Raw genomic sequence first — 54234 nt, 5'->3', positions numbered from 1 at the left:
GGGCAGGCAGTTGATAACACAGGGATTTGCCGCCCCCCGTGGGCATGATCGCCAGCACGTTTTCGCCGGCGGTCACGGCATCGACGATCTCTTCCTGCCCGGGGCGGAAGTCATCGAATCCAAAGACATCTCGCAGCAGAGGCGCGGCGTCGAACATGTGCGGGGGTGCCCTGTTTCAAGATTTGACTGCTCTTGAACGGACAATCACACAGTCGGAATCGGGGAACAAGAGGTCAGTAGAAATAGACCGCGTTGTTGATGAGAACGATCCGCAGCGCATAGACGCCGATCAGCACCACCAGCGGCGTCAGGTCCAGACCGCCCATGTTGGGCAGAATGCGGCGGATCGGGCCGTAGATCGGTTCGAGCAGGCGGTTCAGGCCGTACCAGATCTGGGCGACCAGCTGTTGATGCAGGTTCAGGACCTGGAAGTTGATCAGCCAGCTCATGATCACATGAGCCAGGATGATGAACCAGACGATGTCCAGGATCAGCAGCAGGATTTGGATCAGCGACAGCATGGGCACCTCGTTTTCCGTACGGCCTGAGACCTAAGTGCCCAAGCGGCAATAGGCAAGCCCGCAGTCACAGAACGCTTGCGAAATGGCCCAAAGGCCCGTCTTATGATCTCAAGAGCAGGCAAGGGGCAGAGATGGCAGAGATTTCCAAGCGCAGGCGCATCTGGGGCTGGTGGTTTTTCGACTGGGCCAGCCAGCCGTATCACACCCTGTTGGTGACCTTTGTCTTTGGCCCGTATTTCGCCGGCGTTGCGGCCGAATATTACGCAACCGCGGGGATGGATGCCGAAGCCGCCGCCGCGCAGGCACAGACGGTCTGGGCTAACTGCCTGACGATCACCGGGCTGATCATCGCCTTCGGCGCGCCGCTCCTGGGGGCGATGGCCGATGTCTCGGGGCGGCGCACCCCGTGGATCTTTGCCTTTTCGGTGATGTATGCCGTGGGGTCCGCGGCGCTGTGGTTCACGCTGCCGGACGGGTCGAACATGTGGCTGATGCTGTCGGCCTTCGGTCTGGGTTTCGTCGGGGCGGAATACGCGCTGATCTTCATCAACTCGCAACTGCCCGATCTCGGCGATGACAACGAAGTGGGCGAGATCTCGGGCTCGGGCTTTGCCTTCGGCTATTTCGGCGGGCTGATTTCCCTGGCGATCATGCTGGCGCTGTTCGTCGAGCAGCCCAACGGCAAGACGCTGATCGGAATGGAGCCGCTGTTCGGTCTGGACGCCGGCGCGCGCGAAGGCACGCGTTTCGTGGGGCCGTTCACCGCCGGGTGGTTCATCCTGTTCATGGTCCCGTATTTCCTGTGGGTTCGCGACGATCCCGCCGCCGACAGGAAAGGCAGCGTATCCGAGGCGCTGCGTCTGCTGGGCAAATCCGTGGCCGCTTTGCGGTACCGGGTCAGCCTTGCCAGCTATCTGGGGTCATCGATGTTCTACCGCGACGCGCTGAACGGGCTGTACAGTTTCGGCGGCGTCTATGCGCGGCTGGTGCTGGAATGGGACCTGATCAAGATCGGCGTCTTCGGCATCATCAGCGTGCTGGCTTCGGCGGTCTTCGCCTGGATCGGCGGCAAGCTGGACCGGAAATTTGGCCCCAAGCCGGTGATCCTGACCGCGATCTGGGTTCTGATCCTGGTCTGCACCACCATCGTGTCGATGGACCGGACGCAGATCTTCGGCATCGCCCTGCCACAAGGCTCGGGCCTGCCGGACATGGTGTTCTTTGGCTGCGGCATCCTGATCGGCGGGATGGGGGGCATTCTGCAATCGGCCAGCCGGTCGTTGATGGTGCGCCACACCGACCCGGCCGCCCCGGTCGAGAGCTTTGGCCTCTATGGTCTGTCGGGCCGCGCCACCGCTTTTGCCGCGCCTTTGCTGATCGGAATTGCAACAACCGCGACCGGCAGCGCGCGGTTGGGGGTGTCTCCGATCGTCGGGTTGTTTATTCTGGGATTGTTCCTAATGCGCTGGGTCAAACCGGAAGGGGATCAGAGCAGATGATTTCATTACGTTTTTTGGTATTTTTGGCAGGAATTGCGCTGGCCGGGGCGGCAGGGGCCCAACCGCTGGCCAAGCAGTTGTTCGGGGCTCAGAAGGACAGTTCGCAACAAAAGCCGGCCGCTTTCGGCAGTTATTCGCGCGGATGCGCCGCCGGATCGGTGCAACTGCCCGAGACCGGACCCACCTGGCAGGCGATGCGTCTGTCGCGCAACCGCAACTGGGGCCATCCGCAGGCGATCGACTTCGTGCAGGACCTCAGCCGTTTTGCGGCAAAGCAACCGGGATGGAACGGGCTTTACATCGGGGATATCAGCCAGCCGCGCGGCGGGCCGATGACCTCGGGCCACCGCAGCCACCAGCTGGGTTTGGACATCGACATCTGGATGCTGCCCGGTGACAACATGCGCCTGTCGCGCAAGGCCCGCGAGAACATCTCGTCCATCTCCTTGCGGCGCTCGAACGGCGCCTATGTGAACGGCAACTGGACGAAACAGCACCACGCCATCCTGCGCGAGGCGGCCAAGGACAAACGCGTGGCCCGCATCTTCGTGTTTCCGGGCGCCAAGGTGCAGATGTGCAAGGACGAGAAGGGCAACCGGGCCTATCTGCGCAAGATCCGACCCTGGTGGGGGCATCATTATCACTTCCACGTCCGGCTGAACTGCCCGCGCGGCTCGCGCGGGTGCGTCAATCAGGATCCGCCGCCCAAGGGTGACGGCTGCGCCGAGGCCGAACAGTGGGTGCGCAACATCCTGAACCCGCCGCCGCCCGACCCCAACGCGCCGCCTCCGAAGAAACGGCGTGAGTATGTTCTGGCGGATCTGCCCCAGCAATGCGCCGCCGTCTTGCAGTCCAACTGATCGCCAGCCTGTTTCTGGCCGGCTCTGCCTGGGCGGTCGAAGTCAAATCGGCCGAATATCTGGGCAGCTTTGCATGGCGCGCCGGCCATGACTGGTTCGGCGGGTTTTCCGCCATCCATGTCTCGGATGACGGGCAGCGCGCATGGGTGCTGAGCGACCGCTCCACCTTGGCATCGGTCCGCATCGACCGGGATGGCGATGAGATTGTCGGCATCCGTATTGTTGGCCACTGGCCGGTTCTGTCCAGCCGGGGACGGATCATGCCCGGCAGTTCGGGTGACTCCGAGGGGCTGGCGCTGGCGCCGGATGGCAGTATCTACATCTCGTTCGAAGGCGTGCATCGCGTGGCCCGTTATGCCGCGCCCGGTGCCCATGCTCAGGTGCTGCCGCGCCCCAAGGCCTTTGACGCGCTCGACCAGAATGGTTCGTTCGAGGGGCTGGCCGTCGACGCGCAGGGCCGCCTGTACACGCTTCCCGAGAAAAGCCGCACGGCAAATGGCGACATTCCGGTCTATCGCTGGGACGGGCGCGCCTGGTCCACGCCCTTTGTTCTGCCGCAACGGGGCCGCTTTCTTCCGGTGGCTGCCGATTTCGGCCCGGACGGGCGGTTCTACGTGTTGGAACGCGCGGTCTCGCTGACCGGGTTCCGGTCGCGTCTGCGTCGGTGGCGGATCGCGGTTGATACACCTGCGGCCGAGGAAATCCTGTTCCAGACCGGAACCGGAACCCATGACAACCTCGAGGGGCTGTCGGTCTGGCGCGACGGGCAGGGGCGGTTGCGGGCCACGATGATCTCGGACGACAACTTTCTGGCGCTGCAGCGTACCGAACTGGTCGAGTATCTGCTGCCGGATTGACACGGGCCGATCCCGGGTCTAGAAGCGCGGCTTGCCTTGGGACGGTCCCTTGGCCAAGTCGCCGCTACCTTGTCAAAACGGGCATCAGAACATGCAACGCAACTTTATCCCCGGCATTCTTGCCATGGCCGCCATCGTCGTGGCCTCGAACATCCTGGTCCAGTTCCTGATCTTTGATGGGCTGTTGACCTGGGGTGCCTTCACCTACCCGCTGGCCTTTCTGGTCACCGACATCATGAACCGCGTCTATGGCGTGGGCCCGGCCCGCAAGGTCGTCTTCGCGGGCTTCGTCACCGGCGTGATCTGCTCGCTGATCGGCAGCCAGATCATGCTGCAGGGCGACGGCTTCACCTACGTCGCCGTGCCGCTGCGCATCGCCGTGGCTTCGGGAACGGCGTTCCTGATCGCGCAGCTGACCGACGTCACCGTGTTCAACGCCATGCGTGAAGGCCGCTGGTGGCGCGCGCCGCTGGTATCCACCCTGGTCGGGTCGGCGCTGGATACAGCGATCTTCTTCACCATCGCCTTCTCGGCCTCGGTGACCTTCTTCGGCGCCGATGCGGATGCGGCCATCAACTGGGCGTGGGAGCCCGTGCCCTTCATGCTGTCAGGCCCCGAAGCGCCCCTGTGGGTGACGCTGGCCTTTGCCGACTGGCTGGTGAAGCTGTCGCTGGCCTTGGTCGCACTGATCCCCTTCAAGGTGATCGTCGCCCGCCTGACCGCACAGCCCGCGTAAAAAACGCTTTGAGAATGGCACAAGTTGTGTCACCATCCTTTTCAACCGCAACAGATAGAAAAGGAGGTGATCCAGTGTCGAGAAAGAGATTGGAGAGAGGTGTCGGAACAACCGGGGGGACCGCCTGCTAGGGCAGCCCTTGGCGGAGCGCGCGCTCCGGCTGGTCGATTGATCTAACCGACCCGACCTCCTGAACTTTCGAAGGGCCGTCCCGCCGGGGCGGCCCTTTCTGTTTCCGGGTGGCGCCTGTAAGGTCGCGTCCATGTTGCGCATCACCGACGATATCACCCTGCACGATTGGGAAATGACCGAGAGCTTCATCCGCGCCTCGGGTCCCGGCGGGCAGAACGTGAACAAGGTCTCGACCGCGGTCGAGCTGCGCTTCGAGGCGGTGCGCTCGCCCTCGCTGCCCGATCCGGTCAAGGCGCGGCTGAAACGGCTGGCCGGGCGGCGCTGGACCAAGGATGGCGCGATCATCATCCAATGCGACGAGACCCGCAGCCAGGCCCGCAACCGCGAGATCGCCCGCGCCCGTCTGGCCGAGCTGATCGGCAAGGCGCTGGTCAAACCCAAGCGGCGGATCGCGACGAAGCCCACCTATGGCTCGGTCAAGCGCCGGCTGGCGGCGAAAAAGGCCCGGTCCGACGTCAAGGCGCTGCGCGGCAAGGTGGCGGAAGATTGATCTGGCATCTTTCCCTGCCGTTGCTAGTCTGACCGCAACAGGCGGCAGGGAGGCAAGGCCATGAGGCTGGAGGGAAAAACCGCAATCGTGACCGGCGGCGCATCCGGGTTCGGGGCCGGGATCGTGCAGAAATTCCTGACCGAGGGCGCACGGGTGATGATCGCCGATATCAACGGGGATGCCGCGCGTCACATGGCGGCAACGCTGGGCCCGCTGGCCGACCACTGCCAGGTGGATGTCTCCGACGGCGACTCGGTCCAGGCGATGGCGGATGCGGCGCTGGGACTCTACGGCCACCTCGACATCCTTGTGAACAATGCCGGCGTGACCCACCTTCCGACGCCGCTGGAGGAGGTCAGTGAAGAAGACTTCGACCGCGTCTATCGCGTGAACATGAAGTCGGTCTTTCTGACCGCGCGGGCGCTGGTGCCGCATATGAAATCGCGCGGGTCGGGGGCGATCCTGAACGTCGCCTCGACCGCCGGATTGTCACCGCGCCCGAACCTGAACTGGTACAACGCCTCCAAGGGCTGGATGATCACCGCAACCAAGACCATGGCGGTCGAACTGGCCCCGTCCGGTGTGCGCGTGAACGCGATCTGCCCGGTGGCGGGGGAAACGCCGCTGCTGAAATCCTTCATGGGCGAGGACACGCCCGAAATCCGCGCAAGGTTCCTGTCGACCATCCCGTTGGGCCGGTTCTCGACCCCGCAGGACATGGGCAACGCCGCCTGTTTCCTGTGCTCGGATGAGGCCAGCATGATCACCGGCACCGCGCTCGAGGTGGACGGGGGCCGCTGCATCTGAGCCTGTCCTTCATCTGGCTAGAGATATCCCCGCCAGAGGCAGCCCGCTTTCCCGCAGTAAAGGACAAACTTCAATGACCCCCGGACCCAGAAACCTGATCACCGACGTGCCCGGCCTGCTGGTGGGCAACGCACAGGACGCGGCCCTGAAATCCGGCGTCACCGTCCTGACCGGAGATCAATCGCTGCGGGCCTCGGTGCATGTGATGGGGGGCGCCCCCGGCACGCGTGAGACCGATCTGCTGGCCGCCGACAAAACTGTCGACCGGGTGGATGCGATCGTGCTTTCAGGAGGCTCGGCCTTCGGGCTGGATGCCTGTTCGGGCGTGATGGACGCGCTGCATGCACAGGGACGCGGGTTTCAGGTGGGGTCAGCCGTGGTGCCGATCGTACCCGGGGCGATTCTGTTCGACCTGCTGAACGGTGGCGACAAGGCGTGGGGTGAAAACCCGTACCGCGCCTTGGGCCGGGCCGCATTCGACGCCGCGGCGGAGAGGTTCGATCTGGGCAGCGCCGGGGCCGGAACCGGCGCGCTGACGGCCATGTGCAAGGGTGGGCTGGGCTCCGCCTCGGCGGTGTTGCCGGGCGGCGTGACAGTGGGTGCGCTGGTTGCAGCCAACCCGCTGGGCAGCGTCATCACCCCGGGGGACCGGCATTTTTGGGCCGCCCCGTTCGAGATCGGGGCCGAGTTCGGCGGGCTGGGGCCGGATGCGGCGTCCGGACTGGGGGACCCCGTGCCCAGCCGCAAGGCCCGGGCAATGGGCCATCCCCCGCCCGACAAGGCCAACACGACCATCGCCATCGTCGCCACCGATGCCGCCCTGACCAAACCGCAATGCCAGCGCATGGCGGTGGCCGCCCATGACGGGATCGCCCGCGCCATCCTGCCCGCCCACACGCCGGGCGACGGTGACCTGGTGTTCGGCGTCAGCACGGGGCGGATCCCTTCTGCCGAGGCCGATCTGGCCCTGCTGGGCCACGCCGCTGCCCTGTGCCTGACCCGCGCCATCGCGCGCGCGGTCTATCATGCGAAACCGGCGCCGGGCGACCTGTTGCCGTGCTGGTCGGATCTGCAAAATACGCCTTGAAAATATACCTTTTTGACTGCGTCAGGTCGCCGCCGCGCGTCAAATTGCGCATTGACTCTGCGCGCGTTTGATACTGGTTAAAGGGCAGCCAATTCATATCGGAGCAACGCCAATGAAACGTATCATCGCGACTGCCATCGCCGGCCTGCTGGCCGTGCCGGCCCTGGCCGAAGGCGACGCCGAAGCCGGTGCCAAGACCTTCAACAAGTGCAAGTCCTGCCACATGATCGCAACGCCCGACGGCGAAGCCATCGTCAAGGGCGGCAAGACCGGGCCGAACCTGTACGGTATCGCTGGCCGCGCCGCAGGTGCAGAGGAAGGCTTCAAATACGGCGACAGCCTGGTTGCGGCCGGTGAAAAAGGTCTGGTCTGGGACGAGGAAAGCTTTGTTGCCTATGTTCAGGACCCCAAGGCGTTCCTGAAGGACTACCTGGGTGAAACCTCGGCCAAGTCGAAGATGACCTTCAAACTGAAGAAGGGTGGCGAGGACGTCTTTGCCTATCTGCAAAGCGTTTCGGCCGAATAAGCCGCACTTGCCAAAAAACCGGAACAAGTACAAAAGGCCGCAGCCCTGCGGCCTTTCGTGCGCTTGATTGCAACGTCGATCATCGCCAGTTTTGTCGCAGACCAAAAAAACACTGCGCCCAATCCGCCAGCGCATCGCGCCCGGTCGCCGATGCCGCCAGACCGACGCAGTCACACCAGGAGAGGACAGATGGGAATCATGATCCCGGCTTGGGTTCATGGCGAGCTGACACCCGTGGACAAGCTGGAAGCCCACGAAAAGGGGCTCAAGCACAAGGCGGTCTCGGTCTTCGTCGTGCGGGGCACCGAGATTCTGATGCAGCGCCGCGCGCTGGGCAAGTATCACACGCCCGGCCTATGGGCGAACACCTGTTGCACCCATCCCGACTGGGACGAAAACTCCTCGGACTGCGCCGTGCGCCGCCTGCGCGAGGAGTTGGGCATTACCGGCCTGTATCCGGAATACCGGCACCGGCTGGAATATCATGCGGATGTCGGCAACGGGATGGTCGAAAACGAGGTCGTGGACGTGTTCTTGGCGCATGTGCGCGGGCCGCTGAAGATCGAGCCCAATCCCGACGAGGTGATGGAGATCCGCTGGATCGACTACCACGATCTGCTGGCCGAAGTGCGCCGTCACCCCGAACGGTTCACCCCGTGGCTGAAGATCTATCTGCACAATCACGCAGACACGATCTTTGGCCCCGACCTGATCATCTCGGCCAAATCCTGACGCGCCCATCTTGCAAGGGCTGACGAAGCCGCATACATCACGGCGTCATGGCCAAGCAGAAGCAGAAGACATACCCCAACTACAAGGTGATCGCCGAAAATCGGCGGGCCCGCTTCGATTACGCGATCGAAGAGGATATCGAGTGCGGCATCGTGCTGGAAGGGTCCGAGGTCAAGTCTCTGCGCGCGGGCGGGGCGAACATCGCGGAAAGCTATGCCGCGGTCGAGGATGGTGAACTGTGGCTGATCAACAGCTACATCGCGCCCTACGACCAGGCCAAGGCGTTCAAGCACGAAGAGCGCCGCCGGCGCAAGCTGCTGGTGTCCCGGAAAGAGCTGTCGAACCTGTGGAACGCCACGCAGCGCAAGGGCATGACGCTGGTGCCGCTGGTGCTGTATTTCAACCACAAGGGTCGGGCCAAGCTCAAGATCGGCATCGCCAAGGGCAAGAAAATCCACGACAAGCGCGAAACCCAGGCCAAGCGCGACTGGTCGCGCCAGAAACAGCGCCTGCTGAAGGATCACAGCTGACCCGGGCTGCGCCGCGGGTCAGAGTGGATCAGAACGCCATGGTGGCCTGCACCGCCCGTTTCCAGCGCGCATAGGCCGCTTCGCGGTCAGCCTCGGGCAGGATCGGTTCGAACCGTTGGTCCAGCGCCCAGGTTTCGGCAAATCCGGCCTGATCGGGGTAGACCCCGGCCTTCATCCCCGCCAGCCAGGCTGCGCCCAGCGCCGTGGTTTCCTGCATCACCGGCCGGTCGACCGGCGCGCCCAGAATGTCCGACAGGCCCTGCATCGCCCAGTCGGAAGCGCTCATCCCGCCATCGACCCGCAGAATCACGTCCGCGTCGGCGCCCCAATCGCCCTGCATCGCGTGCCACAGGTCGCGGGTCTGGAAGGCGATGCTTTCCAGCGTGGCCCGTGCGATCTCGGCCCGGCCCGAGTTGCGGGTCAGGCCGAACATGGCGCCGCGGCAGTCGGGCTTCCAATAGGGCGCGCCCAGCCCGGTGAAGGCGGGCACCAGCACCACATGCTGGTTGGGGTCGGACTGCGCGGCCAGTTCGCCGCTTTGCGGGGCCGAGTCGATGATCTGCAGCGCGTCGCGCAGCCACTGCACCGCCGCGCCCGCGATGAAGATCGAGCCTTCCAGCGCATAGGTCCGCTGACCGTCCAGCTGATAGGCGATGGTGGTCAGTAGGCGGTTTTTCGACTCCACCGGCTGCGTGCCGGTGTTCAGCAGCGCGAAACAGCCGGTGCCATAGGTGGATTTCATCATGCCCGGCTGGAAACAGGCCTGCCCGATCGTGGCGGCCTGCTGGTCACCGGCCACGCCCAGAATCGGGATCGCCCCGCCGAACAGGCTGGTCTGGCCGAAATCGGCCGCGCAGTCGCGCACCTCGGGCAGCATCGACAGCGGCACGTCCAGAAGATCGCAGATCTCGGCGCTCCAGTTGCCCTTGTGGATGTCGAACAGCAGGGTGCGCGCGGCGTTGGTGGCGTCGGTGGCGTGGACCTGGCCCTCGGTCAGGCGCCAGATCAGGAAGCTGTCGATGGTGCCAAACAGCAGCTCGCCCGCCTCGGCCCGGTCGCGCGCGCCGGGTACGGTGTCCAGTATCCATTTGACCTTGGTGCCCGAGAAATATGGGTCGAGCAGCAGGCCGGTCTGGGCGGTCACGTCATCCTCGCAGCCCGCGTCGCGGAACCGCTGGCAGATCTCGGCGGTGCGGCGGTCCTGCCAGACGATGGCGTTGTGGATGGCCTTGCCGGTCACCTTGTCCCAGACCACGGTGGTTTCGCGCTGGTTGGTGATGCCGATCCCGGCGATCTGGTCGGCCGAGGCGCCCACCTTGTCCATCACCTGCCGGCAGACGTTCAGGACACTGTCCCAGATTTCCTCGGGGTCGTGCTCGACCCAGCCTTCCTGCGGGAAATACTGGGTGAATTCCTGCTGTGCGGTGCCCACGCGCTGCATCTGCGCGTCGAACAGGATCGCGCGCGAGGACGTGGTGCCCTGATCGATTGCCAGAATATAGGTCATGCCCGTGCTCCCCCCGGTCGTCATTTTCAGGGGACATTAGGCGATTGGTCGGGGCCGTTCCAGACCCCAGTTTCAGGCCACCGGCACGTCGATATTGTCGATCAGGCGCACGCCCTCCAGCCAGGCGGTGGCGAACAGGCGCGCGGGGCGCGTGGCGGCGGTCAGCGGCGCAAGCGTTTCGGCGCAGCGCAGGTCGATATATTCCACCTCGGAAAAGCCCGCCGCCAGCAGCGTCTCGCGGGCCGGCCCCACCAGATCGGCGAACGCGGCGCCCTGCGCCAGTTGCCCGGCCATGTCCTGCATCAACGCTTGCATCCGCGCCCCGGTCGCCAGCCCCTGGTCCGACAGGCGCAGATTGCGCGAGGACATCGCCAGCCCCGAGGGCTCGCGCACGGTGGGGCAGCCGATCACCTCGATCGGGATGTCCAGATCGCGGGCCATGCGGCGCACGACCATCAACTGCTGATAGTCCTTTTCGCCGAAATAGGCTCGGTCCGCCTGCGTCTGCAGGAACAGTTTCGCCACGACGGTCGCCACGCCGTCGAAATGTCCGGGGCGGAATTCGCCCTCCATTACGTCGGTCAGGCCGGCGACGGACACGGTGGTGACGAACCCGTCCGGATAGATCTGGTCCGGGTCGGGGACATAGATCGCATCGACCCCCAGCGGCGCCAGCTTGGCCGCGTCGTCCTGCTCGGTGCGCGGGTACTTGGCCAGATCCTCGGGGTTGTTGAACTGCTTGGGATTGACGAAGATCGTCACGATCACACGGTCGCAATCGGCCCGCGCCGCCTGTGCCAGCGACAGGTGCCCCTGATGCAGCGCGCCCATGGTGGGCACCACGCCGATGGTCTGGCCCGCCCGGCGCCAGGCCCGGGTCTTGGCGCGCAGCTCTGAAAGGGAGCGCAGGATGGGCGCGGTCATGCCTTGCCCCCCTTGGCGGGCGCCTGATCGGCAAACACATGCTCGGCCGCGGGGAAGGTGCGGGCGCGCACCTCGGCGGCGTATTCGGCGATGGCGGCCTCGGCCAGCGGGCCCAGATCGGCATAGCGTTTGACGAATTTCGGTTTGAAGGCCGTGAAAAAGCCCAACATGTCGTCAACCACCAGGATCTGACCGTCACAGCCGGCCGAGGCTCCAATGCCGATGGTAGGGATGGGCAGCTCGGCGGTGATCCGGTCGGCCAGACCCTGCGGAACCTTCTCGAGCACGACGGAAAACGCCCCGGCCTCGGCCACGGCGCGGGCGTCGGCCAGCACCGTCTCGGCCTGTTCGTCGCGGCCCTGCACCTTGTAGCCGCCCAGCGTGTTGATCGATTGCGGCGTCAGACCCACATGCGCCATCACCGGGATGCCGCGCTTGACCAGAAAGCGGATCGTCTCGGCCATCTCGACCCCGCCTTCCAGCTTGACCGCGCCGGCGCCGGTCTCGGCCATCAGCCGGGCCGCGTTGCGGAAGGCCTGCGCAGGGCTTTCTTCATAGCTGGCAAAGGGCATGTCGATGACCATCATCGCCGTCTCCAGCCCGCGCGCCACGGCCTGCCCGTGCAGGATCATCATCTCCATCGTCACGCCCAGGGTCGAGCTCAGCCCGTGCAGCACCATGCCGACGCTGTCGCCCACCAGGACGAAGTCGCAATGGGGGTCCATCAGCCGGGCCATCGGCGTGGTATAGGCGGTCAGGCTGACCAGCGGATCGCCCCCTTTGCGGGCGCGGATATCCTCGGCATTCGGGGCTGTCTTGCGGGCGGTGGCGCTCATGCTCGCTCCTCGCGGGGTTCATGTTGCAGCGCGGCATAGCAGATCGGCAGGGGCCAGAGAAACCCCGGTTGCGCGAACATTTCCTTGAATGACCCAAGGTTTGCAGGGACATTGTTTCCGTCAGGGCCGCGTCATACGCCGCCCATCCGCACATTCTGGGAGGGAATTTACATGACCAAGCCGTTCTTTCGCACCTTTGCCTGCGCCATGGCGCTGGGCGTGGGGCTGCTCGCCTCGCAGGCCATGGCCCGGTCGGACATCACCATCGCCATGCAGCTGGAACCGCCGCATCTGGACCCGACCAGCGCCGCCGCGCAAGCCATCGATTCGGTGGTCTACACCAACGTGTTCGAAGGGCTGACCCGGTTCATGGGCGATGGCTCGGTCGTGCCGGGGCTGGCCGAAAGCTGGGAGATTTCCGAGGACGGAAAGGTCTATACCTTCACGCTGCACGATGGCGTCACCTTTCACGATGGCACCACGATGGATGCTGAGGACGTGAAGTTCAGTCTCGACCGCGCCACCGCCGAGGACAGCGCCAATGCGCAGAAGGCCCTGTTCGCCGGGATTGAAAGCGTCGAGGTCGTGGACCCGCTGACCGTCAGAATCACTCTGGCAGACCCCAACGGCAATTTCCTGTTCAACCTGGCTTGGGGCGACGCGGTGATCGTGGCGCCCGAAAGCATCGAGGGCATCAAGACCAACCCGGTGGGCACCGGCGCCTATAAGTTCGCCGAATGGGTCCAGGGCGACCGCATCACCTTGGAGCGCAACCCCGATTACTGGGGTGACCAACCCGCGCTGGAGAAGGCCACGTTCAAGTTCATCTCGGACCCCACCGCCGCCTTTGCCGCGATGATGGCCGAGGACGTGGACGTGTTTGACAATTTCCCCGCCCCCGAGAACCTGTCGCAATTCGAGGCCGACCCGCGGTTTCAGGTGCTTGTCGGTTCGACCGAGGGCGAAACCATTCTGGCGACCAACAACAAGAAGCCGCCCTTCGACGACGTGCGGGTGCGGCAGGCGCTGGCCCATGCGATCGACCGTCAGGCGATCATCGATGGTGCGATGTTCGGCTACGGCACGCCGATCGGCACGCATTTCGCGCCGCACAACCCGGCCTATGTCGATCTGACCGGCAATTCGGCACATGACCCGGACAAGGCCCGCGCCCTGCTGGCCGAGGCCGGATTCGCGGACGGGTTCGAAACCACGTTGCACTTGCCGCCGCCCTCCTACGCCCGCCGCGGAGGCGAGATCGTGGCCGCGCAACTGGCCGAGGTCGGCATCAAAGCCGAGATCATCAACGTGGAATGGGCGCAGTGGCTGGAAACCGTGTTCAAGGGCAAGGATTTCGCCCTGACCATCGTCAGCCATACCGAGCCGATGGACATCGGCATCTATGCCCGGCCGGATTACTACTTCCAATATGACAACCTGGACTTCCAGGCTCTGATGGCAACGCTGAACGCGACCACCGACCCCGACGAACGCACCCGCCTTATGGGCGAGGCGCAGCGCATGATCGCCGAGGATTACGTCAACGCCTATCTGTTCCAGCTGGCCAAGCTGGGCGTGGCCAAGGCCGGCGTTCAGGGCCTGTGGGAAAACGCGCCCACGGCGGCCATTGACCTGACCGCGATCAGCTGGGCGGAATGAGCCTTTCGGGTCCGCCTTGCGGGCCCATTTCCCCATATTAGGGTCTGTTTCAGATGACACGTTGCCTGGTTTCGGTGTTTTTCTTCATGGTCGCCCTGGCCCTGTCTGGGCCCTCGGGCGCGCAAGGGTTGTTTCAGGATGGCCACAGCGCGCTGTTGGGCACCCCGGAAAACCCGGTCGAGGTCGGCGTCGGCATCAAGATCGACCAGATCACTTCGGTCGATCAGAAGGCCGAGAATTATGGCGCAGTGGTCGTGCTGCGTTTTGAATGGAGCGATCCGGCCCTGGCGTTCGATCCGGATGAGCTGGGCCGCGATTTCCGCGTATTCGATCCGCCGGCCTTCGTGCGCCATGCGGCCGCCCGGGATGCGGTGGTTCCGGCCTTCGTCATCCACAACCAGCAATCCAACCGCTGGGTGCACGAATCCGCGGCCGCTCTGCGCCATGATGGGCATGTGACGTTTGTCGAGAAATCCTCGCTGACGCTGCAGGCGCCGCATTTCAACTTCCTCAGGTTCCCCTTCGACACGCAGGAGTTCCACTTCGAGGTCGTCTCGGTCTTTCCGTCCGACTTCGTGCACTACTACGCGCTGGACCAGTTCTCGGGGCTGGGCGACACGCTGGGCGAAGAGGAGTGGATTTTGGGCAACGCCCGTATGCTGGCCTCGACCACGACCGGCCTGTCGGGCAATGAAAGCGATCAGGTGTCGCTGGTCTTCGAGGGCAAGCGCCACCTGACCTACTATGTCATCCGGGTGTTCCTGCCCATGCTGGTGCTGGTTCTGGTCGGCTGGGCGCTGTTCTTTCTGGACGAATACCGCAAGCGGATCGATATCGCGGGGGCCAACCTGCTGGTCTTTGTCGCCTTCAACTGGGCAATCTCGGCCGATCTGCCCAAGCTGGGCTATCTGACCTTTCTGGATTTCATCCTGCAATGCATGTTCCTGATGACCGGGGCGCTGGTGGTGTTCAACGTTATGCTGCGGCGGCTCAAAGTCTCGGGGCGCGAAGACACGGCGCGCAAGCTGGACAACTACGCGATCAAGTGGATCTATCCGCTGGGCTATGCCGCGATCGTGGGCTATGCGGTCTGGGCGTTTCTGATGCAGTCCTGACGCGCTGTGCCGCTGGACCGGCGGCCAATCCCGGCCTAACGTGGCGGCAATGCTCCGATATGCGCTCAAACGTCTGATTTCGCTGGCACTCAGCCTTGCCGTCGCTTCGGTGGTCATCTTCGCGGTGGTCGAGGTGGCACCGGGGGATCCGGCCTCGTTCATGCTGGGGGTGAACGCCCAGCCCGAAACGCTGGCCGCCCTGCGCGCCGAACTGGGCTTGGACGTGTCACGGCCGCAGCGCTACCTGAACTGGGTCAGCGGCATGCTGGCCGGAGATTTCGGTACCTCGTACACCTATCGCACGCCGGTGGCGCAGATGGTGGCCGACCGGCTGTGGGTGTCGCTGCCGCTGGCGCTCTATGCGCTGACACTGTCGACGCTGATCGCCTTTCCGGTCGGCATCTATGCCGCCGCGCGCCGGGGGAAGCCGGGCGATCTGGCGGTGATGGGGGCCACGCAGTTGGGCATCGCGGTGCCGAACTTCTGGTTCGCGATGATGCTGGTGCTGATATTCGCGATCAATCTACGCTGGTTCAACGCGGGCGGGTTCGCGGGGTGGGACAACGGCCTGTGGGCCGGGCTGCACTCGCTGACGCTGCCGGCGATCGCGCTGGCCCTGCCGCAGGCGGCGATTCTGTCGCGGGTCATGCGCTCGGCGCTGCTGGACATTCTGGGTGAGGATTTCATGCGCACCGCCCGCGCCAAGGGGCTGTCGCGCCGCCAGGCGCTGTGGCGGCACGGGGTGCGCAATGCGCTTATCCCAGTGCTGACGATCATCGGGCTGCAGTTCTCGTTTCTGCTGGCCGGGTCGATCATCATCGAGCAGGTCTTCTACCTGCCCGGGCTGGGGCGGCTGGTGTTCCAGGCGATCTCGGCGCGGGACCTGATCGTTGTGGAGTCGGTGGTGATGCTGCTGGTCTTTGCGGTCATCACGGTGAACTTCCTGGTCGATCTGGCCTATGCCGCGGTCGATCCCCGGTTGCGGAGCCGCACATGAGCCGCGCGCTGATCCTTGGGGCGGGGCTGACCTCGGTGGTGGTGCTGATGGCCCTGCTGTCCTTCGTCTGGACACCCTATGACCACGCCGCGCTGAACATCCCCGAGAAGCTGCAGCCGCCCAACGCACAGCACTGGTTCGGTACCGATCATTTCGGGCGCGACATGTTCTCGATGATCATGGTGGGTGCGCGCACCTCGATCGCGGTGGCGCTGGTGGCGGTGGGCATTGGCATGGGGTTCGGCGTGCCATTGGGCCTGACGGCCGCGGCGCGCAAGGGGTCTTGGCTGGACGAGCTGATCATGCGCGGCAACGATCTGGTCTTTGCCTTTCCCTCGCTGGTGATTGCCATCCTAATCACCGCCGTCTTCGGCCCCGGTGCGGTGAACGCGATCATCGCCATCGGCATCTTCAACATCCCCGTCTTCGCCCGCATTACCCGCGGCGCGGCGCTGTCCCTGTGGGAGCGCGAGTTCATCCTGGCGGCCCGCGTCGCGGGCAAGGGCGCGGCGCGCATCTCGGCCGAGCACATCCTGCCCAACGTCGCCAACCTGTTGATCGTGCAGGGCACCATCCAGTTCTCTCTGGGTATTCTGGCCGAGGCGGGTCTGTCCTATGTCGGTCTGGGCGCGCAGCCTCCCACGCCCAGCTGGGGCCGCATGCTGGCCGATGCGCAGACAATGGTCAGTTTTGCCCCGCATCTGGCTCTGATTCCGGGGCTGGCGATCATCGTCACGGTGCTGGGGCTGAACCTGATGGGCGACGGGCTGCGCGACTGGCTCGACCCCCGCATCCGGGCGGCGCGCGCATGAGCCTGCTGGAAATCCATAACCTGTCGCTGTCGATCCACGCCGTCGGCATCCTCAAGGACGTAAGCCTGTCCGTCGATCCCGGACAGATCGTGGCCGTCACCGGCGAGAGCGGTTCGGGCAAGTCGATTACGGCGCTGGCGGTGATGCAGCTTTTGCCCAACGGGGCGCGGACATCGGGGGCGCTGCGACTGGACGGGCAGGACCTGCTAGGCCTGCCCGAGGCCGAGATGTGCGCCCTGCGCGGGGCGGCGATCGGCATGGTGTTCCAAGAGCCGATGACGGCGCTCAACCCGGTCCAGACCATCGGGGCGCAGGTGATGGAAACCATCCTGATCCACAAGGCGATGCCGCCCGATCAGGCCGAGGCCCGTGCCCGCGAGGTTTTGACCCGCGTCGGCCTGCCGCCCGAGAGGTTCCCGCTGGACCGCTACCCGCACGAATTGTCGGGCGGGCAGCGGCAGCGGGTGGTGATTGCCATGGCCATCGCCCTGCGCCCCCGGCTGCTGATCGCGGACGAGCCGACAACCGCGCTGGATGTGACCACGCAGGCGCAGATCCTCGATCTGCTACGGGGGCTGGTCACCGAATACGGCATGGGCCTGCTGATGATCACCCATGATTTGGCGGTCGTGGCCGACATGGCCGACCGGATCGTGGTGATGCAGAAGGGGCGAGTGGTCGAAACCGGGGCCACCGACCACCTGCTGCGCCACATGCAGCATGCCTATACGCGGATGCTGTTTCAGGCCTCGGGCCACCGGGTCGCATTGCCTGCGCCGCCCGCGCCCGCGCCGTTGCTCGAGGTCCTCAACGTGGTGCGCGACTATCGCCTGCCGCGCACGCGGCTGTTCGAAAAGCCCGGCCATCATCGCGCCGTGGACAATGTGAGTTTCACGCTGAATCGGGGCGAACGCCTTGGGCTTGTGGGCGAGTCCGGTTGCGGAAAATCGACTCTAACGCGAGCCATTTTAGGGCTCGAGGAGGTGCAGGGCGGGCAGATCCTGCTGGACGGCCAGCCGGTGTTCACCGGGCACAAATCCAACCTGGCCGTGCGTCGCAAGATGCAGGTGGTGTTCCAGGACCCGTTCGGCAGCTTCAACCCCCGCCACCGGGTCGCCCGCCTGATCACCGAACCTTTTCACCTGCTGGAAACCCCGCCCACCGGGTCTGAACGGCAGGATCGCATCGCTGAGATGTTGACCGCCGTCGGGCTCTCGCCCGACGATGCAGGCAAATACATCCACGAATTCTCGGGCGGGCAGCGCCAGCGCATCGCCATCGCCCGCGCCCTGATCATCCGGCCCGAGCTGATCCTGTTCGACGAGGCGGTCTCGGCGCTGGATGTCTCGGTCCGGGCGCAAATCCTCGACCTGCTGGCCGAGCTGTGTGCGGCCTATGACCTGACCTACCTGTTCATCAGCCATGACCTGAGCGTGGTGCGCACCATCACCGACCGGGTGATGGTGATGCAGGCGGGCCGCATCGTCGAACAGGGCGAGACCGAGCGCGTGTTCGCGGACCCGCAGCACCCCTATACGCAAACCCTGATCCAAGCCGTGCCGAAATTGCCCCAGATCGGGCAGGGCGCGGCATGATACCGCTTTGTTAGAGCCTGTTTTGGAGGCAGATATGCAAAATCCCATCTGGTTTGATCCCACCCTGTGCCTGATCGGAGGCGATTGGGTCGCAACCGACGACACGCTTGATCTGACCAACCCGTCCGACGGCACGCCGCTCTGCCGGATCGCGCGTGGTGGGGTGCCGCAGATCGATGCCGCCGTGCAGGCCGCGCAGGCGGCGCTGGACGGAGACTGGGGGCGCATGACCGCCGTTGAGCGGGGCCGTATCCTGACCAGTCTTGGACAGTTGGTGCAGGACAGGACCGAAGAACTTGCGTTGCTCGAAGCCTTGGACGTTGGCAAACCGCTGACCCAAGCCCGCGCCGATGCGGTGGCGCTGGCGCGGTACTGCGAATTCTACGGCGGAGCGGCGGACAAGGTGATGGGCGAGACCATCCCCTATCTGGACGGCTACACGGTCTACACCCTGCGCGAGCCGCATGGCGTGACCGGCCATATCGTGCCGTGGAACTATCCGATGCAGATCATCGGCCGCTCGGTCGGGGCGGCGCTGGCGATGGGCAATGCCTGCATTCTGAAACCGGCCGAAGAGGCCTGTCTGACCGCGTTGGCCTTTGCCCATTTGGCCACCGAGGCCGGCCTGCCGGCCGGGGCGCTGAACGTGGTGCCCGGCATCGGGGCCGAGGCCGGGGCGGCGCTGTCCGGCAATCCGGGTGTGCACCACATCTCTTTCACCGGGTCCGTGGCGACGGGCGCGCTGGTGCAGCAGGCGGCCGGGGCCAACGTGGTGCCGGTGACGCTGGAACTGGGCGGGAAATCTCCGCAATTGGTGTTCGATGATGCCGATCTGGAGGCGGCGTTGCCGTTTCTGGTGAATGCGGGCATCCAGAACGCGGGCCAGACCTGCTCGGCCGGGTCGCGTGTTCTGGTGCAGCGCGGCGTCTATGCCGAGGTCAAGGCGCGCATGGCCGCCGCCTATGCCGACCTGACCGTCGGCCCCGCGACCGAGGATCTGCGTGTCGGGCCGCTGATCTCGGACCGGCAGAAGCAGATCGTGACCGGCTTTCTGGCGCAGGGGGCCGATCTTGAGATCGCCGCACAAGGCCGGATCGTGGATCACGCGCCGCCGGGCGGGGCTTATGTGCGCCCGATGCTGTTTGGTGACGTGCCGCCCGATCATCCGCTGGCGCAGCAGGAAATCTTTGGCCCGGTCCAGGTTCTGATCCCCTTCGACACCGAGGAGCAGGCCATTCAAATCGCCAACGGCACCGACTATGGGCTGGTGGCCGGGGTCTGGACGCGGGACGGCGCGCGGCAGATGCGGCTGGCCAAACGGCTGCGCGCGGGGCAGGTGTTCATCAACAATTACGGCGCGGGCGGCGGGGTCGAGCTGCCGTTCGGCGGGGTCGGAAAATCGGGCCATGGCCGCGAAAAGGGGTTCGAGGCGCTGTACGGTTTTTCCCAGTTGAAAACCGTGGCCGCCCATCACGGCTGAGCCGGGCTAGACGATCACTTCGATCGCTTCTTGTTCCCCTACGCCAAAGACGCGCTTGTAGCGCTCGATCTCGTCTTTCGGCCCCATCGCCTTTTCGGGGTTGTCCGACAGTTTCACCGTCGGCCGCCCATTGGCCGAGACCGCCTTGCACACCAGCGAGAACGGCGCCAGCGCATCCCCCGGCACCAGACCGCGGAAATCGTTGGTCAGCAACGTGCCCCACCCGAACGAGACCTTCACCCGGCCCGCGAATTGGCCGTGCAATTCGCGGATCTTGTCCACATCGAGCCCGTCCGAGAATATGATCCGCTTCTGGCTGGGATCCTCGCCGCGCGATTTCCACCACTCGATGGCGATCTCGGCGCCCTTGGCCGGATCGCCGCTGTCAATGCGGATGCCGGTCCAGCCGGCCAGCCAGTCGGGTGCGCGGTCCAGAAACCCCTTGGTGCCATAGGTGTCGGGCAGGATGATCCGCAGGTTGCCGTCATGTTCGTCATGCCAGTCGCTCAGCACGTCATAGGGCGCGCGGGCCAGTCCTTCGTCGGTTTCGGCCAGCGCCGAATAGACCATCGGCAGTTCATGCGCATTGGTGCCGATCGCCTCGACCTCGCGCCGCATGGCGATCAGGCAGTTCGACGTTCCCGTGAAGGCCGGGCCCAGCCCTTCGATCATCGCCTGCACGCACCAGTCCTGCCACAGGAAGGAATGCCGCCGCCGGGTGCCGAAATCTGCGATCCCCAAACCGGGAATGCCGCGCAGCGTTTCGATTTTTTCCCAGACACGGGTCATGGCGCGGGCATAGAGAACCTGAAGCTCGAACCGGCGCATGTCGTTCAGAACCGCGCGTGAGCGGAGCTCCATCAGCACCGCCAAGGCAGGAATCTCCCACAGCATGACCTCGTGCCATTTGCCTTCGAATGTCAGCTCGTACTGATCGCCGCGGCGTTCGAGGTGATAGGGCGGCAGGCGCAGATTCTCGAACCATTCCATGAAATCGGGGCGGAACATCTGGCGTTTGCCGTAGAAGGTATTGCCCCGCAGCCAGGTGCTTTCACCCCGGCTGAGGCTGAGCGAGCGGATATGGTCCAGCTGTTCGCGCAGTTCGCCCTCGTCGATCAACTTGGCCAGGGGGACGTGATTCGAGCGGTTGATCAAGGAAAACTCGACCGTTGTTTGGGGTCGGTTTCGAAACACTGACTGGCACATCAGCAGTTTGTAGAAGTCCGTGTCGATCAACGACCGGACAATCGGGTCGATCTTCCATTTGTGATTGTAGACACGGGTCGCGATGTCGACCATGGGGAACTCCTGCCATTTCCGTTGTTAGATCAATCAGGGCGGTGAATGGCAAGAGTCGCGGATTTGGTAACAATGCCAAGGACAGGCCATAATGCGGGCATAATGTCTGTTCTTTTCGCGGTCTAGTTAGTCGGTGGGATGGTACGAGAAGGTAGTAGTTGGTTGAATGGGTCTGGCTTACGACTTTGATATTGTAACGATTGCAAAAGATGGGAGCGATTGCGGTTCGTCGGCTACGACTGAGCCGAAAACCGCAACGGTCTGCGCGCGTTTTCGCGATGTGAAGACGGCTGATGCTCTGAGGGGGGCGTCACCGAATCTGCGTCAGGTGTTCGTAGATGCCGGATTCATTCTGGACAGCCACGGCAGTGGTGAATCGCGTGGTTTCTATCCGCCCGAAGACGCCGCGGCCCGCGAAAAGGTCCTGCGCCAGCTGTTTGCAAATATTCGGGCCACGGGATTGCGCGGCCAGTATTGCGGTGAATTCAATCTGCGCGACTTTCTGCGCCATGTTCGCAGCGCGCAGCCTGGGATCGGCATCAAACGCCGCGATCCGGTGCGCCGCCCGCAACCGGCCACACCTGCGCCCGCAAAACCTGACCGAAGAACCGTGCCGGGGCGCATTGGCTTCGCCCTTGGCCTTGCGGTAATCGTGTTCGTCCTGCTGAAATATCTGGCTGCGGCCGGAGCGACGCCCTGAACCGTTAGGCCAGCGTAACACCCGCGTCGCGCATGGCCTGTTCCGCCGCTGCGAGCGACCCATCCAGATCGATTGCGCGGCAAACGTCGGTTCTGACGGCCACATCAAAGCCCAGCCGGGCCGCATCCACCGCCGAATAATGCACGCAGAAATCGGTCGCCAGCCCCACCAGCGTCAACCGGTCTATCCCGCGCGTGCGCAGATAGCCTTCCAGCCCAGTGGGCGTGGTCCGGTCGTTTTCGAAGAAGGCCGAATAGCTGTCGATCGCACTGCGGAAGCCCTTGCGCAGGATCAGGTCGGCGTCGGTGCGCAGGTCGGGGTGGAATTCGGCGCCGGGCGTGCCCTGCACGCAGTGGTCGGGCCACAGGACCTGTGGGCCATAGGGCATCTCGACCAGATCATAAGGCGCCTTGCCCGGATGGGATGACGCGAACGAGGAATGACCCGCCGGGTGCCAGTCCTGCGTCAGGATCACCGCATCGAAATCGGGCATCATGGCATTGATCGGGGCGACGATCTCATCCCCGTTGGGAACCGCCAGTTCGCCGCCGGGGCAGAAGTCGTTCTGGACATCGATCACGATCAGGGCATGGGTCATGGCGGCCTCCTTTGCGTGTCCTATCGGTAGGGGGGCGGGCGGGGGTCGTCAATGCGGTGTCTTGCGTTGCGGGGGGCCGCGCATTAGATCGCGGCCATGTACACGATCGCCGCACTTTATCACTTCACCCGTTTTGCCGACCCGGACGCCCTGCGCGCGCCGCTGCTGGAGCTGTGCCGCGCGCAGTCGGTCAAGGGCACGCTGCTGCTGGCGCATGAAGGCATCAACGGCACCATCGCCGGCCCCCGCGCCGGGATCGACTCGGTGCTGGCGTTTATCCGGGCGCTGCCGGGTTGTGCCGATCTGGAATGGAAAGAGGCCACCGCCAGCCAGCCGCCCTTTGGCAAGATGAAGGTGCGCCTGAAGAAAGAGATCGTGACCATGGGCCAGCCGGATGTCGATCCGCGCGCCCGCACCGGCCATTATGTCGAGCCGCAGGACTGGAACGACCTGATCCGTTCGGATGACGTGGTGGTGATCGACACGCGCAATGACTATGAGGTGTCGATCGGCACGTTCGACGGCGCAATCGACCCTAAAACGGCCAGTTTTCGCGATTTTCCCACCTGGTGGGAGCAGAACAAGCACCGATTCCACAACAAGCGCGTCGCCATGTTCTGCACCGGTGGCATCCGCTGCGAGAAATCCACCAACTATTTGCTTGGGCAGGGGGTCGAGGATGTGTACCACCTGAAAGGCGGCATCCTGCGCTATCTTGAGGAGGTCCCGCCTGAGGACAGCACCTGGAAGGGTGAGTGCTTCGTGTTCGACAATCGCGTTTCCGTAGGGCACGGGCTGGTCGAGGGGCCGCACCAGCTGTGTCATGGCTGCCGCCGCCCGATCCTGCCTCAGGACAGGGACCGCCCCGAATACGAACATGGCGTGTCCTGCCACCAGTGCATCCACGAGACGTCCGAGGCCGACAAGGCGCGGTTCCGCGAACGGCAGAAACAGATCACGCTGGCACGGGCGCGGGGCGAAGAGCATATCGGCGGCCAATAGCTTCGAATCACGCAAAAAAGCTTGCGATGATGCGCCCGGCGTTAAAATATGGCGGGTACCCGTGCTTGGGGAGGGGGACGATGGCGCATGATCCAACCACATTGCAGGATTGGAAGCCCACGCTGATCGCAGCGATGGGCCTTGTCATGCTCAGTGCTCTGGCTTGGTACATCCTTTCACACCTGACCGAATCCGCCGCCGGCGACACAATCGGAGCCGCGGCCACCATCGGGTTGGCGATTTGGCTGTTCTCTCAAACCTGGTACTACATGGCGCTTGTGCGCTCGCCCAAGCGGCAGTTGCTGCTGATGGGAATTTCCTTCATCCAGGTCGTGCCGTTTCTGTTCGCTGCAGTCTACGGGTCATATGGGTACTACGATCTGTGCGTTGAAGGCGCCCGCGGTCCGGCGGATGTCCTGTATTTCTCGTATGTTACCTTCACGACGGTTGGTTTTGGTGACTTGCGGCCAGTTGGTGTGTGCCGCGCCCTTGCCGTGGCTGAGGCGATTACCGGCTATATTCTACTGGGCCTATTCGTGGCTGCGGCCGTGGGGCTGTATGGTCGGTCGCATCGCCATCGCCATGACAAAGACGCCTGAGCCCGCCGGCCACACTTATTCACTTGTTCCGATCAATCCATTGCGACATCGCACGTTTGTCGCGGAAGCACTCGCTGGGGATCGGGCGGCGTTTTGTGCGCGAGATCCACTCGGCAAAGGCCACCTGTTTGCCCGTCGGGTAGTCGGCAAAGGGGGAGGGATCGTGCGGCTTGTGCGCCGAAATCCAATCGGACATGGATCGCCGGTCGCGCTGCGCCTCGACCGGGATCTCCAGAGCGGACTGCTGGGCGATCGCGCGCGCATAGCGCATCTGACGGTCTGTGACGGGCAGAATGTGGTAGTCGTTGGTCGGCCCCATCGGGGTGGATTTGCGCAAAGACTGTTCCATCTGGTGATCCTCCGATCATGCAGAACAGAGATGGAACATTAACCATTTTTTTCAAGAGGGCCCCTTTTTTTGTTGGCAAAAATTCGCCCAAAGCAGTGCTTTATTGACTGATCAATCAATAATCATTACCTGCGGATGAAACCGACCGGCACCTGTCTCCCCGGGGCCCGAGAAAAAAGGATCCGCAATGAATGTTCAGCCCAAGGCCAGCCACTTTATTGATGGCGAATATGTCGAAGACACCGCAGGCACCCCGATCGACGTGATCTATCCGGCCACGGGCGAGGTCATCGCCCGCCTGCATTCGGCGACGCCGCAGATCATCGAACAGGCTCTAAACAGCGCGAAACTCGCGCAAAAGACCTGGGCGGCCATGACCGGGACCGAGCGCGGCCGCGTCTTGCGCCGCGCCGCCGACATCATGCGCGACCGCAACCACGAGCTGTCGATCCTGGAAACCCATGACACCGGCAAACCGTTACAGGAAACGCTGGTGGCCGATGCGACCTCGGGCGCGGATGCGCTGGAATATTTCGGCGGGCTGGCCGGGTCACTGACCGGTGAGCATATCCCGCTGGGCGGCGGCGATTTCGTCTATACCAACCGCGAGGCGCTGGGCGTCTGCGTCGGCATCGGCGCGTGGAACTACCCGACCCAGATCGCATGCTGGAAGGGCGCTCCGGCGCTGGCCTGTGGCAACGCGATGGTGTTCAAACCCTCGGAAACCACGCCCCTGTCGGCGTTGAAAGTGGCCGAGATCCTGATCGAGGCCGGTGCCCCCAAGGGCATCTACAACGTGGTTCAGGGCTATGGCGATGTGGGCGCCGCGCTGGTCACCGACCCGCGCGTGGCCAAGGTGTCGCTGACGGGCTCGGTGCCCACGGGCCGCAAGGTCTATGCCGCCGCGGCCGAGGGCATGAAACACGTCACGATGGAACTGGGCGGCAAGTCGCCCCTTATCGTGTTCGACGATGCCGATATCGACAACGCCGTCTCGGGCGCGATCCTGGGCAATTTCTACTCATCCGGTCAGGTCTGTTCCAACGGCACGCGGGTCTTCGTGCAGAAAGGCATCAAAGAGGCCTTCCTGACCCGTCTGAGCGAACGCCTTGCCAATGTGAAGTTCGGCGACCCGATGGATGAGGCCGTGAACTTCGGCCCGATGGTCAGCGAGGCCCAGATGAACATCGTTCTGGGCTATATCGAGAAGGGCAAGGCCGAGGGCGCACGGCTGGTCCATGGCGGTGCGCGGCTGGATCGCCCGGGCTTCTACATTCAGCCCACGGTCTTTGCCGACGTGACAGACGACATGACCATCGCGCGCGAGGAGATCTTTGGCCCCGTCATGTCGGTGCTGGATTTCGAGACCGAGGACGAAGTGATGGCCCGCGCCAACGCCACCGAGTTTGGCCTGGCCGCCGGCGTCTTCACCAAGGACCTGACCCGCGCCCATCGCGTGGTGGCCGGGTTCGAAGCGGGCACCTGCTACATCAACACCTACAACCTGGCCCCGGTCGAAGCGCCGTTTGGCGGGTCAAAACTGTCGGGTGTCGGGCGCGAGAACTCGAAGCTGGCGATCAACCACTATTCGGAAATGAAAACCGTCTATGTCTCGATGAACGACGTCGAGGCACCCTACTAGACGATCCCAAATCGGGATTCCGGCCCAACTTGCACTGTTCCCGACATTTGGGGTCGGGAACAGAGCATACGGTGTGCGGACACTGTGGCTGACTTCTGATGCCGAGGGGTGACGCGCCCCCGCCAGTCAGGAGAGAAGTCCAATGAGAACCCATGCACAGGCCGTCGTGATCGGAGGGGGCCTTGTCGGTTGTTCCATCCTCTACCACCTTGCCAAGCTGGGCTGGACCGACGTGATACTGCTGGAGCGGGACGAGCTGACCAGCGGTTCAACCTGGCACGCGGCGGCCAATATCCACGGGCTGCACGACAACAACAACGTCACGCGCATCCAGCACTACACGATGAACCTGTACAAGCAGCTGGAGCAGGAAACCGGGCAGGGCTGCGGCGTGTTCCAGCCGGGCTCGCTGTATCTGGCCCAGACCGAGGCGCGCGAACACCAGCTGCGCCTGCAAGAGGCCAAGGCGCGATTCTATGGCCTGAATTTCCATGAGATCAGCCGCGAACAGGCGATGGAGCTGCACCCGCTGGCGCAGTTCGATGACATCCGTTGCATCATGTATGAACCCGATGGCGGCAACGTAGACCCCTCGGGCGTGACCCATGCCTATGCCGCCGGCGCGCGCGCGCTGGGGGCCGAGATTCAACGGTTTTGCCCCGTAATAGGGACTGAACAGCAGCCCGACGGCTCGTGGATCGTGCGCACGGAAAAGGGCGACATCCACACGCAATGGGTGGTCAACGCAGCCGGGTTGTGGGGGCGTGAGGTGGCCGCACTGGCGGGACTGGAACTGCCGCTGCAACCGACCGAGCATCAGTATTTCGTGACCGAAGCGATTGACGAGGTTGCCGCCCTTGGCCGCCGTCTGCCCTCGATCGCCGACCGCGACGGCGAGTATTACTTCCGGCAGGAGGGCAACGGGCTGCTGATCGGCGCCTACGAAAAGGACATGCGGTTCTGGGCCGAGGATGGCACGCCGCTGGATTTCGCCCATGACCTGTTTCCCGACGATCTGGACCGGATCATGGAAAACGTGATCCGCGCGACCGAGCGTGTGCCGGTGGCCGCCACCGCAGGCGTGAAACGGGTGATCAACGGCCCGATGATCTGGTCGCCGGACTCCAACGCCATCTGGGGGCCGGTGCCCGAGCTGTGCAACTATTTCTGCTGCACCGGCATCATCCCCGGCTTCTCGCAATCGGGCGGGCTGGGGCTGTTGGCTGCGCAATGGATGATCGAGGGCGAGCCGCAATACGACATGTTTGCCTGGGATCTGGCGCGGTTCGGCGACTGGGCCGACAAGAAATTCACCAAGGCGCGGGTGGCCGATCAATATTCCCACCGCTTCGCCATCCATTTCCCGAACGAGGAACGCAGCGCCGGCCGCCCCGCCCGCGTGCGCCCCGCCTATGAGATGCAGAAACAGTTGGGCGCGGTCTTCGGCCTCAACTGCGGCTGGGAACACCCGCTGTGGTTCGCCGACCGGCCCGGAATGGTCGAAACCAACGGCTTCACCCGCCAGAACTGGTTCGAACCGGTGGGGCAAGAGGCCCGGATGCTGCGTGAAAGTGTGGGCGTGATCGACATTTCGAACTTTGCCAATTACGTCGTCAAGGGGCCGGGCGCGCATGACTGGCTCGACCGGCTGGTGGCCAACCGCGTGCCGACCGAGGTGGGGCGGTCTTGCCTGACCCCGCTGATTTCCGTGCGTGGCGGCGTGGCGGGCGATTTCACCATCACCAAGACGGCCCAAGACGAATACATGATGATCGGCTCGGGCATGGCCGAACGCTATCACCAGAGGTTCTTCAACATGGTGGACCTACCCGAGGGCACCACCTTCGAGGTTGCCACAAACCGCATCGCAGGCTTCAACATCGCCGGCCCGAAATCGCGCGAGGCCTTGCAACGGCTGACCAACGCCGACCTCTCGAATGAGGCGTTCCGCTTCATGCGCTCGGCCACGATCGAGGTTGCCGGGGTCACCTGCCTTGCCATCCGCGTCAGCTTCACCGGCGATCTGGGGTGGGAGTTGCACTGCGCCGAAGAGGACCAAATCAGACTCTATACAGCGCTTCTGGACGCTGCCCGCGCCTGTGGTGGCGGGCCGGTCGGCGGCCGTGCTCTGGGCGCGTTGCGGATCGAAAAAGGCTATGGCTCATGGGGGCGCGAGTATTCGCAGGAGTACTGGCCGCATGAAGTCGGTCTGGATGGGCTGATCAAGCCAGACAAGGATTTCCTGCACAAGGCGGCCTGGCTGGCGATCAAGGACAATCCCGCGCGCGAGGTGCTGTCGATCTTCGAGGTTGATGTCACCCACGATGCCGATGCCAGTGGGGGCGAGCCGATCTTCACCCCAGATGGTACGCCCGTCGGGCGCGTCACCTCGGGCGCCTATGGTTATACGGTCGGCAAGTCACTGGCCATCGGATACGCCAACCCAGCGGTGGCTCAGCCGGGTGACGAGGTGCATGTCTTCATCCTGGGCAAGCCGCACAGGGCGTGGATCCTGCATGCGCCTCCTTTCGACCCAAAGGGCCTGCGCCTGCGAGACCAGAAACCGGCGATGGAGGGCGCCAGGTGACCGAAACCTTCGCCCGCGTTGCCGAGTTTGTTCTGAACCGCCCGGCGGACCAGATGCCCGACAGCGCGCGCGAATCGGCGGCCCTGATGCTGCTGGATACATTGGGCATCGTGATCGCATCGACCCCGATGGAGGCCGGCGTGATCGCCCGCGATACTGCCGCATTGCTGTACGGATCGACAGATCCTGCGTTCTCGGCGCGGATGCTGTGCGATGGGCGCCGGGTCAGTCTGGCGGGCGCAGCTTACGCGGCCGCCACGCAGACTGACAATCTCGACGGGCACGACGGCTACAACCCGACCAAGGGGCATATCGGTGTCGTGGCAATACCCGCGCTGTGCGCATTGGCCGAGCACTGCCCTGATCTGTCCGGACCCGATGCCTTGGCGGCCGTCATCACCGGCTACGAAATCGCGGGCCGCGCGGGTATCGTGCTGCATGCCACCGTCAGTGACTATCACACCTCGGGGGCCTGGAACGCACTGGGCGTGGTTGCAATGGCGGCCCGCTTGCGGGGCCATTCACCGGACCAGTTGCGCCAAGGCCTTGGCATTGCCGAATATCACGGCCCCCGCAGCCAGATGATGCGCGAGATTGCCAACCCGACCATGCTGCATGATGGGTCGGGCTGGGGCGCGCTGGTGGGCATGTCGGCGGCAATTCTGGCCGAGCGCGGCTTTACCGGCGCCCCCGCCATCACCATCGAGAAAGCCCGCGCGGCACCCTATTGGCAGGACCTCGGCACATTTTGGCAGATGGAACATCAATACGTGAAACCCTATCCGATCTGCCGCTGGGCCCATGCCGCCATCGACGGGCTGCGCACGGTGATGAACACGCACGATCTGACCCATGACCAGATCGCCCGCGTCGAGATACATAGTTTTCACGAAGCGGTTCAACTGTATTCGGGGATGCCCGAGACAACGTCGCAGGCGCAATACTCGCTGCCATTTGCCGTCTCGACTTTTGCAGTACACGGGCGGATCGGGGTAGAGCACATCAGCGGCGATGGACTATCCGATCCGATCGTCGCCGATTTCCTGAACCGCATCACCGTATCCGAGTCGGACCGCCATAATTCCCGCTTTCCCGCCGGGCGCTGGGCCGACGTTCAGGTAACGACGCAAGACGGTCGCGTTTTCCGCTCGGATGACATCCATGCCCGGGGCGGGCCTGAGGCTCCAATGTCGCGACAGGACGTCATCGACAAGTTTGTCGAGTTTTCTTCTGCAGAAATCGGAGAGTCTGCTGCCAAGAATCTGAGCAGGGCGGTTTTGAACCTTACCGATCCCGGCACCCGGTTTAGTGACATGGTGCAGCCTCTCTACCGGTCGGCCAAGTCGTCAGCCTGACCGGACCAACCTTGCAGCTGCAGAGGATAGGTCGACAGCGTTTCATATCGTGCCCCGTCCGGCCGTAATGTCGAAGACTTCAGGTTGAACTGGGTCACGAACATGGTGGCTTGGGGAACTGGGATTTGCAAAAAGCCCCTGTTTAGAGCCGATTCAATACCCCGAACGATGGTGATATGTGGTCGAAAGCGGCGGCGTTGCAGCCTCATCCCGGCCAGCCTAATGCACTGCAGGACGCTTTCATGCAGGTGCAGGAGTTCGGGATCGGGCTCTACCGCCATGTGCAGCGAGTTGCCGAAGCTGCCCAGCCCGGACAGTCTGATAGAAAAGGCCGGGCACCTAACCGCCTCAAGATGATCATTCAGTTCGATCAAGGCGTCCCGGGTCTGGTCGCCCAGGAAAGCCAGCGTCAGATGAAGGTTTTCAGCAGGCAAACTTCGACCGCAATGTGCTGCATGCGCGACGTCGGCGCATAGCTGGGCGATTTCGGAAGATACGGGAATGGCGACAAAACACCGAATGAGCGCTCCGGACATCCGTTGCCCCTGATCTGGATAAGGTTGAATTTGCCGGGCAGTCTGCCGGTGCTTGCATTTTCAGACAAGCGCATGTTCTCAATGCGAGGCGCATAAGCCGACCGTTCGTCGCGCCGATCCTAACTATTCCAATTCAGTTGTCACGTTCAGCAATTCGGCTATCTTCTGTCGCGTGTCGGCGCTGACCTCAAGCAGCTGTTCAGCGTCCGAAATCGGCTTGTCCGGGTCTCGCTGCACTGGCGCCCGCAGGGCCGAGCTCAGATCTATGACCTGCCCCAGCGCGGTGTCCTTCGCCCCAACTTCTTCCAAGTTGAACCCCGCCCACCATGACAGGCGAGCGGCGGTATCCTCATCCCCTATGTCCCGCCAAGCCTCAACAGCGGCCGCGTAATTACCCATATCGGTCAGGGCTTGCGCCCGCAGCCTTTCAGCGTCATCGGAGGGATCCTCGGCCAATTCGCGAAGGGCCAGATCCGGTCGGTTTTCCAGCAGCGCGGCCCGGGCCCGAAGGATGGCGCGGTCGCGCCTGCGTGTCCCATCCGAACCTGCACCAGTCAAGTCTCGGGCTAGCTTGGCAAAGCCGAGGTCTGCAAAACGCCTGGCGAGCAACAGCGAAGTCTCAGTCGAAATAGACTCTAATTCATGTGGTTTCAGGGTACTTGCATACAGCAGAAAGGTCAGGTCATCCGCGCGCTCTGCTGCCAGAAGCAGGATACGATTGCGCGTGCCGGACCAGGTCTCGTCTCTGCGATGGGCATCAAGGATATTGAAGGCCGCAGAAAACTCGCCGCCCAGGGCAAGTGCCAGGGCGTGACAGCGGGCCATGACCGGGCCCAATTCAGAATTGCGCAGTTCGATCGCGTAGCCCGAGATCAGATCGATTTGGCGTCGCGAAACGGCCCCACCCTCTGCCGACTTCTTTTCAACAAGCCGGGCCAGCGCAAGCGGGGCTTCCAAATCCGAGCTTGGGTTGTCGATGACGTCGTTCAACAAAGTGTCGCTGGTGTCCGCATCTCCCTCAGCGGCAGCCACAGTTGCCTGCGCGAGTGTCACCTCGGGGTGTTGCAGAGTTTGGACGCGATCTACCGAACGCAATACCCGCCGGGCGGCTTCAAGCTGGCCGGAGTTGACGAATATCTCGGCCAGCCGGGGGCCGAGGATCCGGCGTAGATGCTCAGGAAGCCTCAGGTACGCCTGTTCCATCCGTTCCTGCTGCGCATCATCCTGCAACTGGCCATCCGCCATCGCGGCCCACATGGCAACCGCGCCGTCGCAGCGTTGCAACCCACGCAGTTGGTTAGGCTCTGATACGGGCTGATCATCAATTATTTGCGCGACCGCTCGAACCCATTCCTGTTCCGGCGATGAATCTTCCATCAACTGCAGAACCTGAATGGCCTCTGAACCGAAACCCCAGTGTGCCAACAGCTTCGCGAGCTTTAGCGCGATGGATCTGTCGACCCTGTCGAACTCCCGGAACAGCCCTGCACGCAGCTCAGCCACCTGATGCGCAAAGGGCCGACCGTCAGACCAGGTGTCGAACCCCAATTCGGCATCCGAAATACAGGCTGGCAGCGACTCCAGAGGTTGCAGAGGTGGCTCTCCCAGTTTGCCCAACTCGTCAAGGATCGAGCTTACCTGGATATGCGCAGGCAGATCCCGCGCGATGTCCGGAAGCGCTTCCGGCACCGAAGCACGCGGACCCGGAGGTGTGACATTCAGGTCGACAAGCTCGCGGTCCGCACCTTGCAACAGACGGGTCGAAAGGCGCTGCTGCAGGCCATCGCGATCCAGTTGCAGAAGGGGGGCAACCAATTCAATTGATGGGGCTTCGGCCTGTGGACGACGTTTGGAAGTCTGTTCTGGGATCACAATCGATGGAATGTCCAGCCTTGGCGGAGGCAAGGCTTTTTGCGCCGCTATGTCCACAACGATCATCGTATCCTTGTACAAAAAAGCGGCCGCCGCGCAATCACAGCCGAAGTCCAGCTCAAGCGGCGCGCCGGGATCGGCCTGCGATATCGCCTCAAGCCGGCCTGCGGACAATCGTGCAAAGACCGATCCGGTCTTGAATTCCACGTCGTCCAATTCGACCGCCAGGCGCGCACCGTTTTTCCGGTGGGCGAGGCTCCAGTTGGTGCCCGCAGGAACGCTGAGAACAAGCCGCGTGAAGCCGTCATGTTCGCCGGACCGCACCGGAACGTCCTTCGCCAGCACTCCAGTTGCCGATGCGCTCAGGCCAAGGGTCAGGAGCAAAACCCGGATCATGCTGCCGCCTGCTTGATCTCTTTCAAGGCTTTCTCCAATTCGGTGAAGCCGGGGCGATTGTGGGTCGGCGTGTTCTGGCGACCAACCTCGATACACATTGCAGGGTTGTGATTGTGCAGGTTGGCAACCAGAACTTCCCGGATCAGTTGATAGAAGTGATTGTCTTCCTCCACGACCGCTTTCAGCTTTCCGGCGAAGGGGCCGACCAGCCCGTAGGCCAGAAAGACGCCCAGGAAAGTCCCGACAAGGGCACCTCCGATCAACTTGCCCAAGACCTCAGGCGGTTGGTCGATCGAGCCCATGGTCTTGATCACGCCCAGAACGGCCGCGACGATCCCCAGTGCCGGCAACCCGTCCGCCACGGTTTGCAGGGCGTGGCTGGAATGCATGGCGTGGTGGAAATTGGCATCCATCCGCTTTTCCAGAACCTCTTCAACCTGATGGGGATCGTCATAGTTCATCGCCGCCGACCGCATGGTGTCGCAAATCAGGTCCACTGCCTCTTTGTCCGCCTGTATCTTTGGGAAGGCCGCAAAAATGGCCGAGTTTTCAGGGTCTTCTATGTGCTGCTCGAGCTCGACCGGATTTGAACGGGCAAGCCGGATCAGCGAGAACAGAAGGCACAGCAGATCGCGGTAGTCTTCGGGCTTCCATTTCGGGCCTTTGAAAACCTTGCCTAGATCCTTGATCGTGTGTTTGACCGCCGACATGTCATTGCTGATCAGAAAGGCGCCGATGGCGGCCCCGCCGATCATCATCATCTCGAACGGCAGAGATTTGAGGATGATGGCCATCTTGCCGCCGGCGGCGAGGTAGCCGCCGAACACCATTACGAAAATAACAACGATTCCAAGAATTCCGATCATGTGGTCTCTCCGGCAGAGCGGTCTTTGAGGGTGGGGCTCATGGCGGCTACTCAGTCGGGGCGTTGGCGTTGCGTCCGGCCATTACGACACTGATGGTATAGGCGGCCTCGGGGCTGAGACCGGCCATCACACCCGCAGCTGCCTCAGGCGGCATACGCGACAGAAAACCGGCCGCAAAAACCGGATCCATCGTTTCGAACAGCGCCGCGGCGTCCTTGGGCTTCATGTTCTGATAGACATCGGTCAGACGGGTGAGGTCGGTTTCAGCCGCCTTGTCCGCCACGGCCAATGTCTCGCGCAGCGATGCCTCGGCCTCTTGCAAAGCGGACAGGCGCGTCGCAATGGCCTCGTTGGCAATCTCCAGGGCACGCTCCCTGTCGCGCAGCGCGCTCTCACGCTGTCTGACGACCGCTTCCCGACGCAGCAATTCGGTCAGCAAGGCTTGCATGTCCGGCTTTTCGTCCGAGCCGGCGCTGTGTGCCGAGAGTTCCGAGGGGTCAGGCCCCCTTGCCAAAGCCGGCCCAGCCTCCAGCCCCAGCCGTATGATGGCGGAACTGATCATCAAGGCTGAAATGAGTGTCAGAACGCCACCACGCGGTCGACGTTGGGCAGGTTGCAGGCTGCGCATCAGGATCGGGCCTCGCTACCTTGAGCCTTGTGCCTGAAGAACAATACGCCCTTGGGAATCGGGCCCGGATCCTCTGCGGGGTCGTTGGTGGATTTGACCTCGGCTTCCGGCCCGGATGGCATTTGTTCCACCGCCTCAGGCTCGGCGGGTTGCCTGGGTGCCTGAGGCCCGGATTCCTCTTTCAGCGATACCGGTTCCGCCTCGAGAGGTGACGGCTTTTTGGCTTCGACCGAGGCATTTGCAGGCTCCCCAGTCCCGGGTTTGTCCTCGGGGATCACGTCGTGCATCGACGCCATGATCAACTCAAGCCGCTGTGCGACTGACTCGGCGCGCTCGGTCAGATCCTGCAGTTTGAGTCCGGATTGGTCAGATGCCGCCCGCGCGGCATCCAGGGATTTTTTCAGTTCTTCCGCCTGTGCGGACAGAACGGATACCGCGCCACCGACGCCCCGCTCCAGATCCGTGAACCGCCTGAGGCGTCGGGCCAGAACAAAACAGTACAACCCGGCCCCCAAGGCGCCGGCGACCAGCAGAATGTCCGAGATCAGTTCCAATTTCGCCTCCTAGTTCAATACGAATTCCGTGACCAGAACGTCACGTACCCGACCTTCGCCAACGACGATGCCGATGCGCCGCAGCAGGTGCCCGCGGATGCGAACCAGGGCCAGCGAGTCCTCGAGGTCGGACAGGTTGATGGCCCGGAGATAGCCGTTCATCACGTCCATGATGCGGGGAATCATCTTTTCCACCTCGGCCTCGTGACCGGCGGCCACCTCAAGTTGAGCGTGGAATTTCAGATGGCGCGAATCGCCGGAATTCACGGACACGATCACGGGCGGCAGGTCGACGAACCCGACGTCCGGCAACGCATCGATCGCATCTCCGGCGTCCGCATTGACCGCTGTTTTTCTTTCGGCCTCGGGTGCTTTGCCCAAAAGCCCGGACGAGGTCACATAGTACCCGCCCGCGGCACCCAGCAGCGCCAGAACCGCGCCAATCATCAGTCCCTTTTTGCCCGACTTCTTCGGGCCTTCTGCCTCATCCACGGTCGCGTCTGTCATGGCGTCCTCATTCTTGCGTTCGGCACCCGTCATAACCCCGCAGGGACTAACCGATTGTTAAGGGCAATCGGTCAAACAGGGCACGAGCCGCACAGAATGTCGGCGAGTCGGAGGTGAGCGTGCAGCAGATCGGAACTGTCTGGGCAAGTTTGGGCAGGCGCAAACAAATCATCGTGGCGGGGGCGGCTGTCGTCGTGTTCCTGAGTGTCCTGGCGATGTCGCGGTTGGTGACATCTCCGTCCATGACGCTCCTCTATGCGGGGCTGGAAAGCGGGGCGGCGGGGGATATCGTCCGGGCCCTGGATCAACGCGGAGTCACCTACGAGATTCGTGGCGGCTCAATCTATGTTCCGGGCTCGCAACGCGACGAGTTGCGCATGACCCTGGCAAGCGAGGGTCTGCCTGCAAATGGTAACCGGGGTTATGAGCTGCTGGACACGCTGAGTGGGTTCGGTACGACCTCGCAGATGTTCGACGCTGCCTATTGGCGCGCCAAGGAGGGTGAACTGGCGCGAACCATCGTCAGCAGTTCTCATGTAGGGCAGGCGCGGGTTCACATTGCCAGCGGGTCCACAAGCCCGTTCCAGCCCAGCGTTTCGCCAACCGCTTCGGTCTATCTGGTGCCATCCGGGGCCAAGATCACGGTCGAACAGGCCAAGGCGATCCGTTTTCTGGTGGCCTCCGCCGTGACCGGCCTCGCGCCCGAGGATGTTGCGGTGATCGATTCCAGCGGTGCGGTGATCGGCCCGCAAGAGACGGCGGTCGCCGCCGACACTGCCGATGACAAGGCCAAGGTCCTGCGCGACCGCGTCCTGCGGCTGGTCGAGGCGCGCGTCGGACCCGGCAATGCGGTGGTCGAAGTCAGCGTCGACACGGTCACCGAGACCGAATCCATAAGAGAGCGGCGGTTCGACCCCAAGGGCCGCGTCGCAATCAGCACCGATGTCGAGGAACGGTCGGATACCTCCCGCAATCAGTCGTCGGATGTGACGGTCGCGTCCAACCTGCCGGACGGGGACGGCAATGGCAGCGATGAATCGAATTCTTCAGCCACGCAAACCCGCGAGCGGATCAACTATGAGGTTTCAGAGACCGAGCTTGAAGTTCTGCGGGTGCCCGGGGCAATCAAACGCCTGACGGTTGCCGTTCTCGTCAACGGTACCCGCACAACGGACGCTACCGGTGCCGAGATTTTTGTACCGATGGCACAGCCGGAACTGGACGCTCTGGAAGAGCTTGTCGCCTCGGCCGTGGGCTTCGACGCGGATCGCGGGGATGTCATCACGCTGAAATCCCTGGAACTGCCCAATGTCGAACCGCAGGGAACATTGGCGACCGCTTCGGTCTGGCAAAGCATCCATCTGGATACAATGTCGCTGATACAGATGGCAGTGTTGGCCATGGTCTCGCTGATCATGGGGCTGTTCGTGATCCGGCCGATCCTGACCGGTTCGGCCGCAGTGCCGGCCTTGCCGAGTGCCGCGGCCCCCGCCGATGGCGGCGCGCCATATCTTGTCGGTGAAATCTCGGATGCGGATGGACAGGAATTCAGCGCTCTCACCGGCCAGGGTGAAAACGGAGGCTCTGTGCCTGCGATTGGGTCCACGGCAAGCGAAGATGCGGTCGGCCGTCTGCGCGCCATGATCGGGGACAAACAGGAAGAGACGGTCGAAATTCTGCGGAGCTGGCTGGAAGAAAACGAGGAGAAGGTGTGATGTCGATCGCCCACCTCCTCGAGGATTTCACCGCTCAGGCCGACGGCGCGAATCTGCGGTTGCTGGACGAAGAGGCTTTGGAGGAAGAGCGGCTTGCCGCTTTCGAACGCGGATATGGTGCGGGGTGGGAGGATGCGCTGCAGGCCCAAGCCCAAGGTCGTGCTGCAATGACCGAGGATATGCGGGCGGCTTTCTCCGACATGTCCTTCACCTACCAGGAAGCTCTGACCCGGATGACCTTGTCGCTTGAACCGATGTTCAGTGCTCTGGTTCAGACCGTCCTTCCCCAGGCAATGGATCGGGGGCTTGCCACCCGCGTGATCGAGCAGTTGAGCGAAATGGCCAAGGCGCAGGTTGCACAACCGATCCTTCTGTTGGTTCCACCCGGTGTTGAAGGGGATGTCGAGGCAATGTTGCCCGCCGACATAACGCCTCTCCCCAAGGTCGTCGCGGACCCCGAGTTGCTGCCGGGTCAGGCGCGGTTGCAGGTCGGCACCACCCGGTCCGAGGTTGATTGCACCGCGCTGCTGGACGCGATCGCCGCCGCTTTCGACGCATATGTTTTTGAGGCAAAAGAGGCTTTGTCAAATGAGTGACGCACCTGCATCCAAACCTGAAAGACCCAATCCGTTCGAAGCCGTTCCCATCGAGGTGACGGTTTCCGTCGGTCGGGCGCGCCCCCTGATACGCGACCTGTTGAGCATGGGTGAGAACGCCGTTCTGACCTTGGACAAACGGGTCGAAGATCCGGTGGATCTGTATGTCGGCGACCAATTGGTCGCCCGTGGTCTGCTCGAGGAAATGGAGGGGGACAATGCCGGCCAATTGGCGGTGCGTCTGACCGAGATTTCGGATTTCCAGAACGGACTTGGATGATGCGTCGGGCGGCCTGGTGTGCATTGGCGATCCTTGTGCTGACACCAGCAGTGGGATCGGCTCAGGAGCTGTCGCTGTCGTTGGGCGACGGCGGATCCATATCGGCGCGAACCATTCAGTTGATCCTGCTGATCACGGTGCTCAGCCTGGCACCCGGCCTTGCGATCATGGTGACCTGTTTCCCCTTTCTGGTCACGGTACTGGCCATTCTGCGGCAGGGGATCGGATTGCAACAGTCCCCGCCCAACATGCTGATCGTCAGCCTGGCGCTGTTTCTGACCTACTTCATCATGGAGCCGGTCTTTGCCCAGGCTTGGGACACCGGGATCCGCCCGATGGTCGAAGAAACGCTTGCGGTAGAGCCTGCATTGGAACGTGCGATGGTGCCGTTCCGCGAGTTCATGGCGGCGCGGCTGGACGGTGAGACGTTTGGGGCCATGGCGGCCTTGCGCCCCGACACCGCGTCGATGGAGCTGTCGCCGGAGGCGCCTCTGTCGGTTCTCATGCCGTCGTTCATGCTGTCCGAGGTTGCCCGCGCGTTCCAGATCGGATTCCTGATATTTCTACCGTTTCTGATCATCGATCTTGTAGTGGCCGCGGTACTCATGTCGATGGGGATGATGATGGTGCCGCCCGCCACGGTTTCGCTGCCGTTCAAACTGGCGTTTTTCGTGATTGCGGATGGGTGGTCCCTGATCGCCAGCGCCTTGGTGCGAAGCTATTCCTAGCCTGCGTGTGGACGGTCTCAGCGCCGGATCTGCAGCCGTGCCCGCAGACCCTGATCGCCCGCTTCAAAGCGCAGCGAGCCGCCATGTTGCTCTGCCACGGTTGCAACGATTGTCAGACCCAGCCCGAACCCGTCGGACGACCCGATGTTCGAACCGCGCCGGAACGGGGCCATCAGCGCCTCGATATCCGAGACGGACAAGTTGGTTCCCTTGTCTTCGACGACAATCGTGGCGGTTTCCGCGTCGGTTGCCAGTTCAACCGTCGCGTGGCGCCCGTATTTCAGCGCGTTGTCGATCAGGTTCGTCAACGCCCGTTTCAATGAGATCGGCCGGGCCATGACAAGGATGCGGCGGGTCTCTGGAAGCGAGCCATGCCCGCGCCGCGACATGAAGAGCGACGCCGCGCCCTCCACCTCGACCGGGGCGACCTGTTTCAGGGTCACAGGCAGATCCATGTCCTGATAGTCGGCAACCAGCGACTCGACCAGTGAGGTGAGGGAGATCTGGCGCGGGTCTTCGACGCTCAGTTCCGAGCGGGTGTAGGTCAACACGCTTTCGATCATGCCCGTCATCTGGTCGACATCGGACTCTAGCTTCTCTCGCAATTCGGCGTCCGGAATCAGCGCCGCGCGCAGACGCACCCGGGCTGCTGGCGTCCCAAGGTCGTGGCTGACGCCGGACAAGACCGTGGCACGCTTTTCCAGCTGTGCGCGTTCGTCCTCAAGATGCGTATTGACCGCCGATACGATGTCGCGCAGTTCGGCCGGCCCGGACATATCGTAGCTGTCCGGACCCCCGCTGCGCCGGCGGTCACGCAGCGACTGGGAGAACCGCGAAAAGCTGTCTGTCACATTGCCGACCGATGTCAGAATGATCGCAAGTGCCACGACGGCCAGAAAGATCGCGGGCAGGCGCAGGTCGGCCGGGGCCGCGTCGCACCCCCAGACCTGCGTACCGTCGATCTTCTGCCACGCGCCCTGTCCGAACCGGGCCACCAGAATGGGTTCGCTGCAATAGGTGGCCAGCAGGCGTGTCAGGTTGCCCATCTTCTGCGGCCCGGTCTGATCGCTGCCCGACACGATGTCGGATACCGGATAGACCAGCCGGTCGGACAAGACCGCAAGCGTCAGGTTCCGCCCGCTGAGCGGCGCGGAACTGTCGGTCAGAATGGACAGGTTGGTCAGAAACCGGCGCCCTGCAAGGTCGGGCAACTGCTCGAATTCACCGGCATCGGCCAGACTTGATGCCTCGGGCGGCAGTGGCGTGATCAACACGTCGGGATGCGAGGCGCGACCTGTGCGCAGATCTTCGTAGACCGAGAACCCGGCAACATAGGCCCGGGTCAGATAGGCGTCCCAGTTGCGAACGGATGAAAACCACAGTCCTGCCGCCAGCAACCCGGCAGCAAACGCACCCAGGCTCCAGGCCCAGCCCAGATCCCGCAAGCGCAGGGTCATGCCTCCTGTTCCACGGTGACCTCGCAGGCGAAGACATAGCCGACACCGCGGGCCGTGCGCAGCATCTGCGGATCTTTGGGGTTGGCCTCGATCTTGGACCGCAGCCGCCCCACCAGAACGTCGATGGCCCGACCCTGCGCTTCGGGCTTGTCACCGCTGCCGGTCACGTCCAGCGCGGCGGCGATCTCGTCGCGGGTCAGCGGAATGTGCGGGTTGGCCAGCAGCACCTTGAGCAACGCGGTTTCGCGCTGCGACAGCGAAACCTGGTACCCGTCCGGGGCATGCACCTCGTCACGTTTGCCGTCATAGACCCACCCGCCAAATCGGAAAGTGCGGATCCGCCGGCGATAGGCCAACGATGGCGTGCGCCGCGCGCGCTGCATCACCGCGCGCACGCGCGCCAGCAGCAGTTGCGGGTTGAACGGCTTGGCGATGTAGTCATCGGCGCCCACCTCGTACCCGGCCATACGCTGATGATCGGCAGACAGGGCCGACACGAAGATGATCGGCACGTCCTGTTCGCGGCGCAGCCGGGCGCAGATATCAACACCGTTTTCATCACCCAGCATCACATCCAGCAGGATCAGGTCGATGCGGCCTGATTTCAGGTGCGCCAGCACCTCGCGCTCGGTTGCTGCTGGCAGGGCAATGAACCCGTTCTGGTGAAAGAACTGGGTCAACATCGACCGGATTTCCGGATCGTCATCCACAACCAGCAGACGTGGAATGCTCACGCTGTTCCTCCCCGATTTCCCCCTCGACGCTGCCCTCAATTGTAACGGACTGCAACAGATTCAAGGTCAACGTAACACGCTGTAACAAAAGGCGGGAATATTTGCAGCCCGCGCCGGATACATGGGAAATTTGCCATTGCCAGACGGCAAGCGGCTGCCGGTAATGTCCCGCATCGCTGCCCCGCGGCAGCAAACAAGGATCTGGGAGGATACCAAACATGAAACGTTTCGCACTCGCCACGGCGTCGTCGTTGGCCGTTCTGGCTGGCACGTCGGTGATGGCCGAACCGCAGGCCGAAGTTCTGCACTGGTGGACGTCGGGCGGCGAGGCCAAGTCGGTCGCCGTTCTGCAGGAAGAGTTCGCAGCCAATGGCGGCACCTGGACGGATATGCCCGTCGCAGGCGGCGGCGGAGACGCGGCGATGACCGCCCTGCGCGCCCGCGTTCTGGCCGGCAACGCGCCGACCGCCGTTCAGCTGAAAGGCCCGGCGATCCAGGAATGGTACGAAGAGGGTGTTCTGGCGGACATCTCGAACGTTGCCGAGGCCGAGGGCTGGGCCGAAGTCCTGCCCGCCTCGATCGCGGCGCATATGCAATGCGAAGGCACCTGGTGCGCCGCACCGGTCAACGTGCACCGTATCGACTGGATCTGGGCAAATGCCGACATCCTGGCCGCCAATGACATCGAGATGCCGACCACTTGGGAAGAGTTCAACGCCGCTGCCGAGAAGCTGCAGGCAGCAGGTATCATCCCGCTGGCCCACGGTGGTCAGGCCTGGCAAGACGCAACCGTCTTCGAAGCAGTTGCGCTGGGCATCGGCGGACCCGAGTTCTTCAAGAAGGCCTTTGTCGATCTGGACCCCGAGACTCTGACCTCGGACACGATGGTTCAGATTTTTGACCAGATGCGCACCCTGCGCGGGTTCGTTGATGAAAACTTCTCGGGCCGCGACTGGAACCTGGCCACCGCGATGGTCATGAACGGCGAGGCCGCCTTCCAGATCATGGGTGACTGGGCCAAGGGTGAATTCCTGGCCGCGGGCAAAGTCCCGGGCGAAGACTTCCTGTGTGGCTCGACCCCCGGTGACGGATACCTGTACAACGTCGACAGCTTTGCCATGTTCGACGTGGACGGCGACGACAAGCGCGCCGGTCAGGAACTACTGGCCAAGCTGATCGTTGCCCCCAAGTTCCAGGAAGTGTTCAACCTGAACAAGGGTTCGATTCCGGCGCGGACCGACGTGGCGCTGGACAAGTTCGACATCTGCGCCAAGATCTCGGCCGAAGACATGGGCGCTTCGTCCGCCAATGGCTCGCTGCTGCCGTCCTACGCGCATGGCATGGCGCTGCGCGGTGCGCAGGCCGGTGCGATCACCGACGTCGTGACCGCACATTTCAACTCGGATATGTCCTCGGCTGATGCGGTTCAGCAACTGGCGGACGCGGTGGCAAACAGCTACTGATCCAACACGCTCTGCCCCCTATACTGCGGGGCAGAGCATCTTTCCCCGGAGGAAAAAATGTCCGAATGGCTGGAAAACCACCTTCCAAAGGTGGTGCTGGCACCGTCGTTCATCGCCGTATTGATTTTTGTCTACGGATTTATCGGATGGACCGCCTGGGTGTCGCTGACCCGATCGAAACTTCTGCCGAAATACGAGATCAAGGGCTTCATCCAATATGAACGCCTGTTTGACTCGCCCCGCTGGGACACGGCGATCAACAACCTTTACGTCTTTGGCGCGCTGTTCATCGTGATCGCGATGGTTCTGGGCCTGCTGCTGGCGATCCTGCTGGATCAGAAGATCCGCGTCGAAGGCGCGATCCGCACGATCTATCTCTACCCGATGGCGCTGTCGATGATCGTGACCGGTACCGCGTGGAAGTGGATTCTGAACCCGGGTCTGGGTATCGAGGCCATGGTCCAGGGCTGGGGCTTTCCGAATTTCAAGTTCGACTGGCTGGTGAACCCGGACTACGCGATCTACACGATCGTCATCGCCGCGATCTGGCAGAGCTCGGGTTTTGTCATGGCGCTGTTCCTGGCCGGACTGCGCTCGGTGGATGGTGAGATCATCAAGGCCGCGCAGGTCGATGGTATCCCCACTTGGCGGATCTATTCGGCAATTATCATTCCGTCGATGGCTCCGATCTTCCTGTCGGCCTTCATCGTGTTGGCGCACCTTGCGATCAAGAGCTTTGACCTTGTCATCGCCCTGACAGGCGGCGGTCCGGGTTATGCGACCGATCTGCCCGCAACATACATGTATGCCATGGCGTTTTCGCGCGGCGATATCGGCCAGGCGGCGGCGTCCGCAATGATCATGATGCTGGTCGTCTTTGCCATCGTGGTTCCTTACCTCTACTCAGAACTGAGGGCGAAAAATGACTGATCTGTCGATGCCCCAAACCCGAACCCGCAGCCAGAGTGCCACGGGCAAGATTGCCCTGCGTTGGTTGCTGTATGTCCTGCTTGGTCTTTTTGCGCTCTACTACCTGATGCCGCTTTTCGTGATGCTGACAACATCGCTCAAAAGCCTCGAGGAAATTCGTACGGGATCGCTGATCTCGTTGCCGCGCGAGGTCAGTCTGGATGCCTGGAAAACCGCCTGGTCAGGCGCCTGCACCGGTATCCAGTGCGAAGGCCTGCGGCCCTATTTCTGGAACTCGGTCCTGATTGCGGTCCCTGCCGTGGCAATCTCGACCCTTCTGGGGGCGTTGAACGGATTTGTCGTCGCGCAGTGGCGTTTCAAAGGGGCCAACATCATCTTTTCTCTGATGCTGTTCGGTTGCTTCATCCCATTCCAGGTGGTCCTGCTGCCGATGGCGCGTCTGCTGGGCCTGATGGGGATTGCCGGAACCATTCCGGGCCTGATCTTCGTCCACGTGATCTATGGGCTTGGCTTCACCACGCTGTTCTTCCGCAACTACTACGTCACCATCCCGGCCGAGCTGACAAAGGCAGCGCGGGTGGATGGTGCCGGGTTCTTTCGGATCTTCTGGTCGATCTTCCTGCCGCTGTCGCTGCCCATCATCGTGGTGACCGTGATCTGGCAGTTCACCCAGATCTGGAACGATTTCCTGTTCGGCGTTTCGTTCAGCCAGGCGGGCACGCAGCCCGTGACCGTGGCGCTCAACAACATCGTCAACTCAACCACCGGCGTCAAAGAGTACAACGTCGACATGGCCGCCGCGATCATCGCGGGGCTGCCGACGCTGCTCGTCTATGTCGTTGCCGGTAAGTATTTCATCCGCGGCCTGACCGCCGGTTCCGTGAAGGGATAACCCATGGCTCCCATCCTCGATATCCAAAACCTGTACAAGAATTACGGCGCAACCGAGATTCTGAAGGACATCAACATCTCGATCGAACCGGGCGACTTCCTGGTGCTGGTCGGCCCTTCCGGCTGTGGTAAGTCGACCCTGCTGAACTGCATCGCCGGGCTCGAGCCGATCTCGGGCGGGACGCTGTCGATTGGCGGCAAGGACATGACTCATGTCAGCCCCAAAGACCGCGACATCGCGATGGTGTTCCAGTCCTACGCCCTGTACCCGACCATGTCGGTGGCCAAGAACATCACCTTTGGCATGAAGGTGCGCGGCGTCGATCAGGCAACTCAGGACGCCAAGCTGAAAGAGGTCGCCTCGCTTCTGCAGATCGAGCCGTTGCTGAACCGCCGCCCCAGCCAATTGTCGGGTGGTCAGCGACAGCGTGTGGCAATGGGCCGGGCTCTGGTGCGTGACCCCAAGCTGTTCCTGTTCGACGAACCGCTGTCAAACCTGGACGCCAAGCTGCGGGTCGAGATGCGGACCGAGATCAAGAAGCTGCATCAGACGCTGGATGCCTCGATCGTCTATGTGACCCATGATCAGATCGAAGCGATGACCCTGGCCACCAAGATCGTGGTGCTGAAGGGCGGTGTGGTGCAGCAGATCGGCACTCCGGCCGAGATATACAATCGCCCCGCCAACCTGTTCGTGGCCGATTTCATGGGCTCGCCGGCGATGAACCTGATCCCGGCGCGGGTCCAGCGCAACGGGACCGGCACGCAGGTCGCCATTGCGCGGGATGGGGCTGATCCGATCGTGCTGACGGATACGCGCGATCTGGACCTGCCCGAAGAGGTGATCCTGGGCCTGCGCCCCGAGGACATCGCTGAATCCGGGTTCCGCGCTGGTGCCGGTGTGCAAGAGGCCGCCTGCCTGGTCGATATGGTGGAACCGGCCGGTGCCGATACCTACGTCGTGTCGGAACTGGGCGGCAAACAGGTCACTGCGCGCCTGCATGCCGAGACCAGCGCCAGGGCCGGTCAGATGCTGAACCTGGCCTTTGACATGAGCAAAGTGTCCTATTTTGCGAAAGCGACAGGCGAACGCCTGAACTGAGCCACAAAAAAACGCCGCGCAGGGATCCTGCGCGGCGTCATCACTACTCTGACCGGTTGGTTCAGCCGGTCTTTTTCAGGTCATTGATCAGCTGATCCAGGTTGCCTTTGCGTGCATCCAGCATGGCGCCGATCTCGGTCCGCTCTGTCAGCAGCAGGTTCACCCCTTCGATGAACATGTTGTAGAACTTGTCGCGACCCGACTTGTCCGACACCAGGAAGGTCACTTCGAACGGCGCTTCGCCGCGCAGCTTGACGCTGCTGCGAACCTCGTAACCGGCCTTGATCTTGCGGGCATTCTTGACGGTGACCTCACCCCCGATGAATTCGCGGAAGCGTCGACCGTATTTGCGCGAGATATACCCCTGGAAAGCCTTGGTGAATTCGCGCATCTGCGCCTTGCTGGCGCTGCGCGCATCGGCGCCCAGCGCATAGCGTGCCATGATCGGAACGTCGGCATATTGCACGAAGATCTTTTCGAAATCGCGCAGCATGGCGCTTTCGGATTTGCCCGACTCGATCACGCGCGTGATGTCGGCAACGACGCTGTTGACCAGTTGTGTCGCGCTGGCCTCGGTCAACGCCAGGGTCTGCTGCGGAAGGCCAGCCACGGCCAGCCCGGCCAGGGCGGTGGCGGCAAAGGTACGGCGGTTCATGGCGTTATTCAGCATAGGGGTCCTCATATGGGTCCTCGTAAGGGTCAAGGTATGGGTCCCTGACCGGGTCGGTGCCGGTATCGGCGTAGGGATCGGAATACAGACCCAGATAGGCATCCTCATCGTCCCTTGCCAGTTCGAACCGGCGGTTTTGCAAATAGATCAGGCGGGCCTGAGCGTAACTGTCTGCGCTTTCGTACAGAATCGAGTCGACCGTGTCCGAGAATCTGCCCCGATCGCCCATCCGCCGTACCACCTCGGCATAGACGCCCAGGTTGTCGGCCGGTCGCGTCGGCGAGAAGTTGATCGGGTTCGAGAACAGGTTGACCACAACGCCGACCGCATCCCGGGTCGTCGAGGGGCCGTAGAACGGCAGTTCGACATAAGCCCCTTCGCCGAAGCCCCAGACATGAAGCGTTTCGCCGAAATCGGTATCAACCGGCGGCAGGTTCAACTCATCCGCCGGTTTGGACAGACCGAACCCGCCCACGGTCGAGTTGATCACGAACCGCAGCAGGGCGTTGCCCGACTGTTTCAGATTGCCCTGCAGCAGATAGTCGACGGCCTGTCCGGGCAACGAGATGTTTTCAGCGAAGTTGTTGAAGCTGGTGACCATCGGGTCGGGTACGATTTTCACATAGCCTTTCGAGGCCGGGCGGAACAGGAACCGGTCGACGCCCAGATTGAACTTGTGAATGCCGCGATTTGCGTTTTCGTAGGGGTCGAAGACCTCGCCGCGGGCCGCTGCGTCCTGGGGCTGCGACGCGCAGGCCGACAGAACCGCGAACAGCGACACTGCGACGATGTGCTTGAAACGGATCCGGTTGGACACGGTCTTGGTTACTCCCGATCGTCCGGATGTAATCCAGCCGGACACTCAATCAATACGTTTTCTCGTTGGCACAACGGACCAATTCAACGGCACATAGTCGTTTCGCACTCGAAAGGAAACTCCTAGCGTTTAACCCGCGCGCCGGACCCGGGTAAAGTGGCCTGCATTCAACACATCCGCATGAGTGGAGACCTGCCCAAATCGCGGGCAAAGGCGAAATTGCCGGTTTCCGGCTTTCCGTGGGCGGTGTTCCCGGTTAGCGTCCGCCCGAGTCACATGAAGTTGAGGACAATCACATGAGCATCGCAGCCAAACTGGAATCCCTGGGCGTGACCCTGCCGGACGCCCCTGCACCGGCAGCCAATTACGTGCCGTTCGTGCGGGTGGGCAACATCGTCTATGTGTCGGGTCAGATCTCAAAGGACGATGCGTTGATCACCGGCAAGCTGGGCGCCGATATGGATGTCGCTGCCGGTGCAGCGGCGGCCCGGGTCTGCGCCATCAACCTGCTGGCCCAGGTCAAGGCGGCCTGCGGCGGGGACATCGACAAGCTGGTGCGGGTGATCAAACTGACCGGCTTCGTGAACTCGACCGCCGATTTCACCGACCAGCCGCAGGTGATCAACGGCGCGTCCGACTTCCTGGTCGAGGCGCTGGGCGATGCCGGCCGCCATTCGCGTTCGGCCGTCAGTGCCGCGTCGCTGCCATTGGGCGTCGCGGTCGAGATCGAAGGGATTTTCGAGATCCAATGACACCGTCTCTGCCTCGTGTGTTCATGGCCGCGCCGATCGCGCATCGGGCGCTGCATGACGTTCGCCAGAACCGCCCAGAAAACAGCCGGGCGGCCATCCGGGCCGCCATTGCTGCGGGCTACGGGATCGAGATTGACCTGCAGTTGACGTCGGACGGCCATGCCATGGTGTTCCACGACTATGACATGGCGCGTCTGACCGGCCGGTCCGGCGCGATCCAGCAGATCACCCGGGCCGAGGCCGCGGACCTTCCGCTGCTGCACGGGGACGAGGGTATCCCCTCGCTTGAGGAAGTTCTGCAACTGGTGGCGGGCCGCGTGCCGTTGCTGATCGAGTTCAAGGATCAGCACGGTGCGATGGGGCCTGTGGACGGGCGGCTGGAGCAAGACGCGGTCGCGCTGCTGAAGTCCTATGACGGTCCGGTCGCGCTGATGTCGTTCAACCCCAATTCCGTGGCCGAGCTGGCCCGGCTGGCGCCGGAAATTCCGCGTGGATTGACGACCTGTTCCTACAAGCCCGAAGTCGAGCATCTGCCGGCCGAGGTCTGCGACCACCTGCGCGGCATCCCCGATTTCGACCGGGTTGGCGCCAGCTTCATCAGCCACGAGGTGCAGGACCTGTCCCGCCCCCGCGTGGCCGAGTTGAAGGCCCAAGGCGTGCCGATCCTGTGCTGGACGGTGCGCTCGGCCGAACAGGAGGCCGAGGCGCGCAAGGTGGCCGACAACGTGACCTTCGAAAACTATCTGGCCGCCATTCCGGGTTGAACCCGGCTGCCGGCGTCACAGATAGTTCAGGGGACGCAGGAGGGCACATGGACCAGTCACAGATCGAGATACGGGTTCTGTCGACGCTGGATCAGATCCCGGCGGCCGAATGGGACAGTTGCGCCTGCCCCGAGGCCGCCGACGGCACCCGCCCACTGGACCCGTTCACCACGCATCGGTTCCTGCGCGCGCTGGAAGACAGCGGATCGGTCGGGCGGGGCACCGGCTGGCAGCCGCAATACCTGACCGCCTATCTGGACGGCTTGTTGATCGGGGCCGCGCCGATGTACGCCAAGTCGCACAGCCAGGGCGAATACATCTTCGATCACAGCTGGGCCCATGCCTATGAAAACGCGGGCGGGCGGTATTACCCGAAATTGCAGATCGCGGTGCCCTTCACCCCGGCCACCGGGCGGCGGTTCCTGACACGGCCCGGCTATGACGGGATCGCCATGTCGGCGCTGGTGCAGGGGGCGGTGCAACTGGCCGCCGACAATCGCCTGTCATCGCTGCACGTCACCTTCTGCACCCAGGACGAGGCGCTGGCCGGGCAGCAGATGGGCCTGCTGGCGCGCGACTCGCAGCAGTTTCACTGGCTGAACGACGGCTATGCCGATTTCGATGCCTTTCTGGCCGCGCTGTCCTCGCGCAAGCGCAAGAACATCCGCAAGGAACGGGCGCAGGCCAATGCCTTCGGCGGCGAAATCCGCACCTTGACCAGCGCCGATCTGCGCCCCGAACACTGGGACGCGTTCTGGGAGTTCTATCAGGACACTGGCGCACGCAAGTGGGGCTCGCCCTATCTGACGCGGCAATTCTTTGACATCGTTCACGAAACCATGGCCGATGACGTGGCGCTGGTGCTGGCCGAGCGGGGCGGATACCCGGTGGCCGGCGCGCTGAACTTCATCGGGCGCGAGACCTTGTTCGGGCGCTATTGGGGCTGCAACGAACATCACCCCTGCCTGCATTTCGAACTGTGCTACTATAGGGCGATCGACTTTGCCATCGCGCATGGTCTGGACCGCGTCGAAGCCGGCGCGCAGGGCGAACACAAGCTGGCGCGGGGTTATCTGCCCACGCGTACGCACAGCCTGCACTGGATCGCCGATCCCGGCTTTGCCGACGCCGTCGCACGGTATCTCGAGGCCGAGGCCCGCGCGGTGGGGGAAGAGATCGAAATTCTGACGGACTATGGCCCGTTCAGAAAAGCCAACCCGGAGGAACAGCAATGAGCGAACTTCTGTCGACCGAGACCCGTGGCCCGCTGCTGGATCCGCTGTTCAAGAACGGCTGGACCATGGTCAAGGATCGTGACGCGATCACCAAGACCTTCATCTTCGACGATTTCGTCGATGCCTTCGGCTGGATGACCAAAGTGTCGATCTTTGCGGAAAAATGGAACCATCATCCCGAATGGTCCAACGTCTACCGCACGGTCGAGGTGGTGCTGACCACTCATGACGTGGGCGGCCTGTCGTCTCAGGACGCCAAGCTTGCGCGCAAGATGGACAGCCTGCTCTAGCCGCGGTCGCCCCGCGACCCCATGCCCCCAGCCAGCATCGCTACCTCGCCCAGACGGCGGAACTCGGCCGGGGTCACGGTGCCGTCACTTACGTCGATGTCGCGCGGGATCCCGGCGGTGCGGTTGCCCATCATACGTACGCTGCGCGCTGCCGGATTGATGTCCAGACAGCGCGTCTGATAGCAGGTCAGACCAGCCGTATTTATCTGAATGCGCGCTTGCCCGTCCGGCCCGGTCACGACCGGCGCCTGCGGGACGTCGCACGCTGCCAGCAGAACGACCGCGCCAAGCCAATAAAATACTCTCATGCCTGCGCTCCTGTTGGTCTCAGGGTCAGCCGTGCCGGGGCGCCGGGCCTCAATCCAACTGACCGTTCCGGTCTTTGTCCGCAGACAGGAAATCGTCATTCATCAGCGAGTCATACTCTGACCGAGAGATAGAGTTGTCGCGATTGCGGTCAATCTTCTGGAACATCTTGATATCCATGAACGGCTTGGCCTCGTCCAGACCGAGCGTGCCGTTCTTGTCATCGTCCATCTCCTGATAGGCATAATCCGAAAAGGCATCGAATTCGTCGCGCGACAGGAAACCGTCGTTGTTGGCGTCGATCGCGTTCAATTCGCGCTCATTCAGTTCGGCCACGCTGTCTGCGGCGGCTGGTGCTGCCATCATCAGGGCCGTCATCAATAGAACCGAGTGTTTCATCCTGGCGCTCCTCAGCATGCGAATCTCTGGCCTTCGACCCCGCCGGCCACGGCACCGGCTGCGGTCAGAATATCCTTGCCCGACCCACCGCCGAACTGGTTGCCGATGGCGCCGCCGATCAACGCGCCGCCCAGGCTGCCGCCAAGACAGGCGATCTCGTGCTGGCGCGCAGCCTGTTGCTGCGGTGTTGGCGCAGGCCCGCACGCGGTCAACAGCCCCGCGCCGCCCAAAGTAATGACTGCTAGAAATCTTTTCATGAATGAGCTCCCGGTTCCCATGCAGGAACACTGGCACATTCCGTGGGTGCGGGCCAAGTTAATTGGCCTTCATCCAACGTGACCTGTGGCATGGCCCCGGTGCGCACCGGGGCCGTCCTGTCAGATGACTTCGAGCAAGCCTTCGCCGGCCGAAATCTCGCAGGCGCCGGGGCTTTCCTCGAGGTTCAGCGCCACGACCTTGCCGTCTTCGACCAGCATCGCGTAGCGCTTGGAGCGCGAGATCAGGCCGGCGGGCGGGGCGTCGAAATCCATGCCGATCGCCTTGGTGAACTCCGAGGCCGGATCGGCCAGCATGGTCAGCCCGGCCGCGGTCGCACCCGTGGCCTCGCCCCAGGCCTTCATCACGAAGGGGTCGTTGACCGACACGCAGATGATCTCGTCCACGCCTTTGGCCGCAAACTGGTCCTTGGTGCGCATGAAGCTGGGCACATGGGCCGAGTGGCAGGTGGGGGTGAACGCGCCGGGCACGGCAAAGATCACCACCTTGCGGCCCTTGATCTTGCTGGAGACCCGCACCTCTTCCGGTCCGTCAGCGCCCATCTGGATCAGGGTTGCTTCGGGCAGGGTGTCGCCGGTTGAAATCATCTTCATGCTCCTGTCGATTGAAATTGCAAACTCGCTCCTTGCCGCAATATAGGTGGGCGGGTGGCACAAGCCACGGGAAATTGACAGGGGGCGGACCAGATGAGCCATATCGTCGTGATCGGAGCCGGGCAGGCGGGGTCATCACTGGTGGCCGGGCTGCGCAAAGGCGGGTTTGACGGGGCGATCACCCTGATCGGGGCGGAACCCGTGCTGCCCTATCAGCGCCCGCCGCTGTCCAAGGCCTATCTGCTGGGCGAGATGGAGCTTGAACGGCTCTACCTGCGCCCCGAAAGTTTCTATGCCGAGAACGATATCACCCTGCGTCTGGGCCAGCAGGTGGGCGCGATCGACCCGGCGGCCAAGACCGTGACCATAAGCGGTGAGGTGATATCCTACGACCAGCTTGCCCTGACCACCGGCTCGCATCCGCGCCGCCTGCCTGCCGGGATCGGCGGAGACCTGGCGGCCGTGCATGTGGTGCGCACGCTGGCCGATGTGGACGCGATGGCCCCCGCCGTCACCCAAGGCGCGCGGGCGCTGATCGTGGGCGGCGGTTATATCGGGCTCGAGGCTGCGGCGGTCTGCGCCAAACGCGGCGTGCAGGTGACGCTGGTCGAGATGGCTGACCGCATCCTGCAGCGTGTCGCGGCCCCCGAGACCAGCGACTATTTCCGCGCACTGCACAGCGCGCATGGCGTGGACATCCGCGAAGGCGTAGGGCTGGACCGGATCACCGGCGAGAATGGCAAGGTCACCGGCGCGGTGCTGGGCGACGGGACCGAACTCGAGGTCGATTTCGTGGTGGTCGGCGTGGGCATCGCTCCGGCCACCGAACTGGCCGAAGCGGCCGGGCTTGCCATCGAAAACGGTATCAAAACCGATGTGCAGGGCCGCACCTCTGCCGCCGATATCTGGGCGGCGGGCGATTGCGCCTCGTTCCCCTACAAGGGCCGGCGAATCCGTCTGGAAAGCGTGCCCAACGCCATCGACCAGGCCGAGGTGGTGGCGCAGAACATGCTGGGCGCGGGCAAGGATTACGTGGCCACGCCCTGGTTCTGGTCGGACCAGTATGACGTGAAGCTGCAGATCGCCGGGCTGAACATGGGTTATGACCGGGTCGTGACCCGCAAGGGCGAGGGAGCGACCACCTCGTTCTGGTATTACCGGGGCGATCAGTTGCTGGCCGTGGATGCGATGAACGACCCGCGCGCCTATATGGTCGGCAAGCGCTTGATCGACGCAGGGAAAACCGCGGATCCGGCGGTGGTGGCCGACCCCGCAGCGGATCTGAAACCGCTGCTCAAGGCGTGAGGATCATCGCCGGAGACTTCCGGGGCCGGGCGCTGGCCTCGGTCGGCAAGGGGGATGCAGGCGCGCATCTGCGCCCCACCACCGACCGGGTGCGCGAAAGCCTGTTCAACGTGCTGAACCACCTGATCGATTTCGGCGGGCTGCGGGTGCTGGACCTGTTCGCCGGCACCGGCGCGCTGGGCCTCGAGGCGCTGTCGCGCGGCGCGTCCCATGTCACCTTCGTCGATGACGGGCGGGTGGCGCAGGGGCTGATCCGCAAGAATATCGACCTGACCCGCAGCACCAACCGCACCGCCCTGATCCGCCGCGACGCGACGCGGCTGGGCGATAATCCCGAAGCGCCGTTCGACCTGATCTTTCTCGACCCGCCCTATGGCAAGGGAATGGGGCAAAAGGCGCTGGTGGCGGCACTCAAGGGCGGCTGGCTGGCCGATGACACGCTGGTGGTCTGGGAAGAGAACGCCCCGATGGCCCCGCCCGAAGGCTTTACGCTGCACGATGCGCGCAAATACGGCGACACCCATATCTCTCTGATGTGGCGGGACGGAACGCATGCATGATCTGGTAATCTTTGATTGCGACGGTGTCTTGGTCGACAGTGAAACGATCTCCAATCAAGTGATGGTCGACAACCTGGCCGGGTATGGGCTGCACCTGTCGCTGCAGGACTGCATGTCGATGTTCGTGGGCGGCACCATGTCGGGCGTCCGGGACTCGGCTCGCAAGATGGGCGCTGACCTGCCCGATGACTGGACCGAGCAGATCTATGCGCAGATCTATGATGTGCTGCGCGCCGGTGTTCCCGTGATTCCGGGAATCCCCGAGTTGCTGCGCCATCTGGACGAACAGCGCATTCCATTCTGTGTGGCCTCGAACGGGCGGCGCGAGAAGATGCAGATCACCTTGGGCCAGAACGGGCTGTGGGACAGGTTCCAGGGCGCGATCTTCTCGGCCCATGAGGTCGGCAGCGCCAAGCCCGAGCTGGGGTTGTTCCAGACCGCGGCCCGACATTTCGGTGCGAAGTCGCCCGTCGTCATCGAGGACAGTGCGAACGGTGTGACCGCCGCGATCCGGGCCCGGATGAGGTGCCTTGCCTATGCGCCGCATGATGACGGCGCGCGCCTGGCCGGGCTCGGGGCTGAAGTCATCCGTGACATGAAGGACGTGCCGCGGCTTTTGGGTCATTGAAGGGTCTGTGCTAGACTGCGGTCATGGACCGCGCACTTTCACGCCCACTCTGGCCCGCCCGGTTCGAGGCGCAGGCCACCTCAGGACCCGAGCCGCAGCCTCGGCCCGCACCCGTCTTCATTCAGGACGCGGTGACGCCTTGGGGCCCGGACACCCTGCTGCTGAAGCTTCTACGCGATCAGGCCGCCGATCAGGAGGAGTAGGTCGGGTGGAACTTGCCGCCTGGTGACAGGGTAAAGATATCTACCCCGTCCGCCGTCACACCTACAGAGTGCTCAAACTGCGCCGACAGCGACTTGTCGCGGGTCACGGCGGTCCAGTCATCGGCCAGCGTCTTGGTCTCGGGACGGCCCAAGTTTACCATCGGCTCGATGGTGAAGAACATACCTTCTTCCAGAACCGCGCCGGTGCCCGGGCGGCCGTAATGCAGCACGTTGGGCGGCGCGTGGAACACGCGGCCAAGCCCGTGCCCGCAGAAATCGCGCACGACG

The 54234-nt window shown here is 63.2% G+C and carries 61 protein-coding genes (2 of these 61 cut by a window edge); 38 read left to right on the top strand and 23 right to left on the bottom strand.

The annotated features are described in order from the left end of the window. Together recQ and ACR0FC_RS12530 are read right to left on the bottom strand one after the other, a co-directional pair. On the bottom strand, nucleotides 1-157 hold the 5' end (the start) of the coding sequence (gene recQ / locus ACR0FC_RS12535) for a DNA helicase RecQ (protein WP_170340968.1). Its footprint begins 1883 nt before the window's first position; the window shows 157 of its 2040 coding nt (coding positions 1-157); it begins with the start codon at nucleotides 155-157; its stop codon lies beyond the left edge, outside the window. Nucleotides 158-233: 76 nt separating this feature from the next. After that, a complete protein-coding gene (locus ACR0FC_RS12530) occupies nucleotides 234-521 on the bottom strand; it encodes a YggT family protein (protein WP_008757771.1) in 288 nt (95 codons plus the stop codon). Nucleotides 522-652: 131 nt separating this feature from the next. Here ACR0FC_RS12530 and ACR0FC_RS12525 point away from each other — a divergent pair, with 131 nt between their 5' ends. The 10 genes from ACR0FC_RS12525 (at nucleotide 653) to smpB (ending at nucleotide 8837) form a co-directional block, all read left to right on the top strand. Beyond that, nucleotides 653-2020 (top strand): MFS transporter, encoded by a 1368-nt coding sequence (locus ACR0FC_RS12525; protein ID WP_170340970.1) that lies wholly within the window; start codon nucleotides 653-655, stop codon nucleotides 2018-2020. Further along, nucleotides 2017-2880 carry a penicillin-insensitive murein endopeptidase gene (mepA, locus tag ACR0FC_RS12520; RefSeq protein WP_170340972.1) on the top strand — a complete coding sequence of 288 codons (864 nt, stop codon included), beginning with the start codon at nucleotides 2017-2019 and terminating at the stop codon, nucleotides 2878-2880. The genes ACR0FC_RS12525 and mepA overlap by 4 nt, the downstream gene beginning before the upstream one ends. Beyond that, complete coding sequence (locus ACR0FC_RS12515; protein WP_170340975.1) at nucleotides 2853-3737, top strand: esterase-like activity of phytase family protein; 885 nt, start codon at nucleotides 2853-2855, stop codon at nucleotides 3735-3737. The genes mepA and ACR0FC_RS12515 overlap by 28 nt, the downstream gene beginning before the upstream one ends. Nucleotides 3738-3828: 91 nt before the next feature. After that, nucleotides 3829-4473, top strand: coding sequence for a queuosine precursor transporter (locus ACR0FC_RS12510; protein WP_170340977.1), 645 nt, complete (start codon nucleotides 3829-3831; stop codon nucleotides 4471-4473). A gap of 262 nt (nucleotides 4474-4735) precedes the next feature. Further along, nucleotides 4736-5155, top strand: coding sequence for an alternative ribosome rescue aminoacyl-tRNA hydrolase ArfB (arfB, locus tag ACR0FC_RS12505; protein WP_170340979.1), 420 nt, complete (start codon nucleotides 4736-4738; stop codon nucleotides 5153-5155). Between the two features lie 60 nt (nucleotides 5156-5215). Beyond that, nucleotides 5216-5962, top strand: a complete 747-nt coding sequence (locus ACR0FC_RS12500; RefSeq protein ID WP_170340981.1) for an SDR family oxidoreductase — start codon at nucleotides 5216-5218, stop codon at nucleotides 5960-5962. Nucleotides 5963-6035: 73 nt separating this feature from the next. Further along, nucleotides 6036-7049 (top strand): P1 family peptidase, encoded by a 1014-nt coding sequence (locus ACR0FC_RS12495; RefSeq protein ID WP_170340983.1) that lies wholly within the window; start codon nucleotides 6036-6038, stop codon nucleotides 7047-7049. 112 nt (nucleotides 7050-7161) lie between these two features. Further along, complete coding sequence (locus ACR0FC_RS12490; protein WP_093964070.1) at nucleotides 7162-7575, top strand: c-type cytochrome; 414 nt, start codon at nucleotides 7162-7164, stop codon at nucleotides 7573-7575. A 189-nt stretch (nucleotides 7576-7764) separates the two neighbouring features. After that, nucleotides 7765-8307, top strand: a complete 543-nt coding sequence (gene idi, locus ACR0FC_RS12485) for an isopentenyl-diphosphate Delta-isomerase (protein ID WP_093964071.1) — start codon at nucleotides 7765-7767, stop codon at nucleotides 8305-8307. Nucleotides 8308-8354: 47 nt separating this feature from the next. Next, nucleotides 8355-8837 (top strand): SsrA-binding protein SmpB, encoded by a 483-nt coding sequence (gene smpB, locus ACR0FC_RS12480; RefSeq protein WP_170340985.1) that lies wholly within the window; start codon nucleotides 8355-8357, stop codon nucleotides 8835-8837. Between the two features lie 28 nt (nucleotides 8838-8865). Here smpB and glpK read toward each other — a convergent pair whose 3' ends face one another. The 3 genes from glpK to panB form a co-directional block, all read right to left on the bottom strand. Next, nucleotides 8866-10344: a glycerol kinase GlpK gene (gene glpK, locus ACR0FC_RS12475; protein ID WP_170340988.1), complete on the bottom strand. Its 1479-nt coding sequence runs from the start codon at nucleotides 10342-10344 to the stop codon at nucleotides 8866-8868. 72 nt (nucleotides 10345-10416) lie between these two features. Beyond that, nucleotides 10417-11268 (bottom strand): pantoate--beta-alanine ligase, encoded by an 852-nt coding sequence (gene panC, locus ACR0FC_RS12470; RefSeq protein WP_170340990.1) that lies wholly within the window; start codon nucleotides 11266-11268, stop codon nucleotides 10417-10419. Beyond that, nucleotides 11265-12104, bottom strand: a complete 840-nt coding sequence (gene panB, locus ACR0FC_RS12465) for a 3-methyl-2-oxobutanoate hydroxymethyltransferase (RefSeq protein WP_170340992.1) — start codon at nucleotides 12102-12104, stop codon at nucleotides 11265-11267. The genes panC and panB overlap by 4 nt, the downstream gene beginning before the upstream one ends. 171 nt (nucleotides 12105-12275) lie before the next feature. Here panB and ACR0FC_RS12460 point away from each other — a divergent pair, with 171 nt between their 5' ends. From ACR0FC_RS12460 to ACR0FC_RS12435, 6 genes are read left to right on the top strand one after another with little or no spacing between them, the layout of a single operon-like run. Further along, nucleotides 12276-13763, top strand: a complete 1488-nt coding sequence (locus tag ACR0FC_RS12460) for an ABC transporter substrate-binding protein (protein WP_170340993.1) — start codon at nucleotides 12276-12278, stop codon at nucleotides 13761-13763. Between the two features lie 53 nt (nucleotides 13764-13816). Continuing rightward, a complete protein-coding gene (locus tag ACR0FC_RS12455) occupies nucleotides 13817-14878 on the top strand; it encodes a ligand-gated ion channel (RefSeq protein ID WP_170340995.1) in 1062 nt (353 codons plus the stop codon). 49 nt (nucleotides 14879-14927) lie between these two features. Then, on the top strand, nucleotides 14928-15875 hold the full coding sequence (locus ACR0FC_RS12450) for an ABC transporter permease (protein ID WP_170340997.1): 948 nt from the start codon (nucleotides 14928-14930) through the stop codon (nucleotides 15873-15875). Beyond that, nucleotides 15872-16687 (top strand): ABC transporter permease, encoded by an 816-nt coding sequence (locus ACR0FC_RS12445; protein ID WP_170340999.1) that lies wholly within the window; start codon nucleotides 15872-15874, stop codon nucleotides 16685-16687. Before ACR0FC_RS12450 ends, ACR0FC_RS12445 begins: the two co-directional genes overlap by 4 nt. Further along, on the top strand, nucleotides 16684-18282 hold the full coding sequence (locus ACR0FC_RS12440) for an ABC transporter ATP-binding protein (RefSeq protein ID WP_170341001.1): 1599 nt from the start codon (nucleotides 16684-16686) through the stop codon (nucleotides 18280-18282). The genes ACR0FC_RS12445 and ACR0FC_RS12440 overlap by 4 nt, the downstream gene beginning before the upstream one ends. A gap of 34 nt (nucleotides 18283-18316) precedes the next feature. After that, nucleotides 18317-19762 (top strand): aldehyde dehydrogenase family protein, encoded by a 1446-nt coding sequence (locus ACR0FC_RS12435; protein ID WP_170341003.1) that lies wholly within the window; start codon nucleotides 18317-18319, stop codon nucleotides 19760-19762. A gap of 6 nt (nucleotides 19763-19768) precedes the next feature. On the opposite strand, the gene pncB is transcribed toward ACR0FC_RS12435, so the two are convergent. Beyond that, nucleotides 19769-21061 carry a nicotinate phosphoribosyltransferase gene (gene pncB, locus ACR0FC_RS12430; protein WP_170341005.1) on the bottom strand — a complete coding sequence of 431 codons (1293 nt, stop codon included), beginning with the start codon at nucleotides 21059-21061 and terminating at the stop codon, nucleotides 19769-19771. Between the two features lie 328 nt (nucleotides 21062-21389). Here pncB and ACR0FC_RS12425 point away from each other — a divergent pair, with 328 nt between their 5' ends. Beyond that, the gene (locus ACR0FC_RS12425; RefSeq protein WP_254432930.1) at nucleotides 21390-21761 is read left to right on the top strand and encodes a hypothetical protein; all 372 of its coding nucleotides are present in this window, start codon (nucleotides 21390-21392) and stop codon (nucleotides 21759-21761) included. 4 nt (nucleotides 21762-21765) lie between these two features. Here the strand turns inward: ACR0FC_RS12425 and pncA are convergent, their stop codons facing one another. After that, nucleotides 21766-22359, bottom strand: a complete 594-nt coding sequence (gene pncA / locus ACR0FC_RS12420) for a bifunctional nicotinamidase/pyrazinamidase (RefSeq protein WP_170341010.1) — start codon at nucleotides 22357-22359, stop codon at nucleotides 21766-21768. 96 nt (nucleotides 22360-22455) lie between these two features. Here pncA and trhO point away from each other — a divergent pair, with 96 nt between their 5' ends. Together trhO and ACR0FC_RS12410 are read left to right on the top strand one after the other, a co-directional pair. Continuing rightward, nucleotides 22456-23361, top strand: coding sequence for an oxygen-dependent tRNA uridine(34) hydroxylase TrhO (trhO, locus tag ACR0FC_RS12415; protein ID WP_170341012.1), 906 nt, complete (start codon nucleotides 22456-22458; stop codon nucleotides 23359-23361). Between the two features lie 80 nt (nucleotides 23362-23441). Further along, entirely contained in the window at nucleotides 23442-23960 is a 519-nt protein-coding gene (locus ACR0FC_RS12410) for a potassium channel family protein (RefSeq protein ID WP_093964086.1), read from the top strand. Nucleotides 23961-23979: 19 nt separating this feature from the next. On the opposite strand, the gene ACR0FC_RS12405 is transcribed toward ACR0FC_RS12410, so the two are convergent. Further along, the gene (locus ACR0FC_RS12405; RefSeq protein ID WP_170341014.1) at nucleotides 23980-24309 is read right to left on the bottom strand and encodes a hypothetical protein; all 330 of its coding nucleotides are present in this window, start codon (nucleotides 24307-24309) and stop codon (nucleotides 23980-23982) included. Nucleotides 24310-24496: 187 nt separating this feature from the next. Here ACR0FC_RS12405 and betB point away from each other — a divergent pair, with 187 nt between their 5' ends. The 3 genes from betB to ACR0FC_RS12390 all read left to right on the top strand — a co-directional run bounded on the left by betB (nucleotide 24497) and on the right by ACR0FC_RS12390 (nucleotide 29893). Beyond that, nucleotides 24497-25951 (top strand): betaine-aldehyde dehydrogenase, encoded by a 1455-nt coding sequence (betB, locus tag ACR0FC_RS12400; protein ID WP_170341016.1) that lies wholly within the window; start codon nucleotides 24497-24499, stop codon nucleotides 25949-25951. 142 nt (nucleotides 25952-26093) lie between these two features. Further along, nucleotides 26094-28538, top strand: coding sequence for a GcvT family protein (locus ACR0FC_RS12395; protein WP_170341018.1), 2445 nt, complete (start codon nucleotides 26094-26096; stop codon nucleotides 28536-28538). Further along, complete coding sequence (locus ACR0FC_RS12390; protein WP_170341020.1) at nucleotides 28535-29893, top strand: MmgE/PrpD family protein; 1359 nt, start codon at nucleotides 28535-28537, stop codon at nucleotides 29891-29893. Before ACR0FC_RS12395 ends, ACR0FC_RS12390 begins: the two co-directional genes overlap by 4 nt. Here ACR0FC_RS12390 and thpR read toward each other — a convergent pair. The 6 genes from thpR to ACR0FC_RS12360 form a co-directional block, all read right to left on the bottom strand. Continuing rightward, nucleotides 29866-30429, bottom strand: a complete 564-nt coding sequence (gene thpR, locus ACR0FC_RS12385; RefSeq protein ID WP_170341021.1) for an RNA 2',3'-cyclic phosphodiesterase — start codon at nucleotides 30427-30429, stop codon at nucleotides 29866-29868. The two genes, ACR0FC_RS12390 and thpR, sit on opposite strands and share 28 nt — an antisense overlap. Nucleotides 30430-30552: 123 nt before the next feature. Next, nucleotides 30553-32697 (bottom strand): hypothetical protein, encoded by a 2145-nt coding sequence (locus ACR0FC_RS12380; RefSeq protein WP_170341023.1) that lies wholly within the window; start codon nucleotides 32695-32697, stop codon nucleotides 30553-30555. After that, complete coding sequence (gene motA / locus ACR0FC_RS12375; protein ID WP_170341025.1) at nucleotides 32694-33563, bottom strand: flagellar motor stator protein MotA; 870 nt, start codon at nucleotides 33561-33563, stop codon at nucleotides 32694-32696. Before motA ends, ACR0FC_RS12380 begins: the two co-directional genes overlap by 4 nt. A gap of 46 nt (nucleotides 33564-33609) precedes the next feature. Then, nucleotides 33610-34191: a MotE family protein gene (locus tag ACR0FC_RS12370; RefSeq protein ID WP_170341027.1), complete on the bottom strand. Its 582-nt coding sequence runs from the start codon at nucleotides 34189-34191 to the stop codon at nucleotides 33610-33612. Beyond that, nucleotides 34191-34745, bottom strand: coding sequence for a hypothetical protein (locus ACR0FC_RS12365; RefSeq protein WP_170341029.1), 555 nt, complete (start codon nucleotides 34743-34745; stop codon nucleotides 34191-34193). The genes ACR0FC_RS12370 and ACR0FC_RS12365 overlap by 1 nt, the downstream gene beginning before the upstream one ends. A gap of 9 nt (nucleotides 34746-34754) precedes the next feature. Further along, nucleotides 34755-35252, bottom strand: coding sequence for a flagellar basal body-associated FliL family protein (locus ACR0FC_RS12360; RefSeq protein ID WP_170341031.1), 498 nt, complete (start codon nucleotides 35250-35252; stop codon nucleotides 34755-34757). 119 nt (nucleotides 35253-35371) lie between these two features. Between ACR0FC_RS12360 and fliF the strand changes: the two genes are divergently transcribed. From fliF to fliP, 4 genes are read left to right on the top strand one after another with little or no spacing between them, the layout of a single operon-like run. After that, the gene (fliF, locus tag ACR0FC_RS12355; protein WP_170341033.1) at nucleotides 35372-36967 is read left to right on the top strand and encodes a flagellar basal-body MS-ring/collar protein FliF; all 1596 of its coding nucleotides are present in this window, start codon (nucleotides 35372-35374) and stop codon (nucleotides 36965-36967) included. Next, nucleotides 36967-37563: a FliH/SctL family protein gene (locus ACR0FC_RS12350; protein WP_170341034.1), complete on the top strand. Its 597-nt coding sequence runs from the start codon at nucleotides 36967-36969 to the stop codon at nucleotides 37561-37563. The genes fliF and ACR0FC_RS12350 overlap by 1 nt, the downstream gene beginning before the upstream one ends. Further along, the gene (locus ACR0FC_RS12345; protein WP_093964097.1) at nucleotides 37556-37843 is read left to right on the top strand and encodes a FliM/FliN family flagellar motor switch protein; all 288 of its coding nucleotides are present in this window, start codon (nucleotides 37556-37558) and stop codon (nucleotides 37841-37843) included. Before ACR0FC_RS12350 ends, ACR0FC_RS12345 begins: the two co-directional genes overlap by 8 nt. Then, nucleotides 37843-38571, top strand: a complete 729-nt coding sequence (gene fliP, locus ACR0FC_RS12340) for a flagellar type III secretion system pore protein FliP (protein WP_170341454.1) — start codon at nucleotides 37843-37845, stop codon at nucleotides 38569-38571. The genes ACR0FC_RS12345 and fliP overlap by 1 nt, the downstream gene beginning before the upstream one ends. Nucleotides 38572-38588: 17 nt before the next feature. Here the strand turns inward: fliP and ACR0FC_RS12335 are convergent, their stop codons facing one another. Further along, nucleotides 38589-40028 carry a sensor histidine kinase gene (locus ACR0FC_RS12335; RefSeq protein ID WP_170341036.1) on the bottom strand — a complete coding sequence of 480 codons (1440 nt, stop codon included), beginning with the start codon at nucleotides 40026-40028 and terminating at the stop codon, nucleotides 38589-38591. Next, complete coding sequence (locus tag ACR0FC_RS12330; protein ID WP_093964100.1) at nucleotides 40025-40762, bottom strand: response regulator transcription factor; 738 nt, start codon at nucleotides 40760-40762, stop codon at nucleotides 40025-40027. Before ACR0FC_RS12330 ends, ACR0FC_RS12335 begins: the two co-directional genes overlap by 4 nt. 218 nt (nucleotides 40763-40980) lie before the next feature. Here ACR0FC_RS12330 and ACR0FC_RS12325 point away from each other — a divergent pair, with 218 nt between their 5' ends. From ACR0FC_RS12325 to ACR0FC_RS12310, 4 genes are read left to right on the top strand one after another with little or no spacing between them, the layout of a single operon-like run. Continuing rightward, nucleotides 40981-42225 (top strand): ABC transporter substrate-binding protein, encoded by a 1245-nt coding sequence (locus tag ACR0FC_RS12325; RefSeq protein ID WP_093964101.1) that lies wholly within the window; start codon nucleotides 40981-40983, stop codon nucleotides 42223-42225. A 57-nt stretch (nucleotides 42226-42282) separates the two neighbouring features. Beyond that, nucleotides 42283-43155: a carbohydrate ABC transporter permease gene (locus ACR0FC_RS12320; RefSeq protein WP_170341038.1), complete on the top strand. Its 873-nt coding sequence runs from the start codon at nucleotides 42283-42285 to the stop codon at nucleotides 43153-43155. Continuing rightward, nucleotides 43148-44047 (top strand): carbohydrate ABC transporter permease, encoded by a 900-nt coding sequence (locus tag ACR0FC_RS12315; RefSeq protein ID WP_093964103.1) that lies wholly within the window; start codon nucleotides 43148-43150, stop codon nucleotides 44045-44047. The genes ACR0FC_RS12320 and ACR0FC_RS12315 overlap by 8 nt, the downstream gene beginning before the upstream one ends. 3 nt (nucleotides 44048-44050) lie before the next feature. Then, nucleotides 44051-45148, top strand: coding sequence for an ABC transporter ATP-binding protein (locus ACR0FC_RS12310; RefSeq protein ID WP_170341040.1), 1098 nt, complete (start codon nucleotides 44051-44053; stop codon nucleotides 45146-45148). Between the two features lie 61 nt (nucleotides 45149-45209). Here the strand turns inward: ACR0FC_RS12310 and ACR0FC_RS12305 are convergent, their stop codons facing one another. Further along, nucleotides 45210-45818, bottom strand: a complete 609-nt coding sequence (locus tag ACR0FC_RS12305; RefSeq protein ID WP_170341041.1) for an MlaC/ttg2D family ABC transporter substrate-binding protein — start codon at nucleotides 45816-45818, stop codon at nucleotides 45210-45212. Further along, entirely contained in the window at nucleotides 45808-46635 is an 828-nt protein-coding gene (locus ACR0FC_RS12300; RefSeq protein WP_170341043.1) for an MlaA family lipoprotein, read from the bottom strand. The genes ACR0FC_RS12305 and ACR0FC_RS12300 overlap by 11 nt, the downstream gene beginning before the upstream one ends. Before the next feature lie 296 nt (nucleotides 46636-46931). Between ACR0FC_RS12300 and ACR0FC_RS12295 the strand changes: the two genes are divergently transcribed. The 4 genes from ACR0FC_RS12295 to ACR0FC_RS12280 are packed head-to-tail and all read left to right on the top strand — an operon-like array spanning nucleotide 46932 to nucleotide 49676. Continuing rightward, the gene (locus tag ACR0FC_RS12295) at nucleotides 46932-47387 is read left to right on the top strand and encodes a RidA family protein (RefSeq protein WP_005980179.1); all 456 of its coding nucleotides are present in this window, start codon (nucleotides 46932-46934) and stop codon (nucleotides 47385-47387) included. Beyond that, nucleotides 47384-48151: a glycerophosphodiester phosphodiesterase family protein gene (locus ACR0FC_RS12290; protein ID WP_170341045.1), complete on the top strand. Its 768-nt coding sequence runs from the start codon at nucleotides 47384-47386 to the stop codon at nucleotides 48149-48151. Before ACR0FC_RS12295 ends, ACR0FC_RS12290 begins: the two co-directional genes overlap by 4 nt. A 47-nt stretch (nucleotides 48152-48198) precedes the next feature. Next, complete coding sequence (locus ACR0FC_RS12285; protein WP_170341047.1) at nucleotides 48199-49386, top strand: GNAT family N-acetyltransferase; 1188 nt, start codon at nucleotides 48199-48201, stop codon at nucleotides 49384-49386. Continuing rightward, nucleotides 49383-49676 carry a 4a-hydroxytetrahydrobiopterin dehydratase gene (locus ACR0FC_RS12280; protein ID WP_170341049.1) on the top strand — a complete coding sequence of 98 codons (294 nt, stop codon included), beginning with the start codon at nucleotides 49383-49385 and terminating at the stop codon, nucleotides 49674-49676. Before ACR0FC_RS12285 ends, ACR0FC_RS12280 begins: the two co-directional genes overlap by 4 nt. On the opposite strand, the gene ACR0FC_RS12275 is transcribed toward ACR0FC_RS12280, so the two are convergent. The 4 genes from ACR0FC_RS12275 to ACR0FC_RS12260 form a co-directional block, all read right to left on the bottom strand. Next, nucleotides 49673-49984 (bottom strand): hypothetical protein, encoded by a 312-nt coding sequence (locus ACR0FC_RS12275; protein ID WP_093964392.1) that lies wholly within the window; start codon nucleotides 49982-49984, stop codon nucleotides 49673-49675. The genes ACR0FC_RS12280 and ACR0FC_RS12275 overlap by 4 nt on opposite strands. A 49-nt stretch (nucleotides 49985-50033) precedes the next feature. Then, nucleotides 50034-50381, bottom strand: a complete 348-nt coding sequence (locus ACR0FC_RS12270) for an EF-hand domain-containing protein (RefSeq protein ID WP_170341051.1) — start codon at nucleotides 50379-50381, stop codon at nucleotides 50034-50036. An 11-nt stretch (nucleotides 50382-50392) separates the two neighbouring features. Then, nucleotides 50393-50638: a glycine zipper 2TM domain-containing protein gene (locus ACR0FC_RS12265; protein ID WP_170341053.1), complete on the bottom strand. Its 246-nt coding sequence runs from the start codon at nucleotides 50636-50638 to the stop codon at nucleotides 50393-50395. A gap of 120 nt (nucleotides 50639-50758) precedes the next feature. Beyond that, nucleotides 50759-51244 (bottom strand): peroxiredoxin, encoded by a 486-nt coding sequence (locus tag ACR0FC_RS12260; RefSeq protein ID WP_170341455.1) that lies wholly within the window; start codon nucleotides 51242-51244, stop codon nucleotides 50759-50761. Between the two features lie 99 nt (nucleotides 51245-51343). Here ACR0FC_RS12260 and ACR0FC_RS12255 point away from each other — a divergent pair, with 99 nt between their 5' ends. The 4 genes from ACR0FC_RS12255 to ACR0FC_RS12240 are packed head-to-tail and all read left to right on the top strand — an operon-like array spanning nucleotide 51344 to nucleotide 53946. Continuing rightward, nucleotides 51344-52555 carry an NAD(P)/FAD-dependent oxidoreductase gene (locus ACR0FC_RS12255; RefSeq protein ID WP_170341055.1) on the top strand — a complete coding sequence of 404 codons (1212 nt, stop codon included), beginning with the start codon at nucleotides 51344-51346 and terminating at the stop codon, nucleotides 52553-52555. After that, nucleotides 52552-53115: a 16S rRNA (guanine(966)-N(2))-methyltransferase RsmD gene (rsmD, locus tag ACR0FC_RS12250; RefSeq protein ID WP_170341057.1), complete on the top strand. Its 564-nt coding sequence runs from the start codon at nucleotides 52552-52554 to the stop codon at nucleotides 53113-53115. The genes ACR0FC_RS12255 and rsmD overlap by 4 nt, the downstream gene beginning before the upstream one ends. Continuing rightward, entirely contained in the window at nucleotides 53108-53743 is a 636-nt protein-coding gene (locus tag ACR0FC_RS12245; RefSeq protein WP_170341059.1) for an HAD family hydrolase, read from the top strand. The genes rsmD and ACR0FC_RS12245 overlap by 8 nt, the downstream gene beginning before the upstream one ends. 23 nt (nucleotides 53744-53766) lie before the next feature. Further along, nucleotides 53767-53946 (top strand): hypothetical protein, encoded by a 180-nt coding sequence (locus ACR0FC_RS12240; RefSeq protein ID WP_093964114.1) that lies wholly within the window; start codon nucleotides 53767-53769, stop codon nucleotides 53944-53946. On the opposite strand, the gene map is transcribed toward ACR0FC_RS12240, so the two are convergent. After that, nucleotides 53934-54234: the 3' portion of a type I methionyl aminopeptidase gene (gene map, locus ACR0FC_RS12235; protein WP_170341061.1), read on the bottom strand. It continues 512 nt past the right edge of the window; the window shows 301 of its 813 coding nt (coding positions 513-813); the start codon falls outside the window, past its right edge; its stop codon occupies nucleotides 53934-53936. The genes ACR0FC_RS12240 and map overlap by 13 nt on opposite strands.

It is taken from the genome of Ruegeria sp. BB9 (assembly GCF_056539345.1).
This window is presented reverse-complemented; position numbering and strand designations above follow the sequence as displayed.

Bases quoted from the DNA above. Each gene is read 5' to 3' on its own strand.
- betB (WP_170341016.1), top strand. From the start codon at position 24,497: ATGAATGTTCAGCCCAAGGCCAGCCACTTTATTGATGGCGAATATGTC.
- ACR0FC_RS12335 (WP_170341036.1), bottom strand. From the start codon at position 40,028: ATGACCCTGCGCTTGCGGGATCTGGGCTGGGCCTGGAGCCTGGGTGCG.
- ACR0FC_RS12295 (WP_005980179.1), top strand. From the start codon at position 46,932: ATGAGCATCGCAGCCAAACTGGAATCCCTGGGCGTGACCCTGCCGGAC.
- ACR0FC_RS12395 (WP_170341018.1), top strand. From the start codon at position 26,094: ATGAGAACCCATGCACAGGCCGTCGTGATCGGAGGGGGCCTTGTCGGT.
- pncB (WP_170341005.1), bottom strand. From the start codon at position 21,061: ATGGTCGACATCGCGACCCGTGTCTACAATCACAAATGGAAGATCGAC.
- ACR0FC_RS12265 (WP_170341053.1), bottom strand. From the start codon at position 50,638: ATGAAAAGATTTCTAGCAGTCATTACTTTGGGCGGCGCGGGGCTGTTG.
- ACR0FC_RS12245 (WP_170341059.1), top strand. From the start codon at position 53,108: ATGCATGATCTGGTAATCTTTGATTGCGACGGTGTCTTGGTCGACAGT.
- ACR0FC_RS12525 (WP_170340970.1), top strand. From the start codon at position 653: ATGGCAGAGATTTCCAAGCGCAGGCGCATCTGGGGCTGGTGGTTTTTC.
- motA (WP_170341025.1), bottom strand. From the start codon at position 33,563: ATGATCGGAATTCTTGGAATCGTTGTTATTTTCGTAATGGTGTTCGGC.
- ACR0FC_RS12325 (WP_093964101.1), top strand. From the start codon at position 40,981: ATGAAACGTTTCGCACTCGCCACGGCGTCGTCGTTGGCCGTTCTGGCT.
- ACR0FC_RS12435 (WP_170341003.1), top strand. From the start codon at position 18,317: ATGCAAAATCCCATCTGGTTTGATCCCACCCTGTGCCTGATCGGAGGC.
- ACR0FC_RS12285 (WP_170341047.1), top strand. From the start codon at position 48,199: ATGGACCAGTCACAGATCGAGATACGGGTTCTGTCGACGCTGGATCAG.
- ACR0FC_RS12280 (WP_170341049.1), top strand. From the start codon at position 49,383: ATGAGCGAACTTCTGTCGACCGAGACCCGTGGCCCGCTGCTGGATCCG.
- ACR0FC_RS12315 (WP_093964103.1), top strand. From the start codon at position 43,148: ATGACTGATCTGTCGATGCCCCAAACCCGAACCCGCAGCCAGAGTGCC.
- ACR0FC_RS12345 (WP_093964097.1), top strand. From the start codon at position 37,556: ATGAGTGACGCACCTGCATCCAAACCTGAAAGACCCAATCCGTTCGAA.
- ACR0FC_RS12405 (WP_170341014.1), bottom strand. From the start codon at position 24,309: ATGGAACAGTCTTTGCGCAAATCCACCCCGATGGGGCCGACCAACGAC.
- smpB (WP_170340985.1), top strand. From the start codon at position 8,355: ATGGCCAAGCAGAAGCAGAAGACATACCCCAACTACAAGGTGATCGCC.
- ACR0FC_RS12455 (WP_170340995.1), top strand. From the start codon at position 13,817: ATGACACGTTGCCTGGTTTCGGTGTTTTTCTTCATGGTCGCCCTGGCC.
- ACR0FC_RS12270 (WP_170341051.1), bottom strand. From the start codon at position 50,381: ATGAAACACTCGGTTCTATTGATGACGGCCCTGATGATGGCAGCACCA.
- ACR0FC_RS12440 (WP_170341001.1), top strand. From the start codon at position 16,684: ATGAGCCTGCTGGAAATCCATAACCTGTCGCTGTCGATCCACGCCGTC.
- ACR0FC_RS12490 (WP_093964070.1), top strand. From the start codon at position 7,162: ATGAAACGTATCATCGCGACTGCCATCGCCGGCCTGCTGGCCGTGCCG.
- ACR0FC_RS12255 (WP_170341055.1), top strand. From the start codon at position 51,344: ATGAGCCATATCGTCGTGATCGGAGCCGGGCAGGCGGGGTCATCACTG.
- mepA (WP_170340972.1), top strand. From the start codon at position 2,017: ATGATTTCATTACGTTTTTTGGTATTTTTGGCAGGAATTGCGCTGGCC.
- ACR0FC_RS12350 (WP_170341034.1), top strand. From the start codon at position 36,967: ATGTCGATCGCCCACCTCCTCGAGGATTTCACCGCTCAGGCCGACGGC.
- ACR0FC_RS12310 (WP_170341040.1), top strand. From the start codon at position 44,051: ATGGCTCCCATCCTCGATATCCAAAACCTGTACAAGAATTACGGCGCA.
- pncA (WP_170341010.1), bottom strand. From the start codon at position 22,359: ATGACCCATGCCCTGATCGTGATCGATGTCCAGAACGACTTCTGCCCC.
- ACR0FC_RS12240 (WP_093964114.1), top strand. From the start codon at position 53,767: ATGGACCGCGCACTTTCACGCCCACTCTGGCCCGCCCGGTTCGAGGCG.
- ACR0FC_RS12360 (WP_170341031.1), bottom strand. From the start codon at position 35,252: ATGACAGACGCGACCGTGGATGAGGCAGAAGGCCCGAAGAAGTCGGGC.
- panC (WP_170340990.1), bottom strand. From the start codon at position 11,268: ATGACCGCGCCCATCCTGCGCTCCCTTTCAGAGCTGCGCGCCAAGACC.
- ACR0FC_RS12445 (WP_170340999.1), top strand. From the start codon at position 15,872: ATGAGCCGCGCGCTGATCCTTGGGGCGGGGCTGACCTCGGTGGTGGTG.
- thpR (WP_170341021.1), bottom strand. From the start codon at position 30,429: ATGTCCGGAGCGCTCATTCGGTGTTTTGTCGCCATTCCCGTATCTTCC.
- ACR0FC_RS12320 (WP_170341038.1), top strand. From the start codon at position 42,283: ATGTCCGAATGGCTGGAAAACCACCTTCCAAAGGTGGTGCTGGCACCG.
- fliP (WP_170341454.1), top strand. From the start codon at position 37,843: ATGCGTCGGGCGGCCTGGTGTGCATTGGCGATCCTTGTGCTGACACCA.
- panB (WP_170340992.1), bottom strand. From the start codon at position 12,104: ATGAGCGCCACCGCCCGCAAGACAGCCCCGAATGCCGAGGATATCCGC.
- ACR0FC_RS12410 (WP_093964086.1), top strand. From the start codon at position 23,442: ATGGCGCATGATCCAACCACATTGCAGGATTGGAAGCCCACGCTGATC.
- ACR0FC_RS12510 (WP_170340977.1), top strand. From the start codon at position 3,829: ATGCAACGCAACTTTATCCCCGGCATTCTTGCCATGGCCGCCATCGTC.
- ACR0FC_RS12530 (WP_008757771.1), bottom strand. From the start codon at position 521: ATGCTGTCGCTGATCCAAATCCTGCTGCTGATCCTGGACATCGTCTGG.
- ACR0FC_RS12495 (WP_170340983.1), top strand. From the start codon at position 6,036: ATGACCCCCGGACCCAGAAACCTGATCACCGACGTGCCCGGCCTGCTG.
- ACR0FC_RS12370 (WP_170341027.1), bottom strand. From the start codon at position 34,191: ATGCGCAGCCTGCAACCTGCCCAACGTCGACCGCGTGGTGGCGTTCTG.
- glpK (WP_170340988.1), bottom strand. From the start codon at position 10,344: ATGACCTATATTCTGGCAATCGATCAGGGCACCACGTCCTCGCGCGCG.
- arfB (WP_170340979.1), top strand. From the start codon at position 4,736: ATGTTGCGCATCACCGACGATATCACCCTGCACGATTGGGAAATGACC.
- ACR0FC_RS12450 (WP_170340997.1), top strand. From the start codon at position 14,928: ATGCTCCGATATGCGCTCAAACGTCTGATTTCGCTGGCACTCAGCCTT.
- ACR0FC_RS12290 (WP_170341045.1), top strand. From the start codon at position 47,384: ATGACACCGTCTCTGCCTCGTGTGTTCATGGCCGCGCCGATCGCGCAT.
- idi (WP_093964071.1), top strand. From the start codon at position 7,765: ATGGGAATCATGATCCCGGCTTGGGTTCATGGCGAGCTGACACCCGTG.
- ACR0FC_RS12305 (WP_170341041.1), bottom strand. From the start codon at position 45,818: ATGCTGAATAACGCCATGAACCGCCGTACCTTTGCCGCCACCGCCCTG.
- ACR0FC_RS12275 (WP_093964392.1), bottom strand. From the start codon at position 49,984: ATGAGAGTATTTTATTGGCTTGGCGCGGTCGTTCTGCTGGCAGCGTGC.
- ACR0FC_RS12260 (WP_170341455.1), bottom strand. From the start codon at position 51,244: ATGATTTCAACCGGCGACACCCTGCCCGAAGCAACCCTGATCCAGATG.
- ACR0FC_RS12380 (WP_170341023.1), bottom strand. From the start codon at position 32,697: ATGATCCGGGTTTTGCTCCTGACCCTTGGCCTGAGCGCATCGGCAACT.
- ACR0FC_RS12500 (WP_170340981.1), top strand. From the start codon at position 5,216: ATGAGGCTGGAGGGAAAAACCGCAATCGTGACCGGCGGCGCATCCGGG.
- trhO (WP_170341012.1), top strand. From the start codon at position 22,456: ATGTACACGATCGCCGCACTTTATCACTTCACCCGTTTTGCCGACCCG.
- ACR0FC_RS12460 (WP_170340993.1), top strand. From the start codon at position 12,276: ATGACCAAGCCGTTCTTTCGCACCTTTGCCTGCGCCATGGCGCTGGGC.
- ACR0FC_RS12515 (WP_170340975.1), top strand. From the start codon at position 2,853: ATGCGCCGCCGTCTTGCAGTCCAACTGATCGCCAGCCTGTTTCTGGCC.